Here is a 57054-nt window from a genome sequence, read left to right as displayed (position 1 = left end):
CATGGCCTTGGTGCAGGGACGATCAGACCTCACCGCCGGTACCGGCGAGGTCTCGAGCGCCCAGGACGCCGAGGACTCCTGGCCGTCAGAGATCGGACAGATCCTCCAACAGCTCGTTCCGCAACTCGAACTGGAAGGCGCCCGGCGCGGACTCCACGTCGATCCCGCCACCACGAACGTCGTCGTCCTGGGCATGGTGATGGGGGTCGCACTGCTGGACCCGATGCTCCCCACCAGCGCGGTCCACACCACACCGGACAAGATGCGGCAAGCCATGGTCGAGCTGATCCTGCACGGCGTCAGCCCGGCGACTTCCGCCACGGCACCGCTCCCCACCGACGCGCCCGTCACGGCCCAACTACTCCTCGAACTCCACGAACGAGTGGTGGCCGCTGAACGTCGCGCTGCACGCGCAGAACACGCGCTGGCCCAATGCGCGGAACGTCTCACCGCTGCCGAATCCCGTCCCTCGACCCCCGGAGTCTGACGCATGGTCACTCACGTTCAGCCCTCGGACGACTACTTCCACCGCGACACCATGTCGGCCGATCCGTTCTGGAACGAGAGCGCGTGGTTTCCGTTTTACGTCGCGGAACGCGACCTCAGCGGATTCGTCTACATGAACCACCGGCCCAACATGAACTTTTCGATGACCGGGGTCGCCCTGTGGGACCCCAGCGGCGAGAACATGTGGGACTGCATCTACCACGACTGGCACGAGTTCGCGCCGTTGGACCTGCAATCCGACACCGAGATGTTCGATTACACGACACCGAACGGGCTCTCGGTGTCCTGCCTCGAGCCACTCAAGGCCTTTTCCCTGCAGTACGACCGCGACGGCGTCCGCTTCGATCTCCGCTTCGACGCCACGATGGACGTGGCCAACTCCGGTTTCCCCGACGGCTCCGAGGAATGGGGACCGCACCATTACGAACAGGGCGGACGGATCACTGGAACCGTTGAGGTGAACAACGAGGAGATCGCCGTCGACTGCGGCTCGAACCGCGATCACTCCTGGGGCCCGCGCCTTTACAAGGACAATCCTCGGGGCGACTTCCCGTGGTTCAACGACGGCAAGGGTTTTGCGCTGCAGATGTACAACGCGAGCGACCTTCCCCGTGACACCGACCCCATTACGGGCACGACGGAGAAGGCCATCACGGGGTGGATCCAGCGTGATGGCAAGGTCGCGAACATCGTGCAAGGTTCGCGCACCGTTCTGGAGCGTCGTGCGGACGGCGTGCCATGGCGACTGGCGATCGAGGGAATTGACGAACTCGGTCGAACCGTACGGGCCGAGGGACGCTGCAAGAACGTCCTGAAGTGGGTGCCGTGGGCGCGCTACCTGCAGTTCTGGTCGCTGTGCGAGTGGACGCTCGACGACGGCTCTGTTCAGTACGGCGAAGCCATCGAGTGGTTCCCGGGCATCCAGGCGCGCAAGTTTCTGCGCTCGATCCCCGTCGAGAAGCGGACGTACAGGTGAGCGCTGACAACGCCCGGGAGCTGGCCTCACTCCGGCTGGGACCGGAGGACTGGGACCCGCTGCACACTGTCAGTGAGCCGGGCGACTACTGGAGCACCGGCAACTTCGGCGAAGCGATGCCGGGCGTGATGACTCCGCTCGGATGGACCTTCTGGGGCCCGACCGCGGACCGCGCCACACGCGGCGCCTTCGCCAGCATGGGAGCTCTGACGAAGGCCGAGGCGACATGTCCCGCCAACCCGCAGGACCGAGTGGCGAACGTCTTCTACGGCCGCGTCGCCGGCAAGGTCAACTTCCTGGTGAGTGTGGGCGACCGCCTGCCCGGGACCAGCGGGGCCGCGGTGGCCGAACAAGTGGTCGGCGCCATGCCCGAGCAACTGACCAGCCGACCCACTCGCCGACGCTACCTCGCGATCGCACTGCGATTCCCGATCACCTTCGCCACCATCAATCGCCGCGTTCGAACGTTGGCGGCGGAAACGCAGGCCTGGTGGGAGGAGAACATCGCGCGCACGTCCGATCTGACGCGGCCAGAGGCGATCACGCAGCTTCTGGAGGCGCACCGCCGATTCGACCGGATCGTCGCCGAGCATGGCCTGCACGTGTTGTGCGCCACCCAGCCGGTCTACGACCAGCTGTCCAGACTGGTCGGGCCCGATCGAGTGACTTCGTTCATGAGCGGCTACGGCGCCCACGCCGAGAGTGCCATGGTCGCCGACATGTGGGCCGCCTCCCGAGGTCGGCTGTCCGTCGACGAGGTCGTCCGCCGTCACGGGTACCACGGTCCCAACGAGGGCGAGATCTCCGGCCGAGTGTGGCGCGAGGACGACAGCGGCCTGCGCAGACTGCTGGACGGCTACCGGACGAAGCCGGCGTCGGCCGACCCCTCCCTCGTCGAGGCCCGCAAACGACAGGAACGTCACGAGCTCGAAGCAGCTCTCCTCCGGTCGATGCCTCCTTTCCGGCGACTGCGCGCGCGCCTCGTTCTTCGTCTCGCCGCCGGCATCATCCCGATGCGGGGCGTCGGCAAGGCCGCCTTCCTGCAGTCGCTCGACATGGCGCGGGCGGCGGCCCGACGGCTGGGAGAGCTGATGGTTGACGACGACTTGCTCGACACGATCGACGACGTCTTCTACCTGACCCTTGACGAGGTGGTCCGGCCACCGCGAGACGCCCGCGAGCTGGTCGCCAGGCGCCGCGAACGCCGCGCCTACTACGAGACCCTCGAGTTGCCCCCCGCCTGGCTGGGCAATCCGGAGCCGCACCCGAAGCAAACGTCCGTCGAGATCACCGGTGCGGTCGTCGAAGGCGTCGCCGCGAGTCCAGGCGTGGCTGAAGGTCGCGTTCGAGTTGTCACCGACCCTGGCGCCGACGACATCGAACCGGGCGAGATCCTGGTCGCGCCGGTCACCGATCCCAGCTGGGCGTCCGTCATGTTCATCTCGGGCGCTCTGGTGGTCGACATCGGCGGCGCCCTCAGCCATGCCGCGATCGTGGCCCGCGAACTCGGGGTGCCCTGCGTGGTCAACACCCAGACCGGAACTCGGTCCCTCCGCACCGGCGACATCGTCCGCGTCGACGGCGGGAGCGGGCGGGTGGAATTGCTCCGGCGCGCCGCTGACGGCGGCGCCGAGACCTAGCCCCTGCCGAGTATGAAGTCAGCCGCCCGCTCCCCGACCATCATCGTAGGAGCGTTGGTGTTGCCCGTCGTGACCGCCGGCATGACGGAGGCGTCAGCGACTCGCAGATTGTCGACGCCGTGGACCCGAAGTTCCGGGTCCACGACCGCGAGATCGTCGATCCCCATCCGGCAGGACCCAACCGGGTGGTACGAGGGCACGGCAGCCGCGCGCGCGTAAGCCTCCCAGTCGGCTTCGGTTCGGCATTCCGACTCCGGGGGCATGTGACCTCGGGTGATCTCCTGCATCGCCGGCTGCGCCATGATCTCCTGGACCATCCGGAGACCTCGCAGGGTGTCGCGCAGGTCATCCGGGTTCCCCAGCAGCTGCATCTCGATCCGCGGTGGCGCCTTCGGGTCGGCGCTGCGCAGGCTGATGCGACCTCGATAACGCGTGTGCAGGAAGGTCGACGAGGCGAGGAACCCTTCCTCCTTGGCCGGCTGCACGTTGAACATGCCGTTCTCGTCCACGTCTCGGGTGATGGCGATTGGTGTGAACTGCAACTGCACGTCCGGCGCCGACAGGGCGGGATCGGTCTTCGCCATCACCTGCACCTGCACCATGGTGAGCGCCAGCATCCCGCTGCCGCTGACCACGTAGTCGCGGATACCACCGAGGATGTCGCTGATTCGGGGTTTGTTGAGCGTGTGAATCGTCGAGAAGTAGCGCTGCATCAGGTACGCGTGCTCGTGCAGATTGGAGCCGACGCCCGGAAGGTCGTGCACGACGTCGATCGAATGGCCGCGCAGATCTGCAGCGGGACCAATCCCGGAAAGCATCAGCAGCTTCGGGGTACCCATAGTTCCCGCAGCCAGGATGACCTCCTGGGACACTCGCACCTGCCGGAGGTGACCGTCGTGCTGGTACTCGACGCCGATCGCCCGCTTGCCCTCCAGCAGAACGCGCAGTGCGCGGGCCCGAGTCCGGACTGTCAGATTGCCCTTGGGAGCGACGCGCTTGACGTACTCGCGCGACGCCGATGAGCGGGTTCCGCGCCGATGGTTGACCTGCGCGAACGCGATGCCGTCCTGGCAGGCGCCGTTGTAGTCCGGCGTCTCGCGGTAGCCAGCTTGCTTCGCCGCTTCGACGAAGGCGCGGTTGGCCTGTCCGCGGTTCGTCTGCGTGACCACCGAGATGGGTCCGGCGCCGCCGCGGTAGGCATCGGCACCGCCTTCCCACGTCTCCATTCGCTTGAAGGCCGGCAGTACGGATTCGTAATCCCAGCCCTTGCAACCGGCGGCGGCCCAGCCGTCGTAATCCGCACGATTGCCCCGTACGAAGACGCAGGAGTTGATCGACCCGCCACCGCCCATCACGCGCCCGGCCATCCACGCTTCGGGGCGGTTCGCTCGCGACGGGTCGGGCTCCGCCGGGTACTTCCAATTGTGCTTCTCGTAGGCGACGCCGACGCCGGCCGGCACGAGAATCTCCGGCCGCCCGCGGTCGTTGCGGCCCGCCTCGAGCAGGAGGACCCGCGCACCGGCCTCCGCGAGCCGGCTCGCAACGACTGCGCCCCCGGAGCCGCCTCCGACGACCACGTACTCGAACCGCGCGGCTTCAGCGATGGCGACCATGACGACTCCACTCATCCATTTGTACGGCCTGAACCTGGCCGGCCGTGACGCAGGCCAGGTCCACGATTTCGTCCACACTTGCGCCCCGGGAGAGGTCGTTCATCGGGAGCCGCAGGCCCTGCAGAATCGGCCCGACCGCGCTGGCTCCGCCCAATCTCGTGACCAGCTTGTACCCGATGTTGGCGGCGTTGAGGTCGGGGAACACGAGCACGTTGGCGTTGCCGGCGACCGGGCTGTCCGGCGCCTTTCGGGCCGCAACGTCCGGGTCGAGGGCGGCGTCCACCTGCAGCTCGCCGTCGACGGCCAGATCCGGGCGCCGACTGGCGGCCAGCCGGGTGGCAGCGACCACCTTGTCGACGTGTGGGTGGGACGACGAACCCCTTGTCGAGAAGCACAGCAGCGCCACCTTCGGTGCCACGCCCAACAGCTGTGACGCGCTCTGCGCGGCAGCAATCGCGATGTCTGCCAGCTGCTCCACGGTGGGATCGGGCACGACTCCACAATCCGCAAAGACCAGGGTTCGATCGACGACCGGACACTCCACGAGCATGCAACTCGAGATCGTGGAGATCCCGGGTGCGGCACCGATCCCACGGATCGCTGCGCGAAGAGTGGCGGCCGTTGTCGCGACCGCACCGGCTACTGCACCCTCGGCCAGACCGAACCGCACCATCAGCGCCGAGAGCAGCAACTCGTCCCGGAGCTCGGCACGGGCCTGCTCCGCGCTCACGCCTCGGTGTGCTCGCAACTCCTCGTAACGCGGCCCGAGGTCGTATCGAACTTCCGTCGCCATTTGGCGGTCCAATAGAACCGGGACCGCGAGCTGCTGACGGCGCAGTTCGGCGGCCGCCGCGCGAATTCGGGCGTCCTCCGTCTCGCAGAAGACGATCCTTGCGCCGTTGCCGACCACTCGTGCTCGCAGAGCCGCTGACAGCGTCATCGCAGAGTCTCCGCGAGCAAGCTGCGCTGGTCCGGATGCGCGATCTCGATCAGCAGCCGTGCCCGCTCGGCCAACGATCGCCCTTCCAGCTCAGCAACGCCGTACTCGGTGACGACCACATCAGTCATGGATCGTGGAATGGTGACATGGTCCAGCCGGGGAACGATTCGCGAACGCGAACCGTCGGAGGTCGTCGACGGCAGCGCGATGATTCTCCGGCCACCGCACGACCGCGTGGCCGCGTCCACGTAGTCCAGCGAGCCACCCGGGCCCGACAACTGCTCCCCCCGCATCACCTCGCTGTTCACATTGCCGGAGAGGTCGACCTCCAAGGCGGTGTTCACCGAGTAGAACCGTTCGCGTCGGCCGAGCGAGTACGGGTCGTGAGCGACCGCGGACGAGTACATCCCGATCGACGGGTTCTGATGCGCGAACTCCAGGAGACGTTGAGTCGCCATCATGTCCGGGCTGAGGATCGCCGGCTCAGGCACGACGTCGGAGTGCCGAAGCAGTCCTGATGCGAAGAGATCGACCATGTCGTCGGTCGCCATGCCCACGATACGCATCGAGTCGATCCCGCTCGGATCCTCGCCGAGTGATCTGATCAGCGACTCCGGGACTCCGCCGACACCGATCTGCAAAGTTAGCTCGCGCGGCAGCAGCGTACGGACGTGCTGGGCGATGAGCCGCGTGAGCTCGTCGCCGACCGCGGCACGATACAAGGGCACCGGTGTGGCCGACTCGACGAGGATGTCGATCTCGGAATGATGCAGCATCGTCTCCCCGAACGTTCGGGGCACCGAAGGATCGACCTCCGCGATCACGATCCGCGCATTGCGCACAGCCGGACGACCGTAGCCGGCCGACGCTCCGAGCGAGCAGTAGCCCCGCGGGTCCGGCGGTCCGACGCGCACCAGGGCGACGTCCGGGCTCCATCGGCTAAGGAGGTGCGCGAGCCGGGATGCCCGCACGGGCAGGTATTCCACGAGTCCCGCAGCAACGGCCTTTCGGACCGGCGGCATGACGTGCCAGGTGCGATAGGAGAGTCGACCCTCGACCACCGCGTCGAGAAACGGGTACTCGTCGAGGAACAAGCCCGAACTCAGGGTCCAACCCTGATCGTCCGCGCGTCGGCCGATCTCTGCGACCAGCGTGCTGGGTGCGCCCATGCCGGGCGCCGCGACGACATGCGCACCCCGCGGCAGGCGGCTGATTGCGTCCGAAATCGAACTCGTGCGTAGTGCGGTCATGCGCCCTGGGACCGGTCGATCGCGACGCCGGCTTGACCGGCGAGGACCCGAATTCCCCGACCGTTGGTCGCCTCCAACGCGAGACCGACCAGGGTCAGAGCACCAACGGTCTCCACCGATGTGACGACCGCACGGCTCGACAAGCAGTCACCCGGCCACACCGGAGCCGTGAAGCGGGCGCTCAACGTCCTCAGCGCGTCAGCACCGAACCAGCAGGTGATCACCCGGGCCGCCATCGCCAGCGTCATCATTCCGTGGCCCATGACGGTCGGGTGACCGAGTGCCTGCGCGGCCTCCTCGTCGATGTGCACCGGACTGAGTTCGCCCGAAGCCGCGGCGAACTGCACGATCCGCGTCCTGGTGAGCTCCTCGCAGACCACGAGCTCCGACGTGTCGCCGACCCTCGGCACGTTCATCCTGCCGATTCGCCTTCGTCCGTGCCGACTCGCACCAGCGTGGTGAGCGAGCGGACGACGACGTCGCCGATCGGGTTCGAGTACTCGCGCAAGACCTCGAAGAACTGCAGGGCTTCACCGTTCCGCCCCGCCTTCGTCCAGGATCGCCCCGGCGATTCCGTCACCGTCAGGACGTCCCCGACGCGGACCGGCTGCAGGTACTCGAAGTGCTGTTCCGCCTGTAGAACGTCCCCACCTGCCTCGGCGGCGGCGGCGAGCACCCCCACCGGTTGCAGCCCTCGCATATGACGCGGGTCCTGCTGCGTCGAGCAGGCGGTGAAGGTCGGCGGAACGATCTCCCCCACGCGGGGCGGGGTTTCATCGATCGATCGCGCAAAGGCCAGGACGTGACCTTCTTCCACCGGGAACCGCACGAAGGTCACGGCTCAGCCAACGGCCGGAATCGGGGCAGCGCGTTGCCTTGGCCGGTGTCCGCGAAGACCACCTGCACCTCGTCACCGATCGACAGCGTCGACGTGTCGACCCCCACGAGATTGGTCATCATCTTCGGACCCTCCGCCAGCTCGACCAACGCAAGCACGTACGGCCCGCAACCGGCGTAGTCGAGGATCCCCCGGGTGGTCAGCGTGAAGCTGTAGACCGTGCCGCGTCCAGACGCCTCGACCCACTCGAGCTGCGTCGAGTGGCAGTGCGGACAGACGTAACGCGGGTACCACACGTGACGGCCGCACGCAGCGCACTGCTGAAGCGTGAGACGGCCGTCGGCGGTCGCTGCCCAGAACGGAGCTCCCTCTGGCGTGACCTCCGGCGCCGGCGCCGGAAGCGACTGCGATTCGACCGTCATGCGTCCTCCCGGCCCAGAACGAGCGTCGCATTGCCCATCCGCGTCGACAACCAACCACCGGTGCCATGCGCTAGCGCGAGTTCGCAGTTCGGCACCTGGACGGCGGGGTGCGCCTCACCCCGAAGCTGCCGCACCGCTTCGATGATCTTGGTCATCCCGCCCCGATTCGCCGGGTGGTTGTTGCACAAAGACCCACCGTCGGTGTTGAAGGGCAGGCGTCCGTGCGGCGCGTGCAACGCCCCGTCGAGGACGAACTTGCCTCCCTCGCCCTTGGCGCAGAAGCCCAGATCCTCGAGCGCGAGCAGCACGGTGATGGTGAAGGAGTCGTAGATGCCCGCGTAGTCGATGTCGCCGGGCCTGACGCCCGCCTCGGCGAAGGCGTCAGCCCCGGACCGAACGGCACCGGTGACAGTGATGTCCTGAAAACCGCCGGCCGTGTGCTCGATCGCCTCGCCGTGCCCGAGGACTGCGACGCAATGCCGGTCGAGCCGACGAGCGATCTCCGGGCTGACGAGCACGAGGGCGCCACCGCCGTCGGTGACCACACAGCAGTCCAGCCGGTGAAGGGGACTGCTGACGAACGGGGAGTTCACGACGTCCGCGACGGTGACTACGTTCCGGAGCAGGGCGTGCTCGTTGTACTGAGCATGCACCGACGCGGCAACCTTGATCTCGGCCAACTGCTCACTGGTCGTTCCGAACTCATGCATGTGCCGCGCGGCGGCCATCGCGTAGACCGCGCTGACGTTCATGCCGAAGATCGGCTCGTAGTCGCTCTCGGGCGGCGAACCCATGAGCTGACCCGGTGCCCGGAGCTTGGTGGTACGCGGTCGCCCCCCGAGCGTCACCAAGGCGACGTTGCACTTACCCGCGGCGATGGCCGCCGCGGCGTGGCCGACATGTGAGAGGTAGACCGACCCGCCCATGTCGGACGAGTCCATGTAGCGGACGCGCAGTCCCAGGTAGTCGGCCATCGCCAGTCCGCCGAGCCCAGGGGCGTCTCCGCCACTGAAGTATCCGTCGACGTCGGACAGCGAGAGCCCGGCATCCGCGAGGGCCCCGATCGCCACCTCGGCATGGATCTGCGGGATTGACGTGTCGGGCAGTTCGCGGCCTGGGTGCTCGTACGCCCCGGCGATGTAGGCCTTGCGTTTGATACTCATACGTCCTCTGGAGATTCACCGACGACGACGGCGCACGGAAGTCAGATGAACGGGTTCGGCGGGGCGGCGTCGGTGATCGGCCGGAAGGACTGCTCCAGCTGCTTGCCGATCGTGCCCAGGTCCCAGGCGTCGCCCTCGGCGCGGACGGTGACCAGGGGGGCCGGGTCGCTGTAGAGCGAGAGCTCGAAGCCCCGGGCGTGGATCACGCGCCCGTTGCACCAGCCCGACTCCGGAGACGCCAACCAGGCCGCCACCGGAGCGATGTTCTCCGGCGAGAGCTCGTTCGCTGCCAGACCGTCCACGCCGGAAACCTTTGCCGTGTCGGTCATCCGGGTCGCGGCCGCGGGCGAGATCGCGTTCGTCGTGACTCCGTACTTCTTCAATGCGACCGCGCACGAGTAGGTCAGGCCGACGATGCCCATCTTGGCCGCGGAGTAGTTCGGCTGACCGGGCGCACCGTGCAGACCTGCGCGTGAGGTGTAGTTGATGATCCGATGCTGGGCGTTCGGGTCACCGAGCGAGCGCCAGTACGCCGCGGCGGGCCGGATCGTGTTGAAGTGACCCTTGAGGTGCACGCGGATGACCGCGTCCCACTCCTCCTCGGACATGTTGAAGATCATCCGATCGCGCAGGATGCCGGCGACGTTGACCAGCACGTCGAGGCGACCGTAGTTCGCGATCGTCGACTCGACGAGATCCCGGGCCGCTTCGTGGTCGCCCACGTCGGCGCCGTTCAACTCCGCGACGCCGCCCGCGGCCCGGATCTCACGGACCACCGTCTCGCCGGCGCTCATGTCCGAGTCGCCGAGGCCGCTGAGGGAAGCCCCGACGTCGTTGACGATCACCGCGGCCCCCTCCGCTCCATAGAGCTTCGCCACCGCGGCACCAATGCCGCGACCCGCTCCGGTGACGATGGCCACCCGGCCGTCCAGAGATCCCATGCATCCTCCTTCTCTCTGCCACCAAATCTAACATTGATTAGAGGACCGGACAAGGGTCGGCCGAGGTGGACACCCGTACATAATTCTCGTTAGAATCTATGCAGAGTTCTGATCTCTCACTTCCCGTGGAGGCCCCGTGCCCAAGGTGACCTTCGTCCGGCCCAGCGGCGACGAGCACACAGTGGATGTCGCGCCGGGCACCTCCGTCATGCAGGCCGCGGTCGCGAACGGGATCACCGAAGTGGTGGCAGAGTGCGGCGGCACCCTCGCGTGCGCGACCTGCCACGTCTACGTCGCTGGGGAGTTTCTCCAGGCGGTCTCGCCGATCAGCCCGGACGAGGAGGAGATGCTGGACTACACCGCAGCGGAGCGAACGCCGTGCAGTCGGTTGTCGTGCCAGATCGCCCTGGCGGACGAGTTGGACGGGATCGTCATCCATCTTCCCGCCGAGCAGTACTGACCCTCCCGACCGCGATCGAAGAGGAAGCTGTGTGGTGGGCGAAAGCATCGAACGAACCGTGGTCGTCGTCGGTGCCGGACAGGCCGGCTGCCAGGCGGCCAGCTCGCTGCGGCAGGACGGATTTGTCGGGCGTCTGATCCTGGTCGGCGCTGAGTCGCACCTGCCGTATCAACGGCCACCCTTGTCGAAGGGTCACCTGACGCGCACGGCGCCGCGCGACAGTCTCTGGTTCCGTCCCCACGCCTGGTACCGGGACAACGACGTCGAGCTCCACCTCGGTCGGACAATCGATGCGATCGACCGCACCGGGCGGACGATTCACTGCGGCGAGCAACGCATCAACTACGACGTTCTGGTCCTGGCCCTCGGCGCACGCAACCGGGCACTCGACGTTCCTGGAGCCGGCCTGGAAGGGGTTCTCTCCCTACGGTCACTGGACGATGCCGACGCGCTGCTCAAGCGACTGGACACGGCTGACGACATCGTCATCGTCGGTGGAGGCTTCATCGGTCTGGAAGTCGCCGCGACGGCGGCCGCGCTCGGCAAGCGCACCACGGTGTTGGAAGTGTCGGAACGACTGATGGGTCGAGCCGTCTCGAACGGAACGGCAGAGTTCCTGCTCCAGGCGCATCGCTCACGCGGTCTCACGATCGAACTGGGCACCACCGTCGTCGAGCTGGTCGGTCGCGGTGGCGCGGTCGAGGCCGTACTGACGTCGGACGGGGGACGCATTCCCGCCCAGCTGGTCCTCGTCGGTATCGGCGCGGCACCGGAGACTCACCTGGCGGCCGAGGCTGGCCTCGAGATCGACAACGGCATCGCGGTGGACGAGTACCTCCGCACGAGCGATCCCGACATCTACGCAATCGGTGACTGCGTGTCCTGCCCGAATCCCTACGCCGGCGGTGCTCGGATCCGCCTCGAATCGGTCCAGAACGCGGTGAGCCAGGGCCGCCTGGTCGCGGCCGCAATCCTCGGTCACCCCGCGCCCTACGATGCGGTGCCCTGGTTCTGGAGCGATCAGGCCGACATCAAGCTGCAGATCGCCGGGCTCAGTCTCGGCCACACCGAGGTGGTCATCAAGGGCGACGTGGCGGCGCGGCGGTTCTCGACGTACTGTTTCGCAGGCGAACGCCTGATCGGGGTCGAGTCGGTGAACTCCCCCGGCGACCACCTGGCCGCCCGGCGCCTGATCTCGGCAGCGGAGACGGTCTCGCCCGCAGAGGTGCGCGCGGACGGGTTCAACCCGAAGGTGGCCGCCAGGAAGCACTGATCCCGACCGACCGGGGTGCCCGGGTCGGCCGGGATCGCGAGTGGTTCGCCGAGCGGCTCAGCGGGCCTCTGCGTTCTTCTTGATGCCGGCGACGTTCGTCTTGACACCCTTGTTGACGATGGCCGTCAGCATGAAGTCGGGGACAGGCCACTTGATGTCGATGTCGAGCTGGTATTCCAAGCGCGTCTTGCCACCGAGGTCGGTCAGCACATAAATCTGGTCCTGCTTGGTGATCAGGGAGCCATCGATCAGCGTGCTCTTGATCGTGTCCGGGGCCGGATAGCTGAACTCCAGCGTGTAGTTCGCCGCCTGACCAGCCACTGCGATGTCGAACGCCACCGTCCTCGGTCGACCCGCGTCGTCCCGCTTCAGCACGGTGACCTTCTTCATCTCGCGCTGCCAGGTGGGGTAACCCTCGAGGTCCAGGATGGCGGCCCGGACGGCCTCCGGGCTGGCAGCGATCTCGACGGTTGTGACCTTGTCGCTCACGGGTCGGGGTCCCTTCTTTCGCTGTGTCAGCGCGCCATCGTGACGGGCAACGAGAGGGGTCCACGTGCCATCGACGGCCGGAACTGGGGGGCGAATCCCGGCTCGACCTCGAACGAGGACAGGGAACACACGGCGCGAATCATCGCCTTGACCTCGCGGCGCGCCAGGTGATTGCCGAGGCAGCGGTGAATGCCGGCACCGAACGCGACGTGAGACGCGGCGTTGCTGCGGTCGAAGATGAGCTCGTCGGGCTCGGGGAACTGCTTGGGGTCACGATTCGCGCTCGCCCAGTTGAGGAGCACCCGATCCCCCGACTTCACCGGGCAGCCGGCGACCTCGACGTCGGCGTGTGCCGTCCGCGCAGCACCGGGGACCGGGCTGGCATGGCGCAGGAACTCGTCCGTGGCCGAGTCGAGCAGCTTCTCGTCGGCCCGCGCGAGCATGCGGCGTACGTCAGGCACGCAGGCCAACTCCCAAGCAACGCTCGCCAGGCCTCCCATGGTGGTCTCCATGCCCGCGAGGATCATGAGGTTGAACGTTTCGACCCGCTGCCGCTCGTCGAGCTCGACGCCCTCGACCTCGAGGTGCGCGATGACACCGATCAGGTCGTCCCGCTTCCCTTCCGCGCGGCGCGACTCGATGATCTCGGCTTCCCAGAACATCAGCTTGGGAGCAACTTCCAACGCGCGCTCGGGGTGCAGGAGCAGAGTCTCCAGCGCCTCCAGGATCCAGCCGATCTCCTCCTCGCGCTGGCCGAGAAAGGCTTCGAAGAAGATCAGCGGAGGCAGACGCCGCGTGAACTCGGCGACAAAGTCCACCTGGCCGCCTTCGGCCTTGGTCAGGCACCGTTCCATGAGACGGTCGACGATGGCATGCAAACGGGGCTCTTGCTCCTTCAGCGCAGTGGGCGTGAAGAAGGGGTTGAGCGCCTTCCGGATGTCGCGGTGCATCGGAGGGTCCGTCTCGAGCGGGATCATCCGCATGATGTCGAGATCGAACTGCATGGGCGCCGCGCCTTCGGCGCTGCTGAACTCGCGCCAGTTGGTGGCAACCTTCTGGACGGTCGCGAAATCGTTGAAGAACCAGAACCCGGAGTCGAACTCGCTCCACGGTCCGTTGCTCCACCCGGCCGGGCAGGTCTCGCGGAGGTGGTTGACCTGACGCCAGAAGTCGTCGTTCACCGTCTGGTCGTACAGGTGGAACTCGGACGGCTCGATGAATCCACCGGCCTCGGTCCCGCTGCTCATGTGGTCCTCCTGCCCGCGCACGCGCCCTGACGGCTCAGCGTCGCGCAAGTTTCTAATCTCGTCAAGAATCTGACTACTTTTCGATTGGCCGGAAACACTGCCCCACGCGCCGTCAGGTAGCCCGGCGCTCGCTACGCGGGATGGTCAGACCGAGCTTCTCGAAGTCGATGGTTTCGTCCGTCACCCCACGTTCACGCAACTTGAACTTCTGCACTCGGCCGTTGACGTTCGCCGGCAGTGCATCGAGGAACTCGACGTAACGCGGAACCGCGTAGTACGGCAGGGTCGTCTTCAAGAAGTCGAACAGTTCGCCCGGCTCCGGCTGCTGGGCGCCGTCGGCCAGAACAACGCAGACCTTGATGTCGTCCTCGGACAGGTCCGACGGAACCGCATGAACCGCCAACGCTTGGAAGCCGGGGTGCTTCATGAGAGCAGCTTCGAGTTCCAGCGAGGACACGTTCTCCCCCCGGCGGCGCAGCGAGTCCTTCTTGCGGTCGACGAACCAGAAGTAGCCGTCCTCGTCGACACGCCCGCTGTCGCCGGTGTGGTGCCAAAGGTTGCGGAACGTCGCGACCGTGGCTTCTGCGTCGTTCCAGTAGCCCGAGAACAGACGGTAGGGCTCGTCGGCACGAATCACGATCTCGCCGGGCTGTCCGACCGGCACCTCGACGTCGTCGTCGTCCACGATCTTGACTGTCAGTCCCGGGGTCAGCTTCCCCATGCTTCCCGGGCGCCGTTCCCCCCGCGGGTCGCCCAGGAGTGCCGGCCAGCACTCCGACTGCCCGAACACCTCGGCGAAGGGCGCGATACCGAAGCGGGCCTCGAACTGCTCGATGAAGGCAGGGGAGCTGGGCATGAAGGTGATGTGCCGAAGCTTGTGGTTCCGGTCCTCATCGCTCGGCGGGGTGGCCATGATCGCCATTCCCATCGCCCCCATGCCCATCGCGGCCGTAGCCCCGGTCTCGCGGATGCGAGCCATGTACTGCGAGGCGCTGAAGGAGGGTTCAACGACCGCAGAGCCACGGACGGCAAGCGCGGCGACAACCAGCCAGGTCTGCCCGCTGAAGTGGAACATGGGGTTGGCACCGAAAACGATGTCACCCGGCTCGTACCACCCGTAGTCGATGAAGACCTGGATCAAGTTGCAGTAGTAGCCGTGCGTGATGGTGCAACCCTTGGATGGCCCCGTGGTTCCGGAGGTATAGATGATCGCGCAGACGTCCTGCGGAGCCACGTCGACCGGTGCCAGGTGTTCCACCGAGGCGTACAGGGCGCTGAAGGGTCGGGCGTCAGCCAACGGCTGGCCGTCGGCGTCGCCCACCAGGACGAGCTTCTCGATGCCCTGCGTCTCCGGGAGCACTGGGCTCAGCATCTTCAACGCGGCGGAGTCCCCGATGTAGACCTTCGGTTCGGTCTGCAGGAGCTGGTGACGCAGGAAGTCACCGCGCAGGTAGGTGTTGAGCGGAACCTGGATGGCACCCGCCTTGGCGATCGCGAACATGAGTTCGACGTATTCGATGCGGTTCGGCAGGTTCACCGCCACCCGGTCCCCGCGGCGCACCCCGAGTTCCTGCAGGCCGGCGGCGAGCTGGTCGCTGCGACGGTCCAGCTCGCCCAACGTCATCCACGGCCCGCCGCACTGAACGAAGTTGCGATCGGGGTCGAGCGCAGCCTCAGCGCGCAGCCAGTCGCCGAGCACAAGGCCCTTCGATGTCCCGGCTGAGCCGGTCGCAGCGTTGACCGTGGCGGGGTCGGTGAGTGTCATAGGGGCTCCCGGCAGTGACGTCGTCGAACGAGGGCGGGTGGTGGCTCAGTAGGTCTTCGGCAGACCCATCACGTGCTGCGCGATGTAGGCCAGGATCAGCTCCTGCGGAATCGGCGCGATCTTCATCAACCGCGCTTCTCTCCAATAGCGCGCGACGTGGTACTCCTCCGCGTAGCCGAACCCGCCGTGGACCTGCATGGCCACGTCGGCGGCGGCGAATCCCGCGTCGGTCGCGAGGAACTTTGCCATGTTCGCGTCGGCGCCGGCCGGCAGGCCTTGATCAATCATCCATCCGGCCTTGCGCGTGACCAGTTCGGCGGCGGCCAGCCGCGAGTACGCCTCGGCGAGCGGGAAGGAGACGCCCTGATTCTGACCGATCGGGCGCGCGTAGACGACGCGTTCCTTCGCGTACTGGGTCGCCCGACGCAGAGCAGCTCGGCCGATTCCCAGCGCCTCGCTCGCGATGAGGATGCGCTCGGCGTTGAGTCCGTCGAGCAGGTAGTAGAAGCCCTTGCCCTCCTCGCCCACCCGGTCCGAGACATGGACGAGCACGTCGTCGTACACCGTCTCGCATGAAGCGACGGCGTTCCGGCCGGCCTTCGGAATCGGGCGAATCGTGACTCCGGGATCTTTCAGATCGACCATCAGCAGCGTCAGCCCGTCAGTACGGCGAGCACACTGATCCGCGGGCGTCGTGCGGACCAGAAGGAGAACCCGCTCCGACTCCAGCGCCTTGGAGGTCCACACCTTCTGCCCGCGGACGCGGTAATGGTCGCCCTCCAGCACGGCCGTGGTCCTGATGGCGAGCGTCTCGGTGCCCGCGTCCGGTTCGGTGACCCCGAAGGCCACGTGCAGATCACCCGCGGCGACGCGAGGGAGGTAGCGCTGCTTGATCTCCTCGCTCCCGTGCAGGACCAACGGGTGCATGCCGAAGATCGACAGGTGGATCGCGCTGCAGCCGTTCATCGCCGCGCCCGACGCAGCGACCTCCTCCAGGATGATCGATGCCTCCAGCAGCCCTCGGCCACCGCCGCCGTACTCCTCGGGGATCGCGATCCCGATCCAACCACCCTGGGCGAGCGCCTCGTAGAAGTCCCAGGGGAACTCGTGCTTCGTGTCCTTCTCGGCCCAGTACTCGTCGTCGAACTTGCCACAGAGGTCCCGAATCGCCTCGCGGATGAGTCGCACGTCCTCGGATTCCGCGAAATCCACTGGCATGTCTCCTTCGATTACGGGGTGAGCAACGAGAGTTCGGGACCGGAAGTTCCGGGCTAGGCGTACTGCAGCGACGTGAGCTCGTAGAACTCCAGCAGTCCATGAACTCCGAGCTCGCGACCGATGCCGGACTGCTTGTGACCACCGAACGGAGCCAGGGGGTTGAAGAAGGATCCGTTGATGTCGATCTGCCCCGAGCGGATTCGCCGAGCGACGCGCTCAGCGCGAGTGGTGTCACGTGACCACACCCCGCCGGCCAGGCCGTAGATCGTGGAGTTGGCGATCTCGATCGCTTCCTCCTCGGTGTCGTACGGCATGAGCGCGAGAACAGGTCCGAAGACCTCCTCCTGGGCGAGGCGCATGTCCACCCGGACATCGGAGAACACGGTCGGCGCGACGAAGTAGCCGCTCGGCGTCTCGGGCGGCTGCTCCGGGCCGCCGCACACGAGCCGCGCGCCGTCGGCCATTGCCCGTCGAATGTGCGCACGGACCGACTTCTGCTGCTCCGCCGAGACCAGGGGTCCGAAGTTGGTGTCGGGGTCGAGCGGATCGCCCAATCGGTAGCGAGCCACTCTCTGCGCCACCAGCGCCTCGACCTGGGCCAACTGCGAGCGGTGCACCAGCATGCGCGACCAGGCGGTGCACGTCTGCCCGGAGTTGGTGAAGCAGTTGGCCACACCGACCTTCACGGCCAGGTCGAGGTCGGCGTCGTCGAGAATCACGTTCGGCGACTTGCCCCCGAGTTCGAGCGATGTGCGCTTGACGGTCTGCGCTGCGCTGGCACCGATGTGGCGCCCCGCGGTGGTCGAGCCCGTGAAGTGGACCATGTCCACGCCGGGGTGTGCTACCAGGGTCTCGCCGGAGCGCCGGTCGCCGCTCACCAGGTTGAGAACGCCGGGCGGAAAGCCGGCTTCCTCGATCAGATCGGCCAGGATGAACGCGCTCAGCGGCGCGACCTCGGACGGCTTGACGACCACCGTGCAGCCTGCCGCCAATGCCCCAGCCGCCTTGCCGACCACCTGCTGAAGCGGGTAGTTCCACGCCGTTATGCAGGCGACCACACCCAGCGGCTCACGAATCACGACCGAGGGGCCGATTTTTTCCTCCAGCGGGAGTTCCGGCAGAAGCCGGCGGTAGTTCTCGATCGCCCGACGCGGCCCTTCAACCTGCAGCATGCGAGAGACCCGAAGGGGCGTTCCGACCTCTGCGCTGATCAGCGAGGCAAGCTCGTCCGCGCGGGCGGACAGGGCGAGTTCGACCTGCCGCAAGAGCTCCAGCCGCTCCCCCATCGGGGTCGCGCGCCAGCTCGGGAACGCCGCCCGGGCGGCGGCAACCGCTGCGTCCACGTCCGCCGGCGTGCCCGCCGGCACTCGCCCGATCACCTCTCCGGTAGCCGCTCCCAGAACCTCGATGGTTCCGCCGGCGGAGTCTGTCCATTCTCCGCCGATGAACAGTTGGCCTCGCACCGTCGTCATCGGTTCGCCTTCCGATCTCACCGGGGCGTCTTCGCGTGCAGTCGTCTCATCCTGGTCAGCCATCCGTCGTAGTCAGCGGCCTTGCCCTGGAAGTACTTGACGACGTTGGGATGGGTGAGGATCAGGAACTCCTCCTTGCGGATGCCGTCCACGACGCAGTCAGCCGCCTCTTCGGGCTCAACCGCGCCGGCAACGGCGAACCACTCGCCTTGGGCTCCTCGAAGCATGTCTGTCCGCACGCCTTCGGCGACGATGCACGACACCTTGATACCGGCGTCGCCGTAGTGGATCGCGAGCCACTCGACGAGACCCACCGCGGCGTGCTTGCTTACCGTGTAGGGGGCGTTCCCCATGGCGGTGAGCAGCCCACCGGCCGAGGCGTTCTGCACGAGATAGCCGTCGCCGCGTTCGAGCATCTGGGGCAACACGGCTCGCGCCGCGTACACCTGGGCCATGACGTTCACGTCCCAGACCTCTTGCCAGGCAGCGTTTGAGGCCCACGGATTCCCACGTTCCTGAAGCGGAGTCACTCCATCGTGGGGCTCACCCCAGAGAACACCGGCGTTCGAGACAAAGACATCGACCTGCCCGAAGCGCTCAGTCGCCGCGCGAACCAGTTCGACGATGTCGGACTCGCGGCGAACATCCGTGACCACACCCAGCCCGGCCACCTCGTCAGCGAGAGCAGCAGTGCCGGCCGCGTCGATGTCGGCGACCACCACATGGGCGCCCGCGGCGGCGAAGCGTCGGCACATGGCGGCGCCCATCCCCTTCGCACCGCCGGTGACGACGACAACTTTCTCTGCCAGCTCCATGAACTCAGCTCAGGCCCGTCAGCATGGCGGTGTTCTCCCACATGATCTTGCGCTCGGCGGCCGGGTCGTTCAGCTCAGCGGCAAGCTTCTCGTAGTGCCGCGGCTCCGCGAGGCCCTCGGGGTGGGGGTAGTCGGAGCCGAACAGGACCTGATCGACGCCCATGTAACCCACGACCTCCAGCAGGTCGTCCTCCCAGAACGGCGAGACCCAGACGTGGGTCTTGAACTGCTCGACCGGGTCGGAGGCGAAATAGCCGGGCCGCTGATAGTTGGCACGGTTCAGTCCCTTGAGCAGGAGCGGCAGGAACTCCGCCCCGTTCTCGACCGAGGCGATGTGGAGATCCGGGAATCGCTCGAACAAGCGGTCGCAGGTCAGGGCGCCGAGATAGTTCCCGATCGCCCGGTCGTGGCCCACCGCCACCTCCAGGGGCGGTGCCACGCCGCCGATGATGTTCCCGTGGTGGTCCACGTACTTGTCGAGTCCGGCTCCACCGATCTCGCCGACGTGAGGAACGAGAGTGACCCCCGCCTCGTGAATCCTGGCCCAGATCGGGTCGAAGATCTCGCTGCCCGGACTCTGCCAACCGTCCTTGGTGTAGACGGCCTGCGGACGCACGACGAAGATCCGAGCACCGTTCGCCAGGCCATGCTCCACCTCGGCGACGGCAGCGTCGACGTCACCGAAGGCGAGATAGGGCGCGGTGTAGATCCGGTCCTGGTAGTTGTAGCCCCAGTCGTCCAGCAGGAATCGGTTGAACGCCTTGAAGGCGACCGCTGCTGCCTCCACGTCGTACTGGAGGCCCTCCTCGATTCCCATGCCGAGCGACGGAAGCATCCAGACCCGGTCGATCTCCTGCTCGTCCATCTTCTTCAGCCGAGCGTCGCGGTCGCGGTAATAGTCCGGGAGCGGTTCCCGCTGGGCCAGGTACTCCTGCAGCGGTCGCCCGGCCTTGTTCCCCCGGAAGTAGTCGGTCATGGCGCCGGGCTTCACGATGGGGTCGAAGGTCGGGTTCGTCACCGTGCGGTCCAACCGCCCGCCGACCAGCATGCGCGTGCGCTTACCGATCTGCGCGATCTGGACGGTCCGCTCCTCCCACCCCTTCGGGCAGTGCCGCGTGAACGCGTCCAGAGGTTCGTAGTAGTGCTGGTCGCAGTCGAAGACCGGAGGCTTGGCGTCGACGCTCATTGTTGTCCCGCTCCGAAAATTGAGGATCCGCGCGCCGTGCGGCACGCTGCACGTCCGTTGGTTTTCTAACTCTACGTCGAATTAGGTTCTGGGTTCAAGGCCGGCGGGCGACGGAAAGCGCGTCCACGATCACGCCTCCGTCCGGTCCCACGAGCGCGGGATTGACCTCGATCTCCGCGAGAGCATCGCGCCGCAGCACATCCGCGAGGCGGTGCAGCGCGCGGTGTACCCACTCAGTGCTCACCGGGGCCGACCCCCGGTAGCCGAACATCAGTTCGGCCGTCCGCAGCCGCCGAAGGGCTCGGTCCAGCGTGGACAGGTCGCAGGGCAGCGGGACCGACTCGACGTCCCGCAGAATCTCCACAGCCGCGCCGCCCAGACCGACGCTGCCGAAGACGCCCAACTCCCCGGCGTCGCGTACCGTCAACACCAGTTCAACCCGCCCCGCAGCCATCTGTTGAACCAGCCATGGCCCCTCCCCTGGCAGGCCCGCCGCTGTGGCTCGCGCGACCATCTCCGAATAGGCCTCGGTCAACACAGCTTCATTCGCCAGTCCCACACGGACGAGCCCCAACTCCAGACGGTGTGCGACTTCGGCCGCGCCGGACTTCAGGACCACGGGATAGCCGATCTCGGCGGCGGCCTTGATCGCGCCCTCGGCGTCCACGCACACCCGCATCGGGACCACGTCGAGGCCGGCGCGTTCGAGGGAGAGCAGCGCGTCTGCGCCGCCGAGTGCGGCATCGACCGGTTCCGACGGGCCGAACGACGGCGTACGACTGGAGCTCAGCTCACGCTCAGGACCGAGCATCGCGGATACCAGACGGCCGAGGTCCGAGGGCTTCTCTGCGACGAGCACGCCTTGCGAACGCAGCTGTTCGACGTACGGTCGCAGCGCCAAGCCGCCGTACCACAGAACGACGAACGGCTTGCCGGACTCCTTACGCACGGTGAGGACGTCATCCACGCTCTGCTGATTCCAGCCACGGGCGCCCATCGGCAGCGGCACGCAGATCGCCTCCACCGCCGGGTCGGCTGCGACCGCAGACAGATAGGCCCGAAAGTCGTGCGGCATCGATCCAGGGCCCACGTCGAGCGGGTTGTGCGCCGCCACGAACTGAGGTGACCGCTCCTGCACGCGACTCAGGGTCTGGTCCGAGAGCTTCGGGAACGTCACCCCCGCGGCCGCAAGCTGCTCAGTGGCGAGCACCGCCATTCCGCCGGAGTACGCGACCATGCCCCACCGGCGCGGGAACGATCCGGTGGGAACCTCCGCCGTTCCCAGCACCCATAGGTCGTCCGGGTCGTCGACGACCGTGACGCCGAGAGCTCGAAGCAGAGCGAGTTCCAGCGCGCCGCGACCGACGATCTTGCCCGTATGACTGGCCGCCGCCTGTTCGCCGGCGTCCGTGCGTCCACCGAGGTAGGCCACCAGCCGTTTGCCGGCGGCGGTCAGCTCCTCGACGGCAGCAGCGAACCGCGCACCGTCACGAATGGACTCGACGTAGAGCGCGACTGTCTCCACATCCGCGTTGCGGGCGAAGAAGGACACGAAGTCGGGGATGTCCATGTCGCGCTGATTGCCGGTGCTGACGATGTGGGAGATACCCACGCCGGCCAGCCGCGCCCGCTCGACCACGGTGCTGCCGATCGCCCCGCTCTGTGCGATCATCGCCAGCCCACCGGCAGCGATGGGCTCACCCTCCGTCAGAACTGACGTCATGCTCATCGCCAGCCCAGTCCGGACGTTTACCAGACCCGTGCTGTTCGGACCCACGATCGCAATCTCGTGTTGACCGGCGAACTCGAGGAGATTCCGCTCCAGCGCAAGACCTTCGGCTCCCATGTCACCGAATCCCGCCGTCAGGACGAGAACCTGGCGCACGCCGATCTGCGCACACTGCTCCAGCACGCCCAGGGCGCTCTTGGCCGGAACCGCGAGGACCACGACATCAGGGACCTCGGGGAGGTTCGCCAACGCCGGGAAGACCGGACGACCGTCCACCTCCGTCGCCGTCGGGTGAACGACGTACACGTTGCCGCCGTAACCGTAGACCCCGAGATGATCGAGCACCGCGCGGCCACCGGCCTTGTACGCCTGCGAACTGGACGTGGAGACGCCGACGATCGCGACGGACTGCGGTTCCAGGAACTTACGAGCGACCTCAGGCCGCAGTGGGCGAATCATGATTCCTCACGCCAGGTTCGGAAGGGCAGGTTCTCGAGGCTTCGGGTCTGGCCTCCGTACGCATGCAACTCGGCGTCCGGCGGGAGCGAGAACCTCGGAATCCGGCGCAGGATCTCCTCGAAGGCGATGTTCAACTCCATCCGGGCGAGATGCGAACCCACGCAGCGGTGACTGCCGGCGCCGAAGATCATCGACCGAGGAATCTCGCGGTCCAGAACGATCTCATCCGGATTCTCGAACACCGCCGGGTCGCGGTGAGCCGCAGCCAACGGGACCGTCACGCGATCGCCAGGCTCCAACTGAACGCCATGCAACTCCTTCGGCTCCATGACCGTACGCGTCATGTGCACGATCGCCTCGTACCGAAGGAGCTCTTCGATCGCATTCGGGATCAGTGACGGGTCAGCGGCCAGACGGTCCTGGAGGTCCGGGCGCCGGGCCAGGTGCAGGAAGCTGAAGCCGATCGCCGTGCTGACCGTGTCGAGCCCCGCCAGGACCAGGACGTAGGCGAAGTTCAGGATTTCCTTGTGGTCCAGCTTGCGCTGCCCCGGGAGCTCTGCGGCCAACAACAAGGAGATCAGGTCGTCGCCTGGCTTCTCCAGGCGCTCGGCCAGCAAGGCCTTCAAGAAATTGTGCAACTGCTTGCCGGCGTCGATCCGAGCGGCGATCTGAGCCTGGGCGTCGCCGGCCTGTGCACCGTGAGTCGTGGTGTGAAGGATCGTGCCCGCCCACTCGCACAGTTGATCGCGAGTCTGAGGGGTCGAATCGAGACCCACCAGGCGGAGAAAGACCGAGCTCGGAAACGGCACCGCGAACTCGCTCATGAAGTCGAACTCACGCTTGGCCAGCATGTTGTCGACGAGTTCGACCGCGAATTGCCGAACCGAGTCTGCGATGTGCTCGATGGCCTTGGGCCGGAAGACCGGGTCGATGATCATGCGGTACCGACGGTGATCCGGCGCATCGACCTCCAAGGGGATCAACGCGCGGTTGTGGCCAGGCGTCGGTGGAGTGTCAGCGGGCCAGGACGAGAACGCCTTCGCGTCCATGAGTACCGTCTCGATGTCGTCGAAGGTCGAGAGAACGTAGAACCCGCCGTAGTTGTCCACGTGCGCGACCGGACACTGCTCGCGAAGTGCCGCGTAGGTCGGATGCGGATCGAGCGCGAACGTCGGGTCGTAGTGGTCGTACTCATGCCCCAGAACCTCGCGGGCCGGACAGGACTTGGTCATCGAAGCACCTTTCCGGTGTCAGCGAACTCCTCGCCGGCCACCGGCTCACACAGCGCGGCCACCGCAGCGCTGTCCTTGTAATAGACGTCCACTCGCGCGATCCGCCCCTTTCGAACCTCGTACACGTCGATGGCATCGAGCGGGAGCGAACGGCCCGTCGCGCGCGACGAGATCGTGCCGCTGACGCGAACAAGGACGCGACCGCCCGCCGGATCGATGCGGAGGTCCGTCAGACGCACGCGGTAGTGCGTGGCCACCGCCGACAAGAACGACCGGAACCCGCCGCTCCCGTGCCAATCACCCCCGAACGGCAAGCTCGGAGCCTCCGAGAAGACCGAGTCCTCGGTCAGCAGAGCGCAACACGTGCCGATGTCCCCTGTTTGCATCGCAGCGGTGAACCTGCGAACCACATCGGCGGCGCTTCCGCCAGCATCCTCGGCCACCTGAGCTCCTTCGCATGCCGTTGTCACTACACCCGCGCGGCCGTACTATTTCTACATAGAATTCGAAAGCGCGTCAACGCGCCGGCCACGCACAAGGGGAGCCCGTGATCGAGATCGTCTCGCCCGAACGAGCCGAGTTGGTCCAGCTCGTCCGCACCTTTCTCGATGCGCGAAGTCCACTCTCGGAGGTCCGTCGCTGGTCTGAACGGGGCACCTACGACCCTGCGGTCTGGGAGCAAATGAGCAAGGAGCTCGAACTGCCGGCATTGGCGATCCCGGAGGAGTACGGCGGGATGGGCTTCGGGCCGGTTGAGCTCGGCCTCGTGATGGAAGAGCTTGGACGAGGTCTGTACAACGGTCCCTACCTCGCCTCCGCCGGACTCGCCGCGTCAGCTCTGCTGCAGTCGGCCGACAGCAGCAGTTGCACCCGTTATCTGCCTCGTATTGCCACGGGCGAACTGCGCGGATGCCTTGCCTTCGCCGAACCCGGCAGCTCCTGGAACGGCGCCGACCCCTGCACCCGCGCTGTCGACGGCAACGACGGACCCGTGCTCCACGGCACCAAGACATTCGTCGTCGGCGGCCTCGAGAGCGACGTCATCATCACGAGTGCCGCCGACCCGACGACCGGCGGCACGACGCTGTTCGCGGTCGAGAGCACCTCCCCGGGCGTCACCCGGACCGCAATGCCGACGCTGGACCTCACGCGCCCACTGACGCAGATCGACTTCGAGGCAGCGCCCGCGAGCAGGATCGGCCGCCCCGGCGAAGGCGCGGACACGCTCTCCCGCGTTCTCTCCGTCGGAGCGATCCTGCTCGCCGCCGAACAACTGGGGGGCTCCGCGAGATGTCTGGAGATGGCGGTGGAGTACGCGAAGATCCGCGAGCAGTTCGGACGGCCGATCGGCTCGTTCCAGGCCGTCAAGCATCGCTGCGTCGACATGCTCGTCGATGTCGAGGCTTCGCGCTCCGCGGTGCTTCTCGCCCTGACTGCGCTGGCGAACGACAGCGACTTCACTGCAGAGGCCGCGCTGGCCAGGGCGCAGTGCTCAGAAGCCTTCTCGCGGGTGGCCGCGGCCAACGTCGCTGTCCACGGCGGCATCGGCTTCACCTGGGAGCACGACGCCCACCTGTTCCTGAAGCGCGCCAAGAGCTCCGAGCAACTGCTCGGGAGTCCGTCGGTCCATCGGGAAGTTCTGGCGTCCACGTTCCTCTGAAAGGGTCGTCTTGCAGTCGTCGATCTCGCCGTCCGATCTGACCACCGCCGAGGAGCGTCGAGTAGTTCCCGGCGAGACCGGACTCTGGGTACTCATCCTGGGAGAACTCGCTGCCTTCGGACTGTTCTTCACGCTGGTCGTCTGGTTCCGCGGCGAGAACACCGAGTTGTTCGCGGCCGGCCAGGCCGAATTGCATCAGGATTACGCCGTCCTCAATGCATTCGTCCTTCTGACCAGTTCGTTGCTGGTCGCGCGAGGTCTGCGCCTGGCTCGACTTGACGACGCGCGGTCCTGGCGGCTCTTCGGAGGGGCGATCGTTTGCGGAGCGCTCTTCACAGCCGTGAAAGCGCTGGAGTACACCGGACTCGTACGCGAGGGTCATACCGCCGGAAGCAACGAGTTCTTCGTGTACTACTACTTCCTGACGGGACTTCACCTTGGGCATGTGCTGATCGGCATGGCTGCCTTGGGCGTCGCCGTGGCGCTGTGCCGCCCATCGAACGGCAGTCCGACCGCGGCGCGACACGAAGCCGCGATCGCCGGAATTGCGGTCTTCTGGCACCTGGTCGACCTGCTGTGGATCATGCTGTTCGCTCTGCTCTACCTCATGGCCTGACCTTCGGAGGCGACAAGATGGATGTGCGCACCGGGTCCAGCCCGCTCGAGGAGGACCGACGGACCCTCGCCGCCTGGGCGATCCTGGTCGGGGCGACCCTGTCCTCCTACGCAATCGGTGCTGAGCAGGCGATCGACAGCACCCGCGTAGTTGCCGCCCTCGTGATCGGCATCGGCGTGGCCAAGGTCTGGCTGGTCGCGTGGCGCTTCATGGAGATCGACCGTGCTCCGCACTGGCTGCGCATCACGATCGGGACGTACTGCCTGGGCCTGTTCACCCTGCTGATGGCGGTCTACCTGCTCGCGTGACGTTGTTCGTCGCTCGCGTTCAGATCGAGAAGCCCCCGTCGACGGCGAGGGTCTGACCCGTGACGTACGACGACCGCGGACCCGCGAGGAAAGCCACCACAGCCGCGACCTCCTCCGCCGTCCCGAAACGCCGCATGGCGATGGCGCGACGCGCGGCGTCCACGGCGTGATCGTTGTACTCCCCCGAAGCGACGAGGTCGTCCCAGATACCGGCCTCGATCACACCAACTCCGACACAGTTGGCCCGCACACCTCGCTTGCCTTCCTCCGCAGCGATCGCGCGAGCGACCTGCTCGACGGCTCCCTTGGGGGCGGCGGATAGCAGGTCGCGGGCTGCCCAACGCCGCAGGACGGTGGTCACCAGGCACACGACCGTGCCTCGGCTCGTTCGGAGCTTCGGAAGGGCGGGCTGCAGAAGATTGAACGCGGCGGCAGCGTCCCGGCCCAGCTGGTCCGCGAACGTCTCCGGGTCGATGTCTCCGACGTACCGCATCGGGATCGACGGGCCTGCCGCGTAGACGACGGAGTCGAGGCGGTCCTGTGCCTCGACCGTTTGTCGAACCGCGGCGGCGTCGGTCAGATCCACCTGGGTGATCGCCGCGTTGACTCCACGCTGGCGAACCGCCCTCGCCGTCATGGCAGCCGACTCAGCGTTGGCGCGGTATGTCAAGGTGACGTCGAAGCCCTCGTCGGCGAGCGCCACGCAGATGGCTGCTCCGATCCCGCCGCTCCCACCGGCGACGAATGCATGCCGGCGCGAACTCGACGAGTCCTGCCGTTCAGCTGCCTTCTCGGACTCGGGCATAGCCGGTCACCACCTCGGAACCTGTCTGGTCCACCGTCACGATGCTCAACTCGGCACGCGCTCCACCGTCGCCGTCGTGCTCCACGGACGTCACCGTCGCTGTCGCGGTCAGCGTGGCACCGGGCCAGACCTGCCGACGGAAACGCATGCCGAAGGCGGTCAGGTCCGCAGTCTCCAACCAACCGGTGATGACCCGAGCCGACGCCCCCATCGTGAACTGGCCATGTGCCATCACCGTCTGAAGTCCCGCCGTCTGGACGGCGAAGACCTCGTCGGAGTGCATCGGGTTGAAGTCGCCGGATGCACCCGCGTACATGACGATCTGTGTTCGACTCAGGTCTTCGACCAACACCTGGGTGCGCGAATCGCCGACCGCCAGGTCATGCACTCTCATGCCGGCTCACCTCCGCCGGTGATCACTCGGACCCGCGTGGCGACCACGGCGAGTTCGCCGCGCTGATTCGTGTACCGCGTGATCTCTTCCTCGAAGCGCAACGTCCCGGAGCGCTTGCTCTCCTTCTCCCACGTGCGCCCAGGAGACCGCTCAACCGTCAGCACATCGCCCGGACGGACAGGCGTGAAGTACTCATAGTGCTGCTCCGCCTGCATGCTGGTGCCCCCGCCCGCCACCGTGGGCGACGGCGCTCCCGGGCCGGCGCCGGAGCCGAACCACGGACGGCCCGGGCGTGGGCGGTAGGGCCAGTCGGGATCGAAATGCGCCGCGCTGTTGACGAAGGTCGGAGGCGCCTGGATTCCGCCGTGCGCTTTGGCGGCCGGGGAGGATTCGTCGTACCAACGCGGGTCGTCGTCACCCAGAGCACGAGCGAACATCATGATCGCTCCGGCTTCCACGGGGAACTGGAAACTCATGCGCGTACGTTCTCCTTGGACTGCTCGGGCTTGGGTTCTCGCGGAAGGCCGAGGACGCTCTCCCCCAGGATGTTTCGCTGGACGTCGCTCGTTCCCGCGTAGATCGTTCCCGACTGCGCGACGAGGAACGCGTCCTGCCAGCGGGACAGGTGGTAGCCGTCTCCCTCGGGACGGACGACCCCGTTCACCCCCGCCAACTCCATCCCCAACGCCGCCAGGCGCAGGTGGAGTTCGCTCCACTGGAGCTTCCAGATCGAGAGTTGCGGGCCGGGCTCGCGTCCCGCGGCGACCTCCGCCACGGTCCGGTGCCACGATGCGCGCAGGATCGCGACCTGGCTGTGCGCCCAGGCCATCTCCTGACGTACGACCGGATCGAGATGGCGACCGGAGGAGGTCGCCAGGGCCGCCAACTCGGAGAGTTCCCGTTCGCGGGCCTGGAGCAGCATCGTGGTGGCGCGGCCGGCCGCGGCGCGTTCGAAGCGCAGGACCGATTGGACGACCTTCCACCCGTTGCCGAGTCCGCCGATGACGTTGTCGAGCGGTGCTCGCGTCTCGTCGAAGAAGACCTCTGCGAACTCGTGCCCGCCGGTGATCTGCCGAATGGGGCGGACGTCGATGCCGTTCTCGCCGGGCGTGAACGGCAGGATGACATAGGTCAGACCGCGGTGCTTCTGAGCGTCGGGGTCCGTCCGACAGAGGACGAAAATCATGTTCGCGGTCGCGAACCGACTCGTCCACACCTTCTGGCCCGTGATCACCAGGTCGTCGCCGTCGACGACGCCGCGTGTCCGGGCAGAGGCGAGGTCTGAACCTGCACCCGGTTCCGAGAACCCCTGGCAGTAGCGGTGCTCACCGGAACGAATGCTGGGCAGGAGGCGCGCCTTCTGATCCTCGGTGCCGTGCAGGATCAGCGACGGGCCGACCATGGACTCACCCTGGACACGGTCGATGCGCGGAACTCCGGCACGGAAGAATTCTTCGTCGAGCACCGTCATTTCGGGCGCTTCCCACCCACGACCGCCGAACTCGACCGGCCACGCAGGACAGACCAGACGCGCCTGGAGGCAGCACCGCTCCCAGGCGAGAAACTCGGGACTGCGCTGCGCCTGCGCGTACGTCTCTTCCGACACTCGGCTCCCCACCGAGCCCGGTAGGTCGACCCGCGCGTTCCAGTCGATGACGGCGGCCAGCCCTTCCGGGGCGTTCAGCCTGATCCACTCCCGTAGCTCAGCACGAAGGGTGTCGAGGGACGTGCCGCGGGGCCAGGACGAAGCGTCGGTCATCGGGTCTCCGGGGGATCCAGGTTCGCAGTCGTTCGAGAGACGGAAGATGCTCACAGGCCCAACGACCGGCCGATGATCTCCTTCATGATTTCGTTCGTCCCGCCGTAGATGCGTTGAACCCGAGCATCGACGAAGGCACGAGCGATGGGGTACTCGGTCATGTAGCCGTAGCCACCATGGAGCTGCAGGCACTCATCCATCACGCGCACCTGCAGATCGGTGCACCAGAGCTTCGCCATCGCGGCCTCCTCGGCCGTGAGCTCTCCGTCCAGGTGCGCGACGACAGCCGCATCGACAAACGTCTGCGCGACATGCAGCTCCGATGCCAGTTGCGCCAGCACGAATCGAGTGTTCTGGAACGATCCGATCGGCTTCCCGAACGCGGTACGCTCGCGCACGTAGGACAGCGTCTGTTCCAGCGCGGCTCGTCCGGCGGCCACGGCGATGGTGGCGATGGACAGCCGCTCCTGAGCGAGGTTGCGCGCGAGGTAGCCGAAGGCTTTTCCTTCCTCGCCGAGGAGGTTCTCGACCGGGACCCGAGCGTCGTTGAAGAACAGCTCCGCCGTGTCTTGCGCGTGGGTACCGATCTTTTCCAGATTTCGCCCGCGGTCGAATCCCGGGGTGTCCCGCTCCACGGCGAGGAGACTCAGACCACGGGCTCCGGCCGCCGGCGCGGTGGACACCACCACGATGACGAGATCCGCGTTAATGCCGTTGGTGATGAAGGTCTTCGACCCGTTCACCACGTAGTGGTCCCCGTCGCGCACAGCCGCGGTGCGGACCGCGGCGAGGTCGGAGCCAGTGCCCGGCTCGGTCATCGCGATCGCGGTGATGATGTCACCGCTGATCAGTCCGGGAAACCACCGGCGGGCTTGTTCAGGCGTGGCCAACTGTTGGAGGTAGGCCAACGTCGTGTCGTTGTGCAGGTGCAGGCCCAAGCCGGAGGCGTTGACCCCCGCCGCCTGCACCTCCTCGTGCATGACGTAGTTGAAGCGGAAGTCGTCCACGCCGCCACCGCCGAACTCCTCCGGCAGGCTGATTCCGAGGAAGCCGTGAGCGCCCGCCGCCGTGAACAGTTCGCGGGGGACGATCCCCGCGCGTTCCCAGTCCAGGTGGTGTGGCACGACCTCCTTGTCGAGAAAACGACGGAAGCTGTCCCGGAACTGCTCGTGCTCGGGTTCGAACAGGGTGCGTCTCATGCAGTCCCCCGCTCGCGAAGCGCGGCGATCTCCGCCGGCCCGAACCCCAGCTCCGCCAATACCTCCTCAGTGTGCTCCCCCAGGGCCGGGGCATGGCGGGCGACGTCGAAGGGTTGACCCGCGACGGGTGCCGGCCACCCCACCGCCGTGAATGGTCCCGCCACCGGGTGCACCGACTCGTGGACAATTTCGCGGTCCCGAAGATGCGGATCGTGCAACGCTTCGGCCTTGGAGTTTCCCGGAGCGATCGGAATGTCGTGCGAACGGGCCACGTCCATCCACTCGGCCAAGGTTCGCTCCGCGAACACCCCGATCAGTTCGTCGAGCAGATCTGCCTTACCCCCGTCCGCGAAATCGACGGCGAACGTGCGGTCCTGGGCGACGAGGAGATCCTCCCGGCCGACGACGCGACAGAAGTTTTCCCAGAACTTGTGCTCGATCGCGGCCAGCAGGACCACCTTGTCGTCCTTCGTGCGGTACCAGGTGTACTTCGGGCGGCGACGGGGGTCGAGCCCCACCGGAGGCGGCGGGTTCCGCCGGTCAGTGATGCGTTCGGCATTCCACGCCATGACGGCATCGAGACACTGGTTGGCCAGGAGAGCGTCCGAGCCGGCCGCGTCGATGTACGCACCCTCCCCGGTCACGTCCCGTCGACGCAGCGCAGCAACGGCGGTGAGGGCGCCGTACAGCGCAGTGGAGAGGGGTCCGTCGACAGAGCCGGAGAAGTACAGGCCTTCCGGGTTGAGCACCGGTCGTACGACACCGGCGTCGTCCACCACGTACTGATCCTGGCCGGCCACCGAACCCATCATGTAGCCGTGAACGGGGATCTGGCTGTACGGGCCGTGGCCGCCAAATCCGCTGGCCTTGCAGTAAACGATGTCCGGCTTGACGGCACGTTGCGCCGCGTAGCCGACACCGAGCTCGTCGCACGCGTCGCCGGCGAATCCGTCGACGAAGATGTCTGCGGTTTCCAGGAGGCGGAAGAAGATGCTCCTTCCCTCCTCCGACCGAAGGTTCAACTCCACGCTGCGTTTGTTCCGGTTGCAGAGCATGTGGAAGATGCTGTTCTTGGGCGTGATGCGGTCACCCAGCTCGCGGAGGTAGTCACCCTCGCCCGGCCGTTCGATCTTGATCACGTCGGCGCCCAGGTCTCCTAGCAGACGGCTGGTCTGATCACCGGTCGGGAGAACTGCGCACTCGAGGACACGAACGCCCTCCAACAGCTGGATCATGACGCTCCACCTCTGCGTTCCCGGGCGATGCCGACGCGGCACCGCCAGTTATCTAATCAAACACAGATTTTGGGAGCTCGCGCAAGCGCGCCGACAAAAGGTTCGCCAAGTCGACGGCGCATCAGGTTGAGGCCGGGGACACTGGTTTCCGGCGCCGGAAAGCGATTAGAATCTAATCCATGCGATCCCCAGGAACGGCCGCCACGACCGGTCGAACGCGCCCCGGCCGGAAGGCTCTCGCGACTCGCGGCCGGATCCTGGACGCCGCGGCGAAGGTGTTCCGGCAGAACGGGTACACCGGCACTCGTCTCTCCGACATCGCCGCGGCCGCGAACACGCAGGCCGGCAGCCTCTACTACCACTTCGCCTCGCGTGAGGACCTCGTTCGCGAAGTGCTTCGGGTCGCCCAAGAACGCACCAACGACTTCGTCATGCGCCGCGTGGACTCACTGCCCGAGTCGACGTCGAGCCTGGACCGACTGAGAGAGGCCTTCGCCGCTCACCTCGCCGCCGTCCTGGAGATCGGCGACTACACGGCCGCGACCTTGCGCATCCTCGGGCAGGTTCCCGAGGAGATCCGCGCCAGTACCCTCGAGCTGCAGCGCGAGTACGGTCTGTACTTCAAGCACCTCTTCGAGTCGGCCCGCGACGACGGTTCACTGCGCGCCGACCTCGACATCTACGCGTGCCGGATGATGATCCTGGGCGCGATGAACGCCTCCCCCGACTGGTTCCACCCGGAACGGCCCAAGGGTCTGACAGTGGCGGGCCTCGTCGAGCAGTTCGACGCCATCTTCATGGCCGGAATCGCGACCAAGAAGGGCAACCGACGCCGTTCGAACATGGTGGATCGCGTAGCCGACCCCGCGCCCACGCCGCAGGCGCCCGCCGAGACCCGCGCCGCGGCGACGATCGTTCGCATCCTCGACGCCGCCGCACGAGTCTTCCGCGAGAACGGATACGCCGGCGCCCGTCTCGTCGACATCGCGACCGAGGCCGACATGCAGACCGGGAGTCTCTACTATCACTTCGACTCTCGCGAGGATCTCGTCTCCCACCTGCTGCGAAACGCGTGGCACCACACCGACGACATGGTCCGCCGCAGCGTCGAAGGATTGCCGGCCCGCACGGCGCCGATCAACCGACTCTGCACCGTCATGTCTGCCCACATGCTCTCGATTCTGAGCGAGGCGAACTACACGTCCGCGATGCTCCGGATTCTCGGTCAGGTCCCCGATGAGGTCCGGGCCACCATCGGCCCCCTGCAGCGGACCTACCTGGAGCTGTGGCGAGAACTGCTCTCCGAGGCCCAGTCAGCCGGTGACATTCGGTCCGACCTCGACCTTTCGGTCGTTCTCATGGTGCTCAACGGTGCGCTGAACTGGACCGTCGAGTGGTACCAGCCGGATACCAGCAACCTCACCCCCGCCGAACTGGCCGAGGAATTCTGCAAGCTGGTCTTCGAGGGAATGGCTGTGCACTAGGACCCGGCACGGGCCAACCCACCGGCGAGGCCCCGTGTACGTGATTGAACCTAATTTAGAATATTCTCGGGGCGACCTGGCCCGAGAGGAACCTCATGAACGGTTTGATCAGCCTGGGGGTCTACATCCCCCGATATCGGCTCCAGCGGGAAGCCATCGCGGCCGCCCTCGGCACCGGCGGGGGACGCGGTTCCCGGTCCGTCGCCTCCTACGACGAGGACGCCGCGTCCCTGGGAGTCGAGGCCGCCCGCAAAGCCCTGAGCGGCGTGGGGCACCGACCGGAGCGGCTCTACTTCGCCACCCCCGCTCCCCCGTATCTCGACAAGTCGAATGCCGCGGTGATTGCGGCCGCCCTCGGACTCGACCGATCGGTCTTCGCGGCCGACTTCGGCGGCGCACCGCGTTCCGGATTCGGTGCAATGGTGGCGGCGGCGGAAGCTGATGCGCCCGCTCTGGCTCTCCTGTCCGACCTCCGGACCGGCCGGCCCGGTAGCTCGGACGAGTCCAGCGGAGGGGACGCCGCGGCCGCTCTGCTCTTCGGCCCCGGGACCGAGGAGGACCCCGTCATCGCCCGCGTGATCGCCATGGCGGCCACGACGGAGGAATTTCTCGAGCGTTGGAGAGCCCCAGGGGCACAGCACTCACGGACGTGGGAGGAACGCTTCGGCGAGCACGTCTACGGACCTCTGGCCGAGGAATCCTTCACCGCGGCGCTGAAGCAGGCGAACCGAACGCCGAGTCAGGTGGATCGACTCCTGACCAGCGGCTTGGCCACCCGGGCGGTCCGTCAGTTCGCGCGGACCAGCGGGGTACGCGCGGAGGCGGTGGCCGCGGATCGCTGGAACGAGTTGGGAAATTGCGGTACCGCGGAACTCGGGGTCCAGTTGGCCGACGCTCTCGCGACGGCCGGTCCCGGCGAACTGATCGCCCTCGTCCTCCTGGCGGACGGGGCGACGACTGTGCTGCTCGAGACGACCGAGCACGTCACGCAGCGCCGGCCGGACCCCAGCGTCGCGGCGCAGGTGGAGGCCGGGGCGCCGATCTCCTATGCGACCTTCCTCACCTGGCGGGGGGTCCTTGATCGCGAGCCTCCGCGCCGTCCGGAACCGGACGGGCCCGCCGCGCCCCCGGCTCATCGCTCGGCCGCCTACAAGCACTCGTTCCAGGCGACCCGGTGCACCGCTTGCGGAACGGTCAACGTGCCCCCGTCGCGTGTTTGTTACTCCTGCTCGCAGATCGACGAGATGGCACCGGCGCCTCTGAGTACGACCCTGGGAACCGTGGTCACGTTCACGGTGGACCGGCTGGCGTTCACTCCAAGCCCGCCGATGATCGCCGTCGTCGTCGACTTCGACGGCGGAGGCCGCTTCCGATGCGAGCTCGCTGACGCGGATCCGGATGAGGTGCACATCGGGATGCGGGTCGAAATGTCCTTCCGTCGTCTGCTGACCGCCGATGGCGTGCACAACTACTTCTGGAAAGCGAAGCCCCTTCGTTCGTCGCAGACGAACTCGATCGAGGAGAACGCGTGACATCTCATGGCATTTGCGACCGGGTCGCCATCGTTTCGATGGGGTGCACGCCGTTCGGGGAGCATTGGGACAAGGGCGCCGACGACCTCATGCTCGACGCGGTGAAGGCCACGCTGGCTCCCACCGGGCTCGCGCTCCAGGACATGGACGCCTTCTGGCTCGGGACTTACATGTCCGGAATCTCAGGCCTGACGATGAGCCGGCCCCTCCGGATCTCCGGCAAGCCGGTCAGCCGAGTCGAGAACATGTGCGCCACGGGCTCTGAGGCGCTCCGGAGCGCCTGCTACGCCGTCGCCAGTGGCGCCTATGACGTGGCCATGGCGGTCGGTGTCGAGAAGTTGAAGGACTCCGGGTACTCCGGCCTCACCCGCGCGAGTATCCCCGGCGACGGCACCGGCGGGACCTTGGGGACCACGACGGCGCCGGCCAACTTCAGCCTCCTCGGCCCGGCGTATGCAGAGAAGTACGGGGTGAGCCAGTCAGAACTGAAGGATGTGCTGACCCGCATCGCGTGGAAGAACCACCAGAACGGCGCCCGGAATCCGCGCGCCCAGTTCCGCAAGGAGGTGGCGCCGGAGACGATCGCACGGTCCCCCTTGGTTGCAGGCAACCTGGGCGTGTTCGACTGCTCCGGAGTCTCGGACGGCGCCGCGGCGGCGATCGTCGTCCGGGCCGAGGACGCGCACAGGTACTGCGAGTTGCCGCTCTACGTCAAGGCTCTCTCCCTTGTCACCGGTGCCGCGGACGGGAACGTCGACCCGAACTACGACTTCACCTCGTTCCCGGAAGTCGTCGCCTCGGCCCGCGAGGCGTATGCGCAGGCGGGCGTGACGGATCCTCGGTCCGAGATCGCGATGGCCGAGGTCCACGACTGCTTCACGGTCACCGAGCTCGTACTGATGGAGGACCTCGGATTCGCCGACCGCGGTATGGCGTGGAAGGAATGTGCCGCAGGCGCCTTCGACCTGACGGGCAGGCTGCCTGTGAATCCGGACGGCGGCCTCAAAGCTTTCGGTCACCCCGTCGGCGCATCCGGCCTCAGAATGCTGTTCGAGTGCTGGTTGCAGTTGCGAGTCGAGGCACCGGCGGACCGCCGCATCCCCGATCCACGCGGCCGTCTCGGCCTCACCCAGAACCTCGGCGGCGGACCCGGCGAATGTGTGTCGTTCGTGTCGCTGGTTGGTACCGAGCGCGGGGCCTGAAGGTTCGTCCCGTAAACGCTGAGAGGCGCCGCGACAGTCGCGGCGCCTCTCGTTTGTGGTGGTCAATCGACTAGATAGTCGTTCAGGTCAGCGGATCTGGTCATGGTCCAGTAGTCGACCACGCGCCACGGCATCACGGACACGACCCGTCCACGCGAGTTGCGGTACCAGGTGTCCATGCCCTCGTGCGTCCACACCATTCGTTCATGAGCCGCGTCCAGGTCCGCGTTGTACTTGTCACACACCTCCGGCCGGCAGTCGACCGCGGCGACGTCGTTGTCAATCATTTGGGTGAGCAGATCCACGATGTAGTTGATCTGACTCTCGGCCAGAAAGATGAAGCTTCCCCCGTGGCCGAGGTTGCTGTTCGGGCCGTACATGAAGAACAGGTTCGGAAAGCCCGGCGTCGCAATACCCAGGTACGCGCGGGGGTCGTCCTCACCCCAGACGTCACTCAGTCGCGCGCCGTTCCGTCCGACGACGTCGTAGCCGATGGGTGCGTGGGCACGAAAGCCGGTAGCGAAAACCACGATGTCTGCCGGGCGCTCCTCATCGCGCTCGGTGACCACGCCCGTCTCCGTCAGCGCGGTCACCCCGGAGGTGATCAGCTCGACCTGCGGCTTACGGAGCGTGCGGTACCAGCCGTTGTCCTGGAGCATGCGCTTACCGAAGGGCGGATATGTGGGCAAGGCCTTCTCGACCAGGTCGGGTCGGCCCTCCAACTCGGACTCGATGTACTTGGTGAGCATCCGCCGGTGAGAGTCGTTGACTGCGTTCAGAGATCGTTCCGGGTGGGGCCAGTTCGGATCCCTCTGCAGACTCGCATGGATGCGGTCCATGAACATCCACGCAAGCCGGAACCGGTACCACGCGCTGTAGAACGGCACGTTCGCCATCAACCAGTGCACCTGTGGGCTGACGGCGCGGAAGTAGTTGGGGTTGGGCATGATCCACTGCGGCGACCGCTGGTAGACGTCCAGCTTTGCGACCGAGTCTGCGATCGCCGGGACGATCTGCATCGCGCTGGCACCGGTGCCCACCACGGCCACGCGTTTCCCCGTGAGGTCCAGGTCGGCCGGCCAGCGCGCCGAGTGGAACAAGGGGCCGGTGAACTTCTCCACCCCGTCGAGTCGTGGTACTTGCGGGATGTTGAGCTGTCCAGCCGCGGAGATCACAACCTGGGCAACGAGAGTTTCGTGCGAACCGTCGGGGTTACGGACCTCGATGCGCCAGCGCTTTGCGCCCTCCTCCCACGTCAGCCGTTCGACGACGGTGGAGAAGCGGATCGAGCGATGCAGGTCGAAATGGTCGGCCAACTCGGTGAGGTAGTCGTCCAACTCCTGTCGCTTCCCGAAGTACTGACTCCAGGCACGGGGGTAGTAGGACAGCTGGTACAGGTAGCTCGGAGTGTCGACGCCACAACCCGGGTACCGATTCTCGATCCAGGTTCCCCCGACGCGCGGGTTCTTCTCGATGACCGTGTGCGGGACACCGAGGTCCGTCAGGTACTTCGACGCTGTCATGCCCGAGATGCCCGCGCCGATGACGACGACCGACAGATCCACCTCGCGGCAGGCGGTCTTGGAAGCCAGCGCACTCGGCCGGAACTCCAGCTGCTCGGCGGCCAGCGGCTCGTACTCGACCGGGACCTCCTCAGCCACGCACAGCGACGCCAACCCGAGGAGATCATCGCCCGACGGAGCGGGGGCCGCGATCGGCCTACCGGCAGCCCAGGCCATCACCGCGTCATGGGTGGCGCGCCTGATCTCCAGTTGAACATCGTCCGGCAGACCGCCGTCGTCGTGGTCGTCGGTGCCCTTCGCCCGCGTCGGACGGTACGGATCGGCGAGCCACTTCCGGTCTCCGGTCAGTTGATAGAGCAGCGGCACCAGACAGGGGATATTCGCCACGGCCAGCGCGCTCCGGAGCATCTCCGCGTCGATGCTGACGTCCGCCTCACTGGTGCTCACATCGCCTCCCGGACCCACACTCTTTCCTGTCTAATCTAGATTAGATTATGCCCGGGTGCAACAGCGCGCGATGTGGCGCACGGCACCGTCAATCAGCCGATCTCGACGCCGACGTACTCCTTGAAGATGTCGGAGCCTTCCAGTTCATCCGGCTCACCGACGAAGCGAACCTCACCGCGGTTGAGCAGATACACGTAGTCGGCGATCGCGAGCGCACGCGTGACGTACTGCTCCACGAGAAGGAGGCTCGCTCCCTCCTTGGCGAGGATCTCCAGGAAGCGGAAGATCTCGTCGACGACGACCGGCGCCAATCCCATGGACACCTCGTCGAGCAACGCCAGCCTCGGGTTCTGGATGTACGCGCGCGCAAGCGCCAACATCTGCTGCTCGCCCCCGGACATCGTGCCGGCGAGGGCACCGATCCGGCGCCCCAAAGACGGGAAGATGTCGATTGCTTTGGCGATCATCTCCTCCTCGCGACCGGCGAGGCAGTGCATGCGCAGGTTGTCCCGCACCGTCAGAGACGGGAAGACGCCACGCCCTTCCGGGACGTGACAGACGCCGGCTTCGACCAGGCGATGCGGCCGCAGCCCGGTGACGTCCCGATCGTCGAGCAGGAGTTGCCCGGCGAAGGGTCGCACCAGCCCGCTGGCGACCCGGAGCAGGGTGGTCTTGCCGGCCCCGTTGGCGCCGAGAAGCGCCACCACAGACCCCGGCGGCACCTTGAGCGTCACGTCGCGGAGGACAACGTGCCCGCCGTATCCGGCACTGACTCTACGCAGCTCGAACACTAGGAGGCCTCCAGGTCCGCCGAACCGAGATAGGCCGCCTGCACTTCCTGGCTGGCCACGATCTGCGCGGGCGTGCCCTCGAAAATGAGCTTGCCGAAGTCGAGGACGTAAACGTAGTCGCAGATGTTGAGGACCAGACTCATGTCGTGCTCGACCAGCAGAATTCCGCAGCCGGTCTCAGCCACGGTGTTGCGAAGAATGGCGCCGAAGCGAGCCGTCTCCGCGCGGTCCAAGCCCGAGGAGGGCTCGTCCAGCAGCAGCATCCTGAAGTTGCCGGCCAGGACACGGGCGAGTTCGACCAGCCGCCCTTGACCGGTGGACAACTCGCCCGCCGTGACCTGAGCCAGATCCTCGATACCGCAGCGGCGCAGTGACTCCTGGACTCGGGCGACGATACGAGCCTTGTCGCCCTTGTTCCCGAGAAGATGGCGCCACGGCTTGGAGCCGGCCAGCCCGGCCTCCAGCCCCAGACCGACGTTGTCGGCCACGGTGAGCGAGTCGAAGAGCTCCATCCGCTGGAACGTTCGACCCAGTCCACGCTGGCCGCGGATCTGCGGGGGGACGCCGGTGACCTCCTCTCCGAACAGGTGAACCGATCCTGAGCTCACCGGTGCGGTACCGCTGCACGCCGAGAAGGTGGTCGTCTTGCCGGCCCCGTTCGGCCCGATCAGCCCGGTGATCCTCCCCAGGGGCGCCGACAGCGTCACCGAGTCCGCCGCCACCAGTCCGCCATAGCGGACGGTGACGCCACGAGCCTCCAGACCAGGCCCGCGTCCCTGGTCAGCTCTCATGGCCGGCCCACCGCCGCCCACGCGCGAGGACCCACGTCCCGGCGAGCGCCCACAGTCCCATCGAGGCGTGTTCAACCCCACCGTCGGAACGCGAGAGAGAGTCGACCGACGAGGACCCCGGGGCGCCGGATACGGCCTTCGATCCGTCCAGTCCCTTCAGACACCCGCTCGCCGCCTTCTGCCACTTCCCGGCGGCACCAGGGGCGGAGAAGATCATCGAGTAATAGCAGGGGTTCTTCGGATTCACGCCCATCGACGGACTGAAGGTCGTCGGGCGAATCATGTCGCCCAGCGTCTCGTTCTTGATCATCGAGAGGCCCTTGCGCAGCATCTCGGTGGTGATCGGGACACCCACCGCTGCCTGACCGAGCTTCTCGATGGCGACCTTGACCATCATCCCGTCGGCCCAGGCGAGCGCCGCGGTCGGGTCGAGCTTGAGGGTCGGGGCGTAACGCTTCATCGCCTCCTGGAACTGCTTCTGCCCCGGGCTGCCCGCCGTGAACCAGTCGTTCGCCGCGCTGGCGATCGTCGGCATCATCTTCTGCACGTTCTGGTCGTTCGGGTCGAAGGTCGCCCCGAGGGAAGCCACGGCGAACTTCGGGAAGTACCCGATCGCGGCGCAAGAGCGGGCGATCCGGCTGACCCCGGAACCCTCGACAATCATGCTGATCTGCTCGGCGCCGGCGTTCTTGGCGCTCTGGCACTGCGTCGTGTAGTCCGGCGCGGTGATCGAGACCTGCACGTCGTACACGACCTGGTAGCCGTTCGCCGCCGCGTTGCGCTTGATTGCGTCCTTGTAGGGCGGGCACACCGCGGCCTCGATGCAGTAGATGACCGCTACCTTCTTGGCGCCCTTGTCCGCCACCGAGATCGTCGACCCCGCCGCGTTTGCATCGACGTGCGTCCCGACCGGGTAGAAGAGTGGGTCTTCCCACCAGGTCGTCGAGAACAGGTCGCCGCCCACAACCGGAACCTTGAGCGAGTCGACGGCGGACTTGAACCCGGAGATCGACAGGGGAACGAAGTTGGCGACGAGACCGATGGCCTTACGGTTCTTCACCAGGTCCTGCACCTGGGACGACGCCTTCCCCGGGTCACTCGCGCTGTCCTGCGAGATGACCTGCACCGGGTGACAGGCGATGCCACCGTTGGCGTTGATGTACTTCGCCCACGCCCCCATCACCGGAATGGCCGAACCCACATTGGCCCCGATGATGCCCGTGTATTCGACGACCGACCCCAGAACGATCGGCGGGCCCTGGGTCTTGCACGAGGTTCCGGTGGACGCCGACGTTCCAGCGTTCCCCGAGGCGGGCGCGGCGTTGTTGCCCGATGACGCGGTCCCCTTCGCACCGTTGGCGCCTGGTGCCACCGCGCCCGTGGCTCCCGGAGCGGCCGTCTGGGCAGGTGAACCGGGCGCAGCCGGCAGGTTCTCGCCCTGAACGGGGACGCCCGGGTCCTGCGGCAACGCGCCCGTCCCCAGATCCGGGCCCGTCCCCAGGTCCGGGCCCAAAGCGGTCTCGGCCGGACCACCCTTCGAGGCCTGAATGACACGCTCGTCCGAGATGCGAGTTCCGCAGGCCGACAGGACCAGCACGCACGAGACACCGGCGGCCAGGAAGGTGATCGCGCGCCGGGCCCGGACGGATCGGGGTGTTGACATCGAAGAGGTTCCTCTCGCGGGTGCGGTCACGTCGTGACCACTGACTCGGGGCGGTCGATCGACCGCGCAGACAGGTGCATGCGAGCGCCCGCCGGTCCGACGGTGCGGTGTTCGTAGCGCGCCGCCAGGGCGGCGACCAGGGCACTGAAGCGGCCACCGGAGCCCAGGGCGACGATGACTGCGGACAGGCCGAAGATCAGTTGGAGTGCGCTGCTGGTGTTGGAGTCCGAGATGTAGGCAGGAGGCACATTGAGTGCAAGCGTCGCCAGAACCGCCGCCGGCACGGTCCGCCGCCCCATGATCATGAGGACGGCGAGGACGACGAGCGAGAAGAAGTAATTGAACGGCTCACGGTTCACCGAGCCGAAGACACCGGCCATCATCGCGCCGCTGACCCCCGCCAGGAAGGCGGAGATGCAGAAGACCAGCACTCGCGCCACATTCGTGCTCGTCCCGAGCATCGTCAGAGCTGCCGGGCTGTCGGACATGCCGCGAAGCAGACGCCCGAGCCGTGACCGCTCGATGGTGACGACCAGGCCGGCGGCGAGGCCCCCGACCACCAGGAGCAGGTAGAAGTAGCCGGTGTCCGAATCGAGGTTCCAGAAGGTCGGGCGTGGGGTGGAGAGCGAGACGGACGGCCCGAACATGTACTCCTTGGTGTAGAAGAACTGCGCGAGCAGGATGCCGAAGCCGAGCGTCGCCAGAGCCAGATACAGACCGGAGAGCCGAATCGCGGGAATGGCGACGATGGCGCCGACCGGGACCGCCACGAGGCCGGCGATCAGCACCGCCAGACCGTAGGGGACACCGTGCCCGAGCATGTGCCCGAAAGTCGTGGCCCCGATCGCCGCGAAACCGATCTGGCAGAGCGAGATCTGACCCGAGGTCCGGACCAGCAGACCGAGGGAGAGGAACAGCGGTAGCATCGCCGCCGCGACCGTCCAGGTCGGAAGCTTCGTACCGACCACGTGCGGCACCAGGATCCCGCCGACGATCACGGCCACGACGAGAGCGGTGTTGAAGGCACGGGCCGCCTGGGACTGCCGGCGACGAGGGCGTGCTTGCCGGACGGCCCGCGTCCCCAGCTCGACAAGCTTGTGGCGGGGAATGACGAGGAGACCGACGAACAGGAACAGGAACGGCATGTTCGTGTCCAGGCCGGCCAGAGACGGGTTCTCCGCCGTGAGCTTGCCGGCGACGCCCTGCGACACGCCGAGAACCATCCCGCCGACGTAGGCGAGCGGCAGGCTGCGGAACGCACCGAAGGTGCCCGCGCCGAAGGCCGCCACGACAAGGAGCGCCAAGAGAACGACGTCGAGCTGCTGCTGCGTGTTGACGAGCAGCAGGCCGGACACGGACGCGAAGGAGGAACCGATCACCCAGGCGATGCGACGAATGCGCGTCGGAGACTCGCCGGTGAGGTCGACGAGCTCAGGCCGGTCGACCACGGCGCGCATGGAGACGCCAAGCTTGGTCACACGGAAGAACACCGACAGGCCGACGACGGCGACGACGCCGATGACGGTCGTCGCGACACCGTCCCATCCCACGCGAACCCCGCTGACGGTGAAGGCGACGTCGTTGGGGAGGAAGGTCGGGAAGGTCTTCGCGATCGGTCCGTACTTGAGCGTGGTCGCGGAGACCACGATCAGGATGAGGCCGATCGTGGCGATGATGCGGTACGCCACCGTGGCGTTGGCGAGTCCCGCTGCCATCCGTTCGAGCAGCAGGCCCGCGACGACGCCGAAGACGACCACGGCCGTGAGCGCCGCGACTGGCCAGGGCCAACCCTGCCGGACGTTGAGTTCGTAGAACACCACCGCCGACGCCGCAGCGATCGCGCCGTGGCCGAAGTTGAACACCCCCGACGTCTTGTACGTGAGGACCAGACCCAAGGCGGCAATACCGTAGACAGAACCGGTAATGATGCCGATGACGATGAACGGCAGATATTCCTTCACGACTGGCACATCCCGCAGGCCAGGAGGTCCTCGTTCCGAGGGCCCGCGATGGGTCGGACCGGCTTGCCACGCACGACGTCGCACGACGGACGGTGGTAACGCCGCATACCGTCGGCGGTGACGTGGACTGCGTTCGCCGCGGTTCGGTTGATCTCGTCGACCTCCGCGGCCGATGTTCCGTAGAGCGCAGCGATGCACGCCTGAACAGATCGACGCTCCCGCGCCACCATCGCCAGGCCGGTTAGGAGCCACAGCGCTCCCCCGGCCGCAGCTATCACTGCACCCAGCACCGCCAGCGCGATCCACGCCGCCTGGTCGTCGAAGTCAAGGTCGCCGCTGCCGCCGTACCACGCCACGACGATGATGATCAGCCCAGCGGCGTAGGACGCTGCGAGCTTGACCAGGTCGCTCCTGGACCACGGCGATGCTGCGCTCCTCCGACCCGCAGTCTCGCTGCGGCGGGCCTGGCTCACAGCCGCCGCGTGGCTGCGCCGTGGCCGGGAGGAAACCCCCGACACCTCGACACCGCTTGCCACGTTTGTCACCCCTGTCGTTAGTACTTCGACGGAACTCGGAGTCACTTCACTCCGCGGGCGGCCATGTCTATTTCAACCAGCTCTCGTAGGGCGTGAATCTCGCGCCACTCGTCGCGCAGATCTGCGGAGAGCCAGGCGACCGCTGAGATCGACAGGAGGAAGATTCCGAAGACACCGGCCGAGATGAAGTACGGCATCTGCTTGGCCACGTACTCCGTGTCGGACACCCCGAGGTAGCCGATCAGCAGAACCAACAGGCCACCGATCGCAGCAGCGATGGCAATGCCGCGGTCCCACTGCACACGGACGAGCTTCATGATTTCCACGCGGACCGCACTCCCAAGTAGCCGAGAACCTGACCGCCGAGCAGACCGAGCACGGCGACGATGACAAGGACGAAATAGAACGGAGCGATGCCCGGAAGCTCCAGACCGTTCCGAGCCGCCACGAACTGGTTGGACCCGCCACCGGCCGGAGCCAGATCGACGGTGGGCACGGATCCCGGAAGAGCCCCGATCGCCGGCAGCTCTCCGAGCCCAGCGGCGTCCACGGGGCCCGGGGAAACGTCCGCGCCGGGAAGGGCGCCAACTCCGCCACTCGCTCCGTCCCCGGCGAGACCGAGGTCGGTCGAGGCCGGGGTGTAGGAGCCGATGATGCCGGCCGAGGTGCGGCCGATCGTGAAACTGACCGGCGTCTCACCGTTGTAGACCTGGTTCGCCGGAGGCGCCGGCAGGACCGACTTGATTACCAACGTCGGGGCGGTGATCGCCGTATCCGTCACAACCGCCTGCTGAATGCTCAGGTCGATGCCGAGGGCCTTGAAGGCATCCACCACAGCGGATTCCGGGACCGGGTACTTCTGGGAGCCGGTGCCCGGGATCGCGACGAAGAAGTTCCCGTCGCTGTAGCTGAGGTCTGGCGAGGTGAGGACCTGGCCCTTGAACGGGTTCGGGATCGGGGCGGAGTTCGGCGGCTGGAACGAGTCCGGCAGCGTGAGGGACAACGCAGGCGCGTTGAACTTCCCAACCGTCAGGCTGGACGACTTCGTGAGTTTGCCGAACGCGTCGAGCCTCACCTCCGCAGTGGAAAGCACATTCGACAGGGTGAGGATGCCACCGATCCGCAGGCCGTTCTGCGTGGCCTTCGAGATCGCGATGACATCGCCTTCCTTGCCCTGGCTGACCGAGGACTGGGCGACGTATCCCGCGGAGTCCGTGAAAGCGGTCGCCTTGGACTCGCTGAGGTTGTCGGTAACCCTGGCCGTCAGGTCGACGCCCGGATAGTGACCGACCTCGGGGGCTTCGTTACTGCTGTTCGCCGCAACGTAGAGCGGGTAGTCCGGCACAGGGAGGCCGGTGAGTGCGCGGACCGGACCGTTGATGGTCGCTCCAACCTCACCCGGATAGGGGAACGAGGCGAACGATGTCCCCTGCGGGAGCGAGTTCAACTTGGCCTGGGTCGTCGGGCCGGAACCTTCAATGGCGATACCCGTGGGGATAGACGGGTTGGTCAACCGGAACTCGACCCCGTAGGCCGAGGTCACCGCATCGAATGTGATGTCGTCGACGCCGGCTCGGGCTTCTCCGCTGCCGACAGCAAGCGCGCCCAGACCGAGCACGCCGACGATCGGCAACGCGCTCCAGCGCAGTGTGGAGGACTTGGCCATGACTCCCTCGTACTTCCGGCAACCGGGCAGTTCCACCGGCACTTCGCCTCGGGCAGGCGTGTGCCTCAGGTCACCTATTCTGGCTTCGTTTAGAGAACTGTCAATGGTTGCCCGCGGCCACTTTGCCGCGGCTTGACCGGTACAGCCATCTTTTTTCTAAGCTAGTTTCGATCAGATTCTGTGCTGGATTTGAATCGTCACGCGTGCTAGAACGGCACGACCGACCACGGCGAGGGAGCGTCCTATGAGCGCGAGCAGTCAGCGTGTGTGCATTTGGTCCGGCGTGGCGTTCATGGTGCTGTTCTTCCTCGGCTTCGGAGTCATCGCGCAGTACATCCCTCCCCCGAATCCAGCTAACAGCGCGGCCGAGGTCGCCGAGCGCTACCGCGAGAACGCCAACGCGATTCGCACGGGCATGTTGATCAGCATGTACGCGCTCGTTCTCTACGTCCCGTGGGTTGCAGCGCTCGCTACGCAGATGAAGCGCATCGAAGGCAAGCACACCCCGCTGTCCTGGGCGCAACTCGCGCTCGGGGCCGGGCTCCCCGTCGCGTTCTTCCCCGCCCTCTACTACTTCCAGGTCGCGGCGTTCCGTCCGGAGCGGTCGGACGAAGCGATCCAGCAACTCAACGACATGGGCTGGCTGCCGTTCACCGGCATCATCTACGCCATCACGGTGCAGAACGTGGTGGTCGGTGCGGCGGTGCTGATGGACAAGCGGCCGGAACCCGTGTTCCCCCGGTGGTACGCGTACTTCTGCTTCTGGACCGGTCTGCTCTACTGCCCGGCGAGTCTCGACGTGTACTTCAAGGACGGGCCGCTCGCGTGGAACGGTCTGTTCAGCTGGTGGCTCTCGCTCGTGTCGTTCTTCGCCTGGCTCGTGGTGACCTCCGCCCTGATGGCAAAGGCGATCTCTCACCAGGAGCGCGAGGAGTCCGCACCGACCTCAGCTCCGCTGCACCTGCGCTCGTCGGCCCCGACCGATGGACACGCTTCGGCGGCCGAGGTGGCTCAGCAGCAGGAGACAGTCGGGCCCACCGTGTGACACTTCCCCGACCCGCTTCTCCACCGCGGCAGAGCCGCCTGACCTCACAGAATCGGTACCTCACGTGACCTCTGCTGTCCCTGATCACATCGTCATCGCCAACTGTGGCGGGTTCTGGGGGGATGACCCCACGGCTGCCCGGCGTCAGGTGGAGGGTGGTCCGATCGACTACCTGGTCATGGACTACCTGGCCGAGGTGACGATGGCGATTCTGCAGAAGCAGAAGGCCAAGAAGCCCGAGCTCGGATACGCCGGGGACTTCCTGACCCAGCTGCGGGACGTGCTGGTGTCCTGCATGGACAAGGGCGTCACGATCATCGCGAACGCCGGCGGGGTGAACCCGCACGCGTGCGCGGCGGCGGTCGAGAAGCTCGCCGAGGAGCTCGGGGTCCGGGACAAGGTCAAGCTGGGTGTGGTGTCCGGGGACGACCTGTACTCCGACCTGGACGACCTGCTGGCCGCGGGTCAGGCGCTGACGAACATGGAGACCGGCCGGCCGCTGTCGGACATCCGGGACGCGGTGTCCTCGGCGAACGTCTACATCGGCGCGCCGGCGATCGTGCGCGCGCTGGAGCTGGGCGCGAACGTCATCGTCGCGGGCCGGGTCACCGACACCTCGGTGGCGATGGCCCCGATGATCCACCGCTTCGGCTGGGCCGGCGACGACTGGGACAAGCTGGCCGCGGGTGTGGTCGCCGGGCACATCATCGAGTGCGGCTGCCAGTGCACGGGCGGGAACTTCACCGACTGGCACCTGGTCCCGGACCACCGCAACATGGGTTACCCGCTGGTCGAGGTCTACCCCAACGGTGAGTTCGTGGTGACCAAGCACCCCGGCACCGGTGGCCTGGTCTCGGTGCACACGGTCTCCGAGCAGCTGCTGTACGAGATGGGGGGCCCGGCGTACCTGTCCCCGGACTGCGTCGCCCGCTTCGACTCGATCGAGCTGACCCAGGAGGGCCCGGACCGGGTCCGCGTCTCCGGCATCGTCGGCGCCCCGCCGCCCGAGTTGCTCAAGGTCGCGGTGTCCTACTCCGACGGCTACCGCTCCGTGGGCCGGTTGCTGCTCTCGGGCCCGGACACCCTGCGCAAGGCGAACAAGGTCGCCGAGGTGTTCTGGCACGCCGCGGGCGGTCAGGACCTGTACGAGGAGGCCTCGACCCAGTTCATCGGCTGGGACGCCTCCCACCCCTCGCTGACCGCGACCGAGCCCAGTGAGGTCCTGATCCAGTTCGGCGTCCGCGACCGCGACAAGGCCAAGATCGAGGCGCACTTCGCCCCGATGGTCGTCGGCATCATGCTCCAGGCCCTGCCCGGCATGACCGTCCCGGCCGACCAGGGCCGCCCGCGCGTGGCCGAGGTCGTCGCCCACTGGCCCGCGCTGATCGCCCGCGACGCGGTCAAGGCCACCGTGACGGTCGACGGGGTCACCGAGCCGGTGTCCTCGGCCGCCGCGGCCTACACCGACGTCCGCGTCCCACCGGCCCCGCTCGCCAAGCCCACCCCGGCCGACGACGCCCAGCCGGTGGCAGAGGGGGAGACCGTGACCGTCCCGCTGATGCAGCTGTGCATCGGGCGCTCCGGGGACAAGGGCGACACCGGCAACGTCGGCATCCGCGCCCGCAGCCCCGAGATCTACCACTGGATTCAGGCGAACATCACCAGCGAGGTCGTCAAGCAGCAGTTCAAGGACATCTGCTACGGCGAGGTCGAGCGTTTCGAACTGCCCAACCTGCTCGCCCTGAACTTCTTGCTCCACGAGAGCCTCGGCGGCGGCGGCGCGAACTCCCTGCGCTTCGACGCCCAGGGCAAGACCTTCTCCCAGTACCTGCTCTCCATGGAGGTCACCGTCCCCGCCGCGCTGGTGACCACCGCCGGCTGAGCCTCCTGAGAACATCCGTGCACCTGACACTGCGGAGGGTGCGCGCGCAGGACGGATCAGGTGAGCAGCACCGACCGCACTCGCCGAAGTTGAGTACTGCTGACGGAAGCCGATGCCCAGTAGGCCTCGATGGACACGTACACAGCCAGCAGCGCGTCGATGACGTGCTCGATGTACTCGGGACGGGCTAGGAGGTACTGCACCGCTTCTTCGACCGGTTCCGTCTCCAGCCCGGCTGTCTCGTAGCCACGCGCTGAGCGCGGGAGCCGAATTCCTGCTCACCGCCCCCGGACGAGGGCGGCGTTCGCTGGATGTGGAGCGCCTGACCACCAGCTGGCAGGCAATCTTGTCCGACGACTGGCACCACAGCTCACGAGACAGCATCCGCCGCGCCTTGTCGTCCGTCGCAGTGCTGGCCAACCAAGTCAAGGACGAAGGCCGGGACCTGGGCATCGGCGGCCTCCTGGTCTCTGCCCCGACGTCACCAATCCTGGCGCTAAAGCCGGGACGCCTTGTGCGCGCCGTTTCGGAGCGCTGGGAGCGATTCACCTACGTTCCCGCGGAAAGACAGAAGGGCCTTGTCATGAGCCCACGTCCGCACGCAGCTGAGACGAGCTTGCGGTTGTGAGCTGTCGGACGGCTACTTACCTGCAGTTCTAGGGGTTGGGGGCCGAGAGGTAACCCCGGCGGAACGGCTGGAGCTTAGACGAGCTCGACGACTTCGCCGGCCACAACCCGTCGGCTACCACGTAACTCACCGACCAGGTTTCGCACACGACGTGGGCGAGCCTCTCCCCGCGAGCAGAGTCGTGCACAGGCGGCTGGAGTGGACCGGACCACTCGATGATGACGTTACGCGCCTTAACGTCATTGATGTCGTAAAACGGCTAGGACCGCACGTTTCCGCAGGTCAGAAGAGCCGGCGGCCGGACTTGAACCGGCAACCTTTCGATTACAAGGCGGCCGCCAAGTACCGCAGTCGCCCTCGCCAGCGTACGGCAGCATCCGTTCGAGCCCCACCGCCCGCGCGATCCCCCGTGGGCCCCGCAGTCTTAACGTCATCCTTAACGTCACGCGCGAAAAGCGCCGTCGTCCGAGGCGCTCACCGATTTGGTGTTCCGTCGACGCACCGTGGCCGGAGGCGCCCGAGGACGCGTCCGCCTCTCCGGCGCCCGGCCGAGAACCGGGCCCACGGAGCTTGATGCTCAAACCATGACGTAGATCGCCATCAACGAGACAATCAGGCCGACGCAGTACGCCTCGAAGACCAGGCGGAGGGCGATCGGGGCGTGCCGTAGCTCCATGAAGTGCAGGCCCACGAGTCGGATTTTGACTACTGCGATCCCGATCACGACCGCGGCGGCCAGGGGCGACGGCTCGATCAGGTGCTCGCCACCAAGCACGAAGGATGCCACCGTGAAGACGACCAGGGCGGCCCATACGACGGCCGATGCTTTGGTGGCGCGACTCTTCAGAGCCGAATCGGGCAACTCCGTAACGGTCATCGGTGCGTCAGCACTCGGTAGCCCATTCATCAGCGCACCAGGTAGAGAGTCGCGAACAGCATGATCCAGAGCAGGTCAACCAGGTGCCAGAAGCTGGCCACACCCTCGAGCGACGCCACGCGGGGGCTACCGGTGAGCGTCGGGCGGGAGATCCGCATAGCGACCAGCAACGCGCCCATGCCGAGCACCACGTGACCGAGGTGGATGCCGGTGAACATGAAGTAGTACATGTAGAAGTCGTTGACCGACGCGGTGTGGCCGTCGCGCACCAGTGAGGTGTACTCGATCGCCTTCACCCCGGCGAACACCAGCCCGCAGGCCACGGCGGCGAGGAAGAACATCGGAGCGCGATGGTGCCGGACGCGCGCCAGGTGCAGGCCGATGACGACGAACAGCGACGAGGTCAGCAGGACGATGGTGTTGGCCACGCCCCACTCCAGGTGCAGCGTCTCGGCCGAGGCCACGAACATCTCCGGTTCCTGGCCCCGCAGCACCAGGATGGTGCCGAAGAAGATCCCGAACACGACCATGTCCCCGAGCAGGAAGACCCACAGCCCCGGCTCCCCGGGCACGTGTCCCTTCGGCGCCGCGAGTTGTGGCGGCGCTTCGACCTCCGCAGTCATGAGCCTTACTCCCGGTCTGGACGGTTGACCACCCGGCTGACGAAGTGCGTGTTAGCGACCTTCGCTCCTTGCGCCTCATCGCAACGGCTGCCGGAATTCCCGGTCAGGACGGCTCAGCGGCCTCGAACCGAGAGCAGTCGCACCACCTGCGCACCGGCGAGCGCCGATGCGGCGGCGACCGCGAGGACCAGGTAGAAGCTCTCCCACGAAGTCGTGCCCTCAGGGAGGATCGAGCCCACCGCGGCGGGCAGGAAACTCTGGGCCGGAGCCTGCGCCGCGGTCGGCGCCGTAGCGCCTGGGACCGCCCCGAACCCCGCCGCGTCCAGCCCCGCCGCGTCGACCGGGGCGGTCCGGGCGGTCCCGGTGGACGGCAGCGCGTTGCCCGCGGCCGCGCCCGCCGCCGCATCGCTGTCCACGCCCGCACCCGACGCGGCCCCCGCCAGTGAGTTGCTGGTGGCAGTCAGCGACACACGGCCGATCGTGACGGTCTCGGTCGTCGTACCTCGCTCGGAGGTGTTGGAGAAGAGGATCTGCAGCGCGCCGGACGTGACGCCGGAGACGTCCTTCTTCGCGTCGACCGTCGGACCCGTGGTCGTCGAGCCGTCGGTGTAGGTGTAGATCTCCGGCAGATAGGTGAGTGTGACTCCCGCAGGCTCAAGCGTGGCGTTCAGCGCCGCCAGACCAGCTGTGTCGAGCGGAACCGGAGCGGACCCCAGCGCACTGAACCCGTCGCCGGTCAGGCCGGACTTCAGCCCGGCGAAGCTGATCGTGCCGAGGTCGGTCGTGGTCACGGGCGTGGTGCGTCCGTCGGCGCCGCGGGTCAGGCTCGCGAAGGACGAGACGTTGAGGATGTCGAGGATGCCGTCGAAGGACAGCGCGTGGACACCGGCCGTGCCCTGAGTGACGACCCCGTCCTCACCGGCCACACTTTCCGCGAATGCGAAGGCGTTGTTCTCCTCCGAGGTGGCAGCCTGGCCACCGATGTTGACCCGGCCGGTCGCCTTGCCCGGCACCGCGTCGGCCACCAGTTCGTAGCCGCCGGCGTTCTGCTTGGCGTTGGGCACCACAGGGTCCTTCGCGCTCACGTAGCCGGGGAAGGTGGGCACCATTGGCAGCGAGGCCCCGGCGGTGGCCTGCACGATGCCGTTGCCCGTGTTCGGCACCGAGGACACCAGGGGCGAGTAGGGGGCACCCGCGTTGGCCGAGCTCTCGCCGTTGCTGTTGAGCAGAGCACCCGCGCCGTAGGAACCGGCCGAGGCCGGCAGCCCGAACGGGACAGCCGCGTCGGTGGTGGTCGACTGCAGCGCGACCGCCTCGGCGGACAGGTCGTAGATGTCCGGCGCGGCCGCGCTGGCCGTGCTGGACCAGACGAGGGCGCTCGCGCTGAGGGCCAGCACCACGGTCGCGGTCACGCTGGTCGCCCGGACGGTCCGGTTGAGCCCGGACAGACGGAGTGAGCTCATGATGCAAGGCCTCCCAGGTACGAGTGCGCGATTGCTTCTTCACTGATCTCAGACGGTTCACCGACGTAGGTCAGCCGACCCCGGTCGAGGATGTACACGTAGTCGGCGAGTTCGAGCGCCCGCGCGACGTACTGCTCCACGACGAGCAGCGAGATGCCGGTACTCGCGAGCTGGCGCAGGTACACGAAGATCTCGTCGACGATCTTCGGGGCCAGGCCCATGGAGACCTCGTCGAGAAGGACCACCTGCGGCTCGCACACGTAGGCGCGGGCGAGCGCGAGCATCTGCTGCTCGCCACCGGACATCGTTCCGGCCCGCTGCTCGAGCCGCTCCCCCAGCCGGGGGAAGGCCTGGATTGCCTGCTTCAGCGCCTTGCGCCGGTCGACGCCGGGCGGAGCTTGTAGCCGGATGTTGTCGGCGACGGTCAACGACGGAAAGATGCCGCGGCCCTCCGGGACGTGGCACACCCCGCGGCGGGCCAGCTTCTCCGAGCGCTTGCCGGTCATGTCCTCTCCGCCGAGGCGGACCTGCCCGCTCACGGGACTGAGCTGACCGGAAGCGACCCGCAGCAGGGTCGTCTTGCCGGCGCCGTTCGCGCCGAGGAGCGCTACGACCGAGGCCTTGGGCACCGTCAAGGAGACGTTGCGCAGCACCAGGCCGGTCTCGTAACCGGCCGAAACATTGCGCAGCTCAAGCATGCGACTCGACCTCCGTACTCACGTCGCCTCCGAGATAGGCGGCGCGGACCGTCTCCGAGGTCATCGCCTCGATCGTCGGCCCGGACCAGATCAGCCGACCGAAGTCGAGGACGTAGACGGTTGAGCTGACGTCAGCGACCAGCGCCATGTCGTGCTCGACGAGCAGCACCCCGATCCCGGTCTCGCGCACGTGCTCGCAGAGGACGCGACCGAACTCCTCGGTCTCGTGCACGTCCAGACCCGACGAAGGTTCGTCCAGCAGCAGGAACCGGAACGGGCTGGCGATGGCCCGGGCCAGCTCGACCAGCCGCCGTTGACCGGTGGACAGGTCCCGCACCCGCCGGTTCGCCACCGCTTCCAGTTGGCAGCGGCTCAGGGCCTCGCGGGTCCGCTCCGCGATCTCGCGGCGCTCGGAGGCGGGTGCCCAGAACTGACCCCACGGCCGCTTCGAGGACAACACACCCTCGGGCCCCATGGAGACGTTCTCGACCACCGACATCGAGTCGAACAGCTCCATTCGCTGGAACGTCCGGCCGAGTCCGGCCGCGGCCCGCGCCGGCGTCGACAGCTTGTCCAACCTCCGGTCACCGAGGCGGACTCGGCCGGCGGCGGTCCGGACCACGCCGGTGCAGGCGTTGAACGTCGTGGTCTTGCCGGCGCCGTTCGGGCCGATCAGGGCCGTGATCACGCCGGGCTCGGCGTGCACGGACAACTGCGAGACCGCGGTCAGGCCACCGAACTTGACGGTGACGTCGTCGATCTGGAGGGCGGGCATGCTCATTGGGTCACCCCCACCAATGCGCGTTCGGATCGTTCCGCAAACTCCTCGCCACGCGCCGACACCGGAGAACTCCCGCCGCGCTCGGCCCCGCGTTCCCGCAGCTGAGGTAGGCGGACACCGGGCCACAGCGCGACGGCCAGGGCGAGCCCGCCGAAGATGGCCCCGCGGTAGTCGAGGAGGAAGCCGGAGTCCATCGGCGGGTAGATCTTGGCGACCGAGAAGAGGAACGCAGCGAGCACGGGGCCGAGGATCGGGCGTCGCGAGCAGAACACCAAGACCGCGACGAGGGCAAGGGAGTTGAAGTAGCCGAACGGACCGCCGGCGTCGCCGCCGGCCCCCGTGGTGGCGCCACCGATCAGAGCGCCCCCGATGGCCGCGATGAACGCCGAGAGGCAGAACACCGAGATCCGGGTGACCTTGGTCCGCACCGCGTGCGCATCGAGGGCTGCCGGTGAGTCAGCCAGTGCCCGCAGGATGCGTCCGAGGCGGCTGCGGCGCACCATCAGGACCAAACCCGCGAGCAGGCCGGCGATGACGACGACGAGGTAGTAGTAGCCCCTGTCACCCTGCGTCTCCAGACCCGGGAGATCGGGCCGGGCGATGACCTCGGAGTTGTCCAGACCGAACATCAGACCCGACGTGTAGAGCAGGTTTTGGGCAAGCAAACCGAACCCGAAGGTAGCGACCGCGAGGTAGACGCCGGACAGCCGGAACGACGGGATCGCGACGATTGCCCCGGCCGGCACTGCAGCCAGACCCGCGAGAAGCAGGCACAGGAGCCAGGGGAACCCACCCTGTTGTAGATGCGCGAAGGTCGACGCACCGATTGCGGCGAACGCCATCTGGCACAGCGAAATCTGACCGGAGGACCACAGGAGCAGGGCCAGCGACATCAGGACGATGGCGAAGCCAAGCCCGACGGTGAATTGGTTGAGGTCCGAGGCCGCGACAATCTGAGGCAGCATCAGGAACAATGCGGCCGTCGCGACGGCGGCGCCGGCATTGACCCGCGCCGGGAACTGGCGGATCGGGGGGAGCTTGCGGACACGCTTGCTTCCGCGCTCGAGCAGCCGGGCGCGGGGCACGAAGAGCAGGGCCGCGACCAGCGCGATGAACGGAACCTGCGTGTACAGGCCGGTCACCCAGGTGCTGCTCGCCCCGGCGAGTTCGTTGCCGAGCACGTTGGTGACGACGCCGATGCCGATGGAGGCGATGAAAGCGACGGCCAGGTTGTCGAAGGCGCCGAGGGCCGCCGCTCCGAACGCGGTGATGTAGAGCAGCAGCATCAGGTTGACGTCGATGCCGAGCACCGGCGCGATCAGCATCCCGGAGATCGAGACGAAGCACGACCCGATCGCCCACGCGTAGCGGCGGACGGTGATCGGGCTCGTCCCCTCGGAGGCAAGGAGCTCAGGATCGTCGACCAGGGCCTGCATGGCCAGGCCGATCCGGTTGCGGCGGAAGAACAGGGTCAGCCCGATTGTGGCCACCAGCGCGAGGGCGACGACGAGGATCTGGCTCATCAGCACCTGCGTGCCGGCGATGGTCACCTGCTCCTGGGACAGGTACGGCGGGAACTGCAGCGTGGCGGTTCCGTAGGCCCCGGTGAGCACGGACTGCAGCAACACGATCAGACCGATGGTCGCGACGACCTTCATCACCGCCGGCGCCTCTTCGAGCCAGAAGGCGATCCGCTCGAGGAGGATCGATCCGAGCAGGCCGACGAGCACCAGCGAGAGCAGGAAAGCGAGCGGCCACGAGAGGCCGGCGTCGATGCGGAAGGAGTAGAAGACGTACGCGGACGCGGCGGCCTGCGCGCCGATGGCGAAGTTGAAGATGCCGGAGGTCTTGAACGTCAGCACCAGGCCGAGGGCGGCGAAGGAGTAGATCGCCCCGTCGGAGATGCCGGTCAGCACGAACGGCCACATGTTGCGGGCCTCGGCGATCGGTGCGCCGATGATCGCGATCAGTACGGCGCCGGCGATCCAGCAACCGGTGTAGCCGAGGCGACCGGTCAGGTCGGAGAAGGACTGCTTCACGGCGGTCACGGGGCACACACCCCACACGGGGTTCGGCCGGCGCGCTCGTGCGCGGCGCGCGGGCTCGGGGACCAGTTCCGCTCATCCACCATCGCGCAGTCGAGCCGGTGGTAGAACCGCTCGCTCCCGGCGAACCGGTCTTCCTCGGCCACCGCGATCGTGGCCTGGCGCGGCGCGGCGTCGGCGCCCAGCAGGCGACGGCGGCGGTCGTGAACCGCGCGGCGGCCGCGCAGGAACCACAGCGCCTGTCCGGCGCCGATGACGAGCATTCCGAGGACGGCGACGTTCAGCGCAGAGATTTGCGATTCCATCGTCGGCCGGTCGGAGACCTCCCACCAGCCGACGAACCAGACGACGCCACCGATCGCCATGACCGACACGGCCGTCATGGCATCCGTCCGGGTCCAAGGCGATGTGATTCCCATCAGGATCGACCGGCCGCCATGGTCGGGCGAGTGCTGCGGTGAGCCGCGTCGCCGTTGCCGTTCTCAACCCGGGTTTGCTCGGTGGTCGGTTCGCTTCCCAGCGGCGGCAGCACCGAGGATCCGCTCTCCCGGATCGCCCGCTCGATGCGGTCCAGCTTGCGCCATTCGTCACGCAAATCTGCCGACAGCCACAGCATGGCGCCCAGGCCCAGCAGGAACATGCCACCGAGGCCACAGCCCGCGATGTACGGCAGCTGCTTGGCCGTGTAGGCGGTCTCGCTGACGCCCAGCCATCCGACAAACAACGTGATCACGCCCGCCAGCACGCATGCCCACGCTCCCGCGCGGTCCCACTGCAGTCGAAGCCAGCCCACGATGTCAGTTCTCACTGCGTCTCTCCTGCGGTAGGTCGGACGTGCGATAGGCCGTGGTAAATCCCAGGTGGCCCGGATGTTGCATCCAGTTCACTCCCACCGGCGCGCGCGCACAGTAGTAGTGCCTACCGTCACATCTACCGGCCGGGCGCAGACGCGGTCCTGGGGTCAAGCCCTCGCCAACTCCAGCCCCCGCGCCACCATCGGTTCGAAGGCCTCTCCGATCAGCTCCCACGTCTCATCAGGCCGATTACCGCTGCGGTGGAGGTGGAGATTCATCGCGGTGATCGCCGCAAATCGCCAGCACGCGAGCCCCTGATACCAGGCGAGATCCGGACTGCGGTCGCCCGTCGCGGACCGGTACGCGTCGCCCAACTGCTCAGGTGGCGGGCTCCACGTCATCCACGGCCGCCGGGTCGGGCCCCAGCACGCGGGGTCGTAGATCATCATCAGCCAGCCGACGTCCAGCAACGGCGCGCCGATCCCCGCGATCTCCCAGTCCACGACTCCGAGCAGCTTCCCGTCCTGGCACACCCAGTTGTTCGAGTAGAAGTCGCCGTGAACGACAGCGGGGGCGGGCTCCGGCGGCCGCGTACGTAACAGCTCCTCGTGCAGCGCGAGCCCAAACGCGATCCACGCCTCATTGCGGCCTTTGCGGAGCACGGGTTCCCACGCGCGTATCTCGGCCTCCAGCGAACGCGGTTCTGCCCAGTCGGACAACTGCCGACGCCAGTCGATCCGGTGGATGGCGGCGAGCGCGTCCACCGCGGCGGCGAAGATCGAATCGGCGTCGCTGCCGGTCTCCTCCAGCGGCTCCCAGCACGACAGCGAGGATCCAGGCAGTCGGTCGACCACGAAGTACGGCGAGCCGAACCAACGCTCGTCGTCGCTCCACCACCGCACCCCCGCGACCGGCACGCCAGAAACCGCGGCCGCCTGCAGCACCGGCACCTGGCGCAGCACGTCGGCCGGACCGGATCGGCGCACCCCCGGTGGGGCCACCCGGATCACG

Annotated in this window: 55 protein-coding genes (2 of these 55 cut by a window edge); 13 read left to right on the top strand and 42 right to left on the bottom strand. The window is 67.1% G+C overall.

Annotated elements, in window-relative coordinates:
• The 3 genes in view from ABD401_RS06680 to ABD401_RS06670 are tightly spaced (at most 3 nt apart) and all read left to right on the top strand, a layout consistent with a single transcriptional unit that may run on beyond the window.
• Positions 1-487, top strand: the 3' portion of a protein-coding gene (locus ABD401_RS06680) for a TetR/AcrR family transcriptional regulator (RefSeq protein WP_344602889.1). 356 nt of this gene lie to the left of the window's left edge; 487 of the gene's 843 nt are visible here — the last part of the coding sequence; the start codon falls outside the window, past its left edge; its stop codon occupies positions 485-487.
• A 3-nt stretch (positions 488-490) separates the two neighbouring features.
• Positions 491-1483: a DUF7065 domain-containing protein gene (locus tag ABD401_RS06675; protein ID WP_344602887.1), complete on the top strand. Its 993-nt coding sequence runs from the start codon at positions 491-493 to the stop codon at positions 1481-1483.
• Positions 1480-3123: a PEP-utilizing enzyme gene (locus tag ABD401_RS06670; RefSeq protein WP_344602885.1), complete on the top strand. Its 1644-nt coding sequence runs from the start codon at positions 1480-1482 to the stop codon at positions 3121-3123. The genes ABD401_RS06675 and ABD401_RS06670 overlap by 4 nt, the downstream gene beginning before the upstream one ends.
• Here the strand turns inward: ABD401_RS06670 and ABD401_RS06665 are convergent.
• From ABD401_RS06665 to ABD401_RS06630, 8 genes are read right to left on the bottom strand one after another with little or no spacing between them, the layout of a single operon-like run.
• Entirely contained in the window at positions 3120-4736 is a 1617-nt protein-coding gene (locus ABD401_RS06665; protein WP_344602883.1) for a GMC family oxidoreductase, read from the bottom strand. The two genes, ABD401_RS06670 and ABD401_RS06665, sit on opposite strands and share 4 nt — an antisense overlap.
• On the bottom strand, positions 4720-5676 hold the full coding sequence (locus tag ABD401_RS06660) for a phosphate acyltransferase (RefSeq protein ID WP_344602881.1): 957 nt from the start codon (positions 5674-5676) through the stop codon (positions 4720-4722). The genes ABD401_RS06665 and ABD401_RS06660 overlap by 17 nt, the downstream gene beginning before the upstream one ends.
• Complete coding sequence (locus ABD401_RS06655; RefSeq protein ID WP_344602879.1) at positions 5673-6926, bottom strand: acetyl-CoA hydrolase/transferase family protein; 1254 nt, start codon at positions 6924-6926, stop codon at positions 5673-5675. The genes ABD401_RS06660 and ABD401_RS06655 overlap by 4 nt, the downstream gene beginning before the upstream one ends.
• Entirely contained in the window at positions 6923-7342 is a 420-nt protein-coding gene (locus tag ABD401_RS06650) for a MaoC family dehydratase (protein WP_344602877.1), read from the bottom strand. Before ABD401_RS06650 ends, ABD401_RS06655 begins: the two co-directional genes overlap by 4 nt.
• Positions 7339-7764, bottom strand: coding sequence for an FAS1-like dehydratase domain-containing protein (locus tag ABD401_RS06645; RefSeq protein WP_344602875.1), 426 nt, complete (start codon positions 7762-7764; stop codon positions 7339-7341). Before ABD401_RS06645 ends, ABD401_RS06650 begins: the two co-directional genes overlap by 4 nt.
• Positions 7761-8186, bottom strand: a complete 426-nt coding sequence (locus ABD401_RS06640) for a Zn-ribbon domain-containing OB-fold protein (RefSeq protein ID WP_344602873.1) — start codon at positions 8184-8186, stop codon at positions 7761-7763. Before ABD401_RS06640 ends, ABD401_RS06645 begins: the two co-directional genes overlap by 4 nt.
• On the bottom strand, positions 8183-9349 hold the full coding sequence (locus tag ABD401_RS06635; RefSeq protein WP_344602871.1) for a thiolase domain-containing protein: 1167 nt from the start codon (positions 9347-9349) through the stop codon (positions 8183-8185). Before ABD401_RS06635 ends, ABD401_RS06640 begins: the two co-directional genes overlap by 4 nt.
• A 41-nt stretch (positions 9350-9390) precedes the next feature.
• On the bottom strand, positions 9391-10290 hold the full coding sequence (locus ABD401_RS06630) for an SDR family NAD(P)-dependent oxidoreductase (RefSeq protein ID WP_344602869.1): 900 nt from the start codon (positions 10288-10290) through the stop codon (positions 9391-9393).
• Positions 10291-10426: 136 nt separating this feature from the next.
• Between ABD401_RS06630 and ABD401_RS06625 the strand changes: the two genes are divergently transcribed.
• Positions 10427-10750, top strand: a complete 324-nt coding sequence (locus ABD401_RS06625; RefSeq protein ID WP_344602867.1) for a 2Fe-2S iron-sulfur cluster-binding protein — start codon at positions 10427-10429, stop codon at positions 10748-10750.
• Positions 10751-10784: 34 nt separating this feature from the next.
• Positions 10785-12023, top strand: coding sequence for an NAD(P)/FAD-dependent oxidoreductase (locus tag ABD401_RS06620; RefSeq protein ID WP_344602865.1), 1239 nt, complete (start codon positions 10785-10787; stop codon positions 12021-12023).
• A gap of 57 nt (positions 12024-12080) precedes the next feature.
• Here the strand turns inward: ABD401_RS06620 and ABD401_RS06615 are convergent, their stop codons facing one another.
• The 10 genes from ABD401_RS06615 to ABD401_RS06570 all read right to left on the bottom strand — a co-directional run bounded on the left by ABD401_RS06615 (position 12081) and on the right by ABD401_RS06570 (position 24078).
• Positions 12081-12512, bottom strand: a complete 432-nt coding sequence (locus tag ABD401_RS06615; protein WP_344602863.1) for an SRPBCC family protein — start codon at positions 12510-12512, stop codon at positions 12081-12083.
• A 26-nt stretch (positions 12513-12538) separates the two neighbouring features.
• On the bottom strand, positions 12539-13759 hold the full coding sequence (locus ABD401_RS06610; RefSeq protein ID WP_344602861.1) for a cytochrome P450: 1221 nt from the start codon (positions 13757-13759) through the stop codon (positions 12539-12541).
• A gap of 112 nt (positions 13760-13871) precedes the next feature.
• Entirely contained in the window at positions 13872-15524 is a 1653-nt protein-coding gene (locus ABD401_RS06605; RefSeq protein ID WP_344602859.1) for an AMP-binding protein, read from the bottom strand.
• A 45-nt stretch (positions 15525-15569) separates the two neighbouring features.
• Positions 15570-16736, bottom strand: coding sequence for an acyl-CoA dehydrogenase family protein (locus tag ABD401_RS06600; RefSeq protein WP_344602857.1), 1167 nt, complete (start codon positions 16734-16736; stop codon positions 15570-15572).
• Between the two features lie 59 nt (positions 16737-16795).
• Positions 16796-18214, bottom strand: coding sequence for an aldehyde dehydrogenase family protein (locus ABD401_RS06595; RefSeq protein WP_344602855.1), 1419 nt, complete (start codon positions 18212-18214; stop codon positions 16796-16798).
• 17 nt (positions 18215-18231) lie between these two features.
• The gene (locus ABD401_RS06590) at positions 18232-19029 is read right to left on the bottom strand and encodes an SDR family oxidoreductase (RefSeq protein WP_344602853.1); all 798 of its coding nucleotides are present in this window, start codon (positions 19027-19029) and stop codon (positions 18232-18234) included.
• A 4-nt stretch (positions 19030-19033) separates the two neighbouring features.
• Positions 19034-20215 carry an amidohydrolase family protein gene (locus ABD401_RS06585; protein WP_344602851.1) on the bottom strand — a complete coding sequence of 394 codons (1182 nt, stop codon included), beginning with the start codon at positions 20213-20215 and terminating at the stop codon, positions 19034-19036.
• A gap of 94 nt (positions 20216-20309) precedes the next feature.
• Positions 20310-22403 (bottom strand): acetate--CoA ligase family protein, encoded by a 2094-nt coding sequence (locus ABD401_RS06580; protein WP_344602849.1) that lies wholly within the window; start codon positions 22401-22403, stop codon positions 20310-20312.
• Positions 22400-23635, bottom strand: a complete 1236-nt coding sequence (locus ABD401_RS06575; protein WP_344602847.1) for a cytochrome P450 — start codon at positions 23633-23635, stop codon at positions 22400-22402. The genes ABD401_RS06580 and ABD401_RS06575 overlap by 4 nt, the downstream gene beginning before the upstream one ends.
• Positions 23632-24078, bottom strand: a complete 447-nt coding sequence (locus ABD401_RS06570) for a nuclear transport factor 2 family protein (protein ID WP_344602845.1) — start codon at positions 24076-24078, stop codon at positions 23632-23634. Before ABD401_RS06570 ends, ABD401_RS06575 begins: the two co-directional genes overlap by 4 nt.
• Before the next feature lie 104 nt (positions 24079-24182).
• Here ABD401_RS06570 and ABD401_RS06565 point away from each other — a divergent pair, with 104 nt between their 5' ends.
• Genes ABD401_RS06565 through ABD401_RS06555 form a run of 3 tightly spaced genes read left to right on the top strand, consistent with a single transcriptional unit; the run spans position 24183 to position 26219 of the window.
• Complete coding sequence (locus ABD401_RS06565; protein ID WP_344602843.1) at positions 24183-25295, top strand: acyl-CoA dehydrogenase family protein; 1113 nt, start codon at positions 24183-24185, stop codon at positions 25293-25295.
• A 10-nt stretch (positions 25296-25305) separates the two neighbouring features.
• Complete coding sequence (locus ABD401_RS06560) at positions 25306-25911, top strand: cytochrome c oxidase subunit 3 (RefSeq protein ID WP_344602841.1); 606 nt, start codon at positions 25306-25308, stop codon at positions 25909-25911.
• 17 nt (positions 25912-25928) lie between these two features.
• Positions 25929-26219, top strand: coding sequence for a cytochrome C oxidase subunit IV family protein (locus tag ABD401_RS06555; protein ID WP_344602839.1), 291 nt, complete (start codon positions 25929-25931; stop codon positions 26217-26219).
• A gap of 19 nt (positions 26220-26238) precedes the next feature.
• Here the strand turns inward: ABD401_RS06555 and ABD401_RS06550 are convergent, their stop codons facing one another.
• The 6 genes from ABD401_RS06550 to ABD401_RS06525 are packed head-to-tail and all read right to left on the bottom strand — an operon-like array spanning position 26239 to position 31611.
• Entirely contained in the window at positions 26239-27024 is a 786-nt protein-coding gene (locus tag ABD401_RS06550) for an SDR family NAD(P)-dependent oxidoreductase (protein WP_344602837.1), read from the bottom strand.
• A complete protein-coding gene (locus ABD401_RS06545) occupies positions 26999-27418 on the bottom strand; it encodes a MaoC/PaaZ C-terminal domain-containing protein (RefSeq protein ID WP_344602836.1) in 420 nt (139 codons plus the stop codon). Before ABD401_RS06545 ends, ABD401_RS06550 begins: the two co-directional genes overlap by 26 nt.
• Positions 27415-27894: an FAS1-like dehydratase domain-containing protein gene (locus tag ABD401_RS06540; RefSeq protein ID WP_344602835.1), complete on the bottom strand. Its 480-nt coding sequence runs from the start codon at positions 27892-27894 to the stop codon at positions 27415-27417. The genes ABD401_RS06545 and ABD401_RS06540 overlap by 4 nt, the downstream gene beginning before the upstream one ends.
• Positions 27891-29177: an acyl-CoA dehydrogenase family protein gene (locus tag ABD401_RS06535; protein WP_344602833.1), complete on the bottom strand. Its 1287-nt coding sequence runs from the start codon at positions 29175-29177 to the stop codon at positions 27891-27893. The genes ABD401_RS06540 and ABD401_RS06535 overlap by 4 nt, the downstream gene beginning before the upstream one ends.
• 50 nt (positions 29178-29227) lie before the next feature.
• A complete protein-coding gene (locus ABD401_RS06530; protein WP_344602831.1) occupies positions 29228-30376 on the bottom strand; it encodes an acyl-CoA dehydrogenase family protein in 1149 nt (382 codons plus the stop codon).
• Positions 30373-31611 carry a CaiB/BaiF CoA transferase family protein gene (locus ABD401_RS06525; protein WP_344602829.1) on the bottom strand — a complete coding sequence of 413 codons (1239 nt, stop codon included), beginning with the start codon at positions 31609-31611 and terminating at the stop codon, positions 30373-30375. The genes ABD401_RS06530 and ABD401_RS06525 overlap by 4 nt, the downstream gene beginning before the upstream one ends.
• Positions 31612-31790: 179 nt before the next feature.
• Here ABD401_RS06525 and ABD401_RS06520 point away from each other — a divergent pair, with 179 nt between their 5' ends.
• The 3 genes from ABD401_RS06520 to ABD401_RS06510 all read left to right on the top strand — a co-directional run bounded on the left by ABD401_RS06520 (position 31791) and on the right by ABD401_RS06510 (position 35829).
• The gene (locus ABD401_RS06520; RefSeq protein WP_344602827.1) at positions 31791-33095 is read left to right on the top strand and encodes a TetR-type transcription factor C-terminal domain-containing protein; all 1305 of its coding nucleotides are present in this window, start codon (positions 31791-31793) and stop codon (positions 33093-33095) included.
• Between the two features lie 95 nt (positions 33096-33190).
• The gene (locus tag ABD401_RS06515; RefSeq protein WP_344602825.1) at positions 33191-34627 is read left to right on the top strand and encodes an OB-fold domain-containing protein; all 1437 of its coding nucleotides are present in this window, start codon (positions 33191-33193) and stop codon (positions 34625-34627) included.
• Complete coding sequence (locus ABD401_RS06510; RefSeq protein ID WP_344602823.1) at positions 34624-35829, top strand: acetyl-CoA acetyltransferase; 1206 nt, start codon at positions 34624-34626, stop codon at positions 35827-35829. Before ABD401_RS06515 ends, ABD401_RS06510 begins: the two co-directional genes overlap by 4 nt.
• A gap of 62 nt (positions 35830-35891) precedes the next feature.
• Here ABD401_RS06510 and ABD401_RS06505 read toward each other — a convergent pair whose 3' ends face one another.
• The 8 genes from ABD401_RS06505 to ABD401_RS06470 form a co-directional block, all read right to left on the bottom strand.
• Positions 35892-37817: a flavin-containing monooxygenase gene (locus ABD401_RS06505; RefSeq protein ID WP_344602821.1), complete on the bottom strand. Its 1926-nt coding sequence runs from the start codon at positions 37815-37817 to the stop codon at positions 35892-35894.
• Positions 37818-37891: 74 nt separating this feature from the next.
• Positions 37892-38590, bottom strand: coding sequence for an ABC transporter ATP-binding protein (locus ABD401_RS06500; protein ID WP_344602819.1), 699 nt, complete (start codon positions 38588-38590; stop codon positions 37892-37894).
• Positions 38590-39381, bottom strand: a complete 792-nt coding sequence (locus ABD401_RS06495; RefSeq protein WP_344602817.1) for an ABC transporter ATP-binding protein — start codon at positions 39379-39381, stop codon at positions 38590-38592. The genes ABD401_RS06500 and ABD401_RS06495 overlap by 1 nt, the downstream gene beginning before the upstream one ends.
• Positions 39371-41044 carry an ABC transporter substrate-binding protein gene (locus ABD401_RS06490; RefSeq protein WP_344602815.1) on the bottom strand — a complete coding sequence of 558 codons (1674 nt, stop codon included), beginning with the start codon at positions 41042-41044 and terminating at the stop codon, positions 39371-39373. The genes ABD401_RS06495 and ABD401_RS06490 overlap by 11 nt, the downstream gene beginning before the upstream one ends.
• A 26-nt stretch (positions 41045-41070) precedes the next feature.
• A complete protein-coding gene (locus ABD401_RS06485) occupies positions 41071-43005 on the bottom strand; it encodes a branched-chain amino acid ABC transporter permease (protein ID WP_344602813.1) in 1935 nt (644 codons plus the stop codon).
• On the bottom strand, positions 43002-43361 hold the full coding sequence (locus ABD401_RS06480; RefSeq protein ID WP_344602811.1) for a hypothetical protein: 360 nt from the start codon (positions 43359-43361) through the stop codon (positions 43002-43004). The genes ABD401_RS06485 and ABD401_RS06480 overlap by 4 nt, the downstream gene beginning before the upstream one ends.
• Before the next feature lie 221 nt (positions 43362-43582).
• On the bottom strand, positions 43583-43858 hold the full coding sequence (locus ABD401_RS06475) for a hypothetical protein (RefSeq protein ID WP_344602809.1): 276 nt from the start codon (positions 43856-43858) through the stop codon (positions 43583-43585).
• Entirely contained in the window at positions 43855-45207 is a 1353-nt protein-coding gene (locus ABD401_RS06470) for a hypothetical protein (RefSeq protein WP_344602807.1), read from the bottom strand. Before ABD401_RS06470 ends, ABD401_RS06475 begins: the two co-directional genes overlap by 4 nt.
• A gap of 244 nt (positions 45208-45451) precedes the next feature.
• On the opposite strand from ABD401_RS06470, the gene ABD401_RS06465 reads away from it, so the two are divergent.
• Positions 45452-46252: a hypothetical protein gene (locus ABD401_RS06465; RefSeq protein WP_344602805.1), complete on the top strand. Its 801-nt coding sequence runs from the start codon at positions 45452-45454 to the stop codon at positions 46250-46252.
• Positions 46253-46316: 64 nt separating this feature from the next.
• Positions 46317-48134: an acyclic terpene utilization AtuA family protein gene (locus ABD401_RS06460; protein WP_344602803.1), complete on the top strand. Its 1818-nt coding sequence runs from the start codon at positions 46317-46319 to the stop codon at positions 48132-48134.
• Positions 48135-48190: 56 nt separating this feature from the next.
• On the opposite strand, the gene ABD401_RS06455 is transcribed toward ABD401_RS06460, so the two are convergent.
• The 10 genes from ABD401_RS06455 to ABD401_RS06410 form a co-directional block, all read right to left on the bottom strand.
• The gene (locus tag ABD401_RS06455; RefSeq protein ID WP_344602801.1) at positions 48191-48337 is read right to left on the bottom strand and encodes a hypothetical protein; all 147 of its coding nucleotides are present in this window, start codon (positions 48335-48337) and stop codon (positions 48191-48193) included.
• Positions 48338-49339: 1002 nt separating this feature from the next.
• Positions 49340-49624, bottom strand: coding sequence for a cytochrome C oxidase subunit IV family protein (locus tag ABD401_RS06450; protein WP_425566074.1), 285 nt, complete (start codon positions 49622-49624; stop codon positions 49340-49342).
• Between the two features lie 44 nt (positions 49625-49668).
• Positions 49669-50262, bottom strand: a complete 594-nt coding sequence (locus ABD401_RS06445; RefSeq protein WP_344602798.1) for a cytochrome c oxidase subunit 3 — start codon at positions 50260-50262, stop codon at positions 49669-49671.
• Between the two features lie 113 nt (positions 50263-50375).
• Positions 50376-51725, bottom strand: coding sequence for a hypothetical protein (locus ABD401_RS06440; RefSeq protein ID WP_344602796.1), 1350 nt, complete (start codon positions 51723-51725; stop codon positions 50376-50378).
• The gene (locus ABD401_RS06435; protein ID WP_344602794.1) at positions 51722-52423 is read right to left on the bottom strand and encodes an ABC transporter ATP-binding protein; all 702 of its coding nucleotides are present in this window, start codon (positions 52421-52423) and stop codon (positions 51722-51724) included. Before ABD401_RS06435 ends, ABD401_RS06440 begins: the two co-directional genes overlap by 4 nt.
• A complete protein-coding gene (locus ABD401_RS06430; RefSeq protein WP_344602792.1) occupies positions 52416-53204 on the bottom strand; it encodes an ABC transporter ATP-binding protein in 789 nt (262 codons plus the stop codon). The genes ABD401_RS06435 and ABD401_RS06430 overlap by 8 nt, the downstream gene beginning before the upstream one ends.
• On the bottom strand, positions 53201-55252 hold the full coding sequence (locus ABD401_RS06425) for a branched-chain amino acid ABC transporter permease (protein WP_344602790.1): 2052 nt from the start codon (positions 55250-55252) through the stop codon (positions 53201-53203). Before ABD401_RS06425 ends, ABD401_RS06430 begins: the two co-directional genes overlap by 4 nt.
• A complete protein-coding gene (locus ABD401_RS06420; RefSeq protein ID WP_344602788.1) occupies positions 55249-55632 on the bottom strand; it encodes a hypothetical protein in 384 nt (127 codons plus the stop codon). The genes ABD401_RS06425 and ABD401_RS06420 overlap by 4 nt, the downstream gene beginning before the upstream one ends.
• A gap of 35 nt (positions 55633-55667) precedes the next feature.
• On the bottom strand, positions 55668-56057 hold the full coding sequence (locus ABD401_RS06415; protein WP_344602786.1) for a hypothetical protein: 390 nt from the start codon (positions 56055-56057) through the stop codon (positions 55668-55670).
• A gap of 153 nt (positions 56058-56210) precedes the next feature.
• Positions 56211-57054, bottom strand: partial view of a phosphotransferase family protein gene (locus ABD401_RS06410; protein WP_344602784.1) — the 3' portion only. It continues 128 nt past the right edge of the window; the window shows 844 of its 972 coding nt (coding positions 129-972); the start codon falls outside the window, past its right edge; its stop codon occupies positions 56211-56213.

Source organism: Sporichthya brevicatena (assembly GCF_039525035.1).
Taxonomy (GTDB): domain Bacteria; phylum Actinomycetota; class Actinomycetes; order Sporichthyales; family Sporichthyaceae; genus Sporichthya; species Sporichthya brevicatena.
Note: the sequence above shows the minus strand (reverse complement) of the source record. Positions and strands in the feature narration are given on the sequence as shown.

Coding starts and splice junctions, on each gene's coding strand:
- ABD401_RS06675 (WP_344602887.1), top strand. CDS start 491: ATGGTCACTCACGTTCAGCCCTCGGACGACTACTTCCACCGCGACACC.
- ABD401_RS06665 (WP_344602883.1), bottom strand. CDS start 4,736: ATGGTCGCCATCGCTGAAGCCGCGCGGTTCGAGTACGTGGTCGTCGGA.
- ABD401_RS06660 (WP_344602881.1), bottom strand. CDS start 5,676: ATGACGCTGTCAGCGGCTCTGCGAGCACGAGTGGTCGGCAACGGCGCA.
- ABD401_RS06655 (WP_344602879.1), bottom strand. CDS start 6,926: ATGACCGCACTACGCACGAGTTCGATTTCGGACGCAATCAGCCGCCTG.
- ABD401_RS06650 (WP_344602877.1), bottom strand. CDS start 7,342: ATGAACGTGCCGAGGGTCGGCGACACGTCGGAGCTCGTGGTCTGCGAG.
- ABD401_RS06640 (WP_344602873.1), bottom strand. CDS start 8,186: ATGACGGTCGAATCGCAGTCGCTTCCGGCGCCGGCGCCGGAGGTCACG.
- ABD401_RS06635 (WP_344602871.1), bottom strand. CDS start 9,349: ATGAGTATCAAACGCAAGGCCTACATCGCCGGGGCGTACGAGCACCCA.
- ABD401_RS06630 (WP_344602869.1), bottom strand. CDS start 10,290: ATGGGATCTCTGGACGGCCGGGTGGCCATCGTCACCGGAGCGGGTCGC.
- ABD401_RS06610 (WP_344602861.1), bottom strand. CDS start 13,759: ATGAGCAGCGGGACCGAGGCCGGTGGATTCATCGAGCCGTCCGAGTTC.
- ABD401_RS06605 (WP_344602859.1), bottom strand. CDS start 15,524: ATGACACTCACCGACCCCGCCACGGTCAACGCTGCGACCGGCTCAGCC.
- ABD401_RS06595 (WP_344602855.1), bottom strand. CDS start 18,214: ATGACGACGGTGCGAGGCCAACTGTTCATCGGCGGAGAATGGACAGAC.
- ABD401_RS06590 (WP_344602853.1), bottom strand. CDS start 19,029: ATGGAGCTGGCAGAGAAAGTTGTCGTCGTCACCGGCGGTGCGAAGGGG.
- ABD401_RS06585 (WP_344602851.1), bottom strand. CDS start 20,215: ATGAGCGTCGACGCCAAGCCTCCGGTCTTCGACTGCGACCAGCACTAC.
- ABD401_RS06580 (WP_344602849.1), bottom strand. CDS start 22,403: ATGATTCGCCCACTGCGGCCTGAGGTCGCTCGTAAGTTCCTGGAACCG.
- ABD401_RS06575 (WP_344602847.1), bottom strand. CDS start 23,635: ATGACCAAGTCCTGTCCGGCCCGCGAGGTTCTGGGGCATGAGTACGAC.
- ABD401_RS06555 (WP_344602839.1), top strand. CDS start 25,929: ATGGATGTGCGCACCGGGTCCAGCCCGCTCGAGGAGGACCGACGGACC.
- ABD401_RS06550 (WP_344602837.1), bottom strand. CDS start 27,024: ATGCCCGAGTCCGAGAAGGCAGCTGAACGGCAGGACTCGTCGAGTTCG.
- ABD401_RS06545 (WP_344602836.1), bottom strand. CDS start 27,418: ATGAGAGTGCATGACCTGGCGGTCGGCGATTCGCGCACCCAGGTGTTG.
- ABD401_RS06540 (WP_344602835.1), bottom strand. CDS start 27,894: ATGAGTTTCCAGTTCCCCGTGGAAGCCGGAGCGATCATGATGTTCGCT.
- ABD401_RS06535 (WP_344602833.1), bottom strand. CDS start 29,177: ATGACCGACGCTTCGTCCTGGCCCCGCGGCACGTCCCTCGACACCCTT.
- ABD401_RS06530 (WP_344602831.1), bottom strand. CDS start 30,376: ATGAGACGCACCCTGTTCGAACCCGAGCACGAGCAGTTCCGGGACAGC.
- ABD401_RS06525 (WP_344602829.1), bottom strand. CDS start 31,611: ATGATCCAGCTGTTGGAGGGCGTTCGTGTCCTCGAGTGCGCAGTTCTC.
- ABD401_RS06520 (WP_344602827.1), top strand. CDS start 31,791: ATGCGATCCCCAGGAACGGCCGCCACGACCGGTCGAACGCGCCCCGGC.
- ABD401_RS06515 (WP_344602825.1), top strand. CDS start 33,191: ATGAACGGTTTGATCAGCCTGGGGGTCTACATCCCCCGATATCGGCTC.
- ABD401_RS06495 (WP_344602817.1), bottom strand. CDS start 39,381: ATGAGAGCTGACCAGGGACGCGGGCCTGGTCTGGAGGCTCGTGGCGTC.
- ABD401_RS06490 (WP_344602815.1), bottom strand. CDS start 41,044: ATGTCAACACCCCGATCCGTCCGGGCCCGGCGCGCGATCACCTTCCTG.
- ABD401_RS06475 (WP_344602809.1), bottom strand. CDS start 43,858: ATGAAGCTCGTCCGTGTGCAGTGGGACCGCGGCATTGCCATCGCTGCT.
- ABD401_RS06470 (WP_344602807.1), bottom strand. CDS start 45,207: ATGGCCAAGTCCTCCACACTGCGCTGGAGCGCGTTGCCGATCGTCGGC.
- ABD401_RS06465 (WP_344602805.1), top strand. CDS start 45,452: ATGAGCGCGAGCAGTCAGCGTGTGTGCATTTGGTCCGGCGTGGCGTTC.
- ABD401_RS06445 (WP_344602798.1), bottom strand. CDS start 50,262: ATGACTGCGGAGGTCGAAGCGCCGCCACAACTCGCGGCGCCGAAGGGA.
- ABD401_RS06440 (WP_344602796.1), bottom strand. CDS start 51,725: ATGAGCTCACTCCGTCTGTCCGGGCTCAACCGGACCGTCCGGGCGACC.
- ABD401_RS06435 (WP_344602794.1), bottom strand. CDS start 52,423: ATGCTTGAGCTGCGCAATGTTTCGGCCGGTTACGAGACCGGCCTGGTG.
- ABD401_RS06430 (WP_344602792.1), bottom strand. CDS start 53,204: ATGAGCATGCCCGCCCTCCAGATCGACGACGTCACCGTCAAGTTCGGT.
- ABD401_RS06420 (WP_344602788.1), bottom strand. CDS start 55,632: ATGACGGCCGTGTCGGTCATGGCGATCGGTGGCGTCGTCTGGTTCGTC.